Annotated in this window: 52 protein-coding genes and 1 tRNA gene (2 of these 53 running past the window's edge); 32 read left to right on the forward strand and 21 right to left on the reverse strand. The window is 45.2% G+C overall.

All coding sequences use genetic code 11. From position 1 onward, the window contains the following. The 8 genes from miaA to ACFO4O_RS14790 form a co-directional block, all read left to right on the forward strand. On the forward strand, nucleotides 1-38 hold the end of the coding sequence (gene miaA, locus ACFO4O_RS14755) for a tRNA (adenosine(37)-N6)-dimethylallyltransferase MiaA (RefSeq protein WP_382410005.1). The gene continues 853 nt to the left of window position 1, outside the view; 38 of the gene's 891 nt are visible here — the last part of the coding sequence; its start codon lies off the left edge, out of view; its stop codon occupies nucleotides 36-38. Nucleotides 39-125: 87 nt separating this feature from the next. After that, nucleotides 126-371, forward strand: coding sequence for an RNA chaperone Hfq (gene hfq / locus ACFO4O_RS14760; protein ID WP_382409885.1), 246 nt, complete (start codon nucleotides 126-128; stop codon nucleotides 369-371). A gap of 14 nt (nucleotides 372-385) precedes the next feature. Then, complete coding sequence (gene hflX, locus ACFO4O_RS14765) at nucleotides 386-1,672, forward strand: ribosome rescue GTPase HflX (RefSeq protein WP_382409887.1); 1,287 nt, start codon at nucleotides 386-388, stop codon at nucleotides 1,670-1,672. A 90-nt stretch (nucleotides 1,673-1,762) separates the two neighbouring features. Further along, a complete protein-coding gene (hflK, locus tag ACFO4O_RS14770) occupies nucleotides 1,763-2,926 on the forward strand; it encodes an FtsH protease activity modulator HflK (protein ID WP_382409889.1) in 1,164 nt (387 codons plus the stop codon). After that, a complete protein-coding gene (gene hflC, locus ACFO4O_RS14775) occupies nucleotides 2,927-3,811 on the forward strand; it encodes a protease modulator HflC (RefSeq protein WP_382409891.1) in 885 nt (294 codons plus the stop codon). Nucleotides 3,812-3,958: 147 nt separating this feature from the next. After that, entirely contained in the window at nucleotides 3,959-5,563 is a 1,605-nt protein-coding gene (locus ACFO4O_RS14780) for an AbgT family transporter (protein WP_382409892.1), read from the forward strand. A gap of 87 nt (nucleotides 5,564-5,650) precedes the next feature. Then, entirely contained in the window at nucleotides 5,651-6,730 is a 1,080-nt protein-coding gene (hemH, locus tag ACFO4O_RS14785; protein WP_382409893.1) for a ferrochelatase, read from the forward strand. Between the two features lie 24 nt (nucleotides 6,731-6,754). Continuing rightward, complete coding sequence (locus ACFO4O_RS14790) at nucleotides 6,755-7,183, forward strand: DUF4112 domain-containing protein (RefSeq protein WP_382409895.1); 429 nt, start codon at nucleotides 6,755-6,757, stop codon at nucleotides 7,181-7,183. 44 nt (nucleotides 7,184-7,227) lie between these two features. Here the strand turns inward: ACFO4O_RS14790 and ACFO4O_RS14795 are convergent, their stop codons facing one another. Further along, nucleotides 7,228-7,590: a DUF2237 family protein gene (locus tag ACFO4O_RS14795; RefSeq protein WP_382409897.1), complete on the reverse strand. Its 363-nt coding sequence runs from the start codon at nucleotides 7,588-7,590 to the stop codon at nucleotides 7,228-7,230. A 37-nt stretch (nucleotides 7,591-7,627) separates the two neighbouring features. On the opposite strand from ACFO4O_RS14795, the gene ubiG reads away from it, so the two are divergent. Continuing rightward, on the forward strand, nucleotides 7,628-8,404 hold the full coding sequence (ubiG, locus tag ACFO4O_RS14800; RefSeq protein ID WP_382409899.1) for a bifunctional 2-polyprenyl-6-hydroxyphenol methylase/3-demethylubiquinol 3-O-methyltransferase UbiG: 777 nt from the start codon (nucleotides 7,628-7,630) through the stop codon (nucleotides 8,402-8,404). A gap of 61 nt (nucleotides 8,405-8,465) precedes the next feature. Next, entirely contained in the window at nucleotides 8,466-9,074 is a 609-nt protein-coding gene (locus tag ACFO4O_RS14805) for a glutathione S-transferase family protein (RefSeq protein WP_382409901.1), read from the forward strand. A gap of 16 nt (nucleotides 9,075-9,090) precedes the next feature. On the opposite strand, the gene ACFO4O_RS14810 is transcribed toward ACFO4O_RS14805, so the two are convergent. From ACFO4O_RS14810 to ACFO4O_RS14820, 3 genes are all read right to left on the reverse strand, one after another. Next, on the reverse strand, nucleotides 9,091-10,740 hold the full coding sequence (locus tag ACFO4O_RS14810; RefSeq protein ID WP_382409903.1) for a diguanylate cyclase domain-containing protein: 1,650 nt from the start codon (nucleotides 10,738-10,740) through the stop codon (nucleotides 9,091-9,093). A 180-nt stretch (nucleotides 10,741-10,920) separates the two neighbouring features. Next, nucleotides 10,921-12,615, reverse strand: a complete 1,695-nt coding sequence (locus ACFO4O_RS14815) for a cisplatin damage response ATP-dependent DNA ligase (RefSeq protein ID WP_382409904.1) — start codon at nucleotides 12,613-12,615, stop codon at nucleotides 10,921-10,923. 1 nt (nucleotide 12,616) lies between these two features. Next, complete coding sequence (locus tag ACFO4O_RS14820) at nucleotides 12,617-13,642, reverse strand: ligase-associated DNA damage response exonuclease (protein WP_382409906.1); 1,026 nt, start codon at nucleotides 13,640-13,642, stop codon at nucleotides 12,617-12,619. A 145-nt stretch (nucleotides 13,643-13,787) separates the two neighbouring features. On the opposite strand from ACFO4O_RS14820, the gene ACFO4O_RS14825 reads away from it, so the two are divergent. Further along, complete coding sequence (locus tag ACFO4O_RS14825) at nucleotides 13,788-16,343, forward strand: ligase-associated DNA damage response DEXH box helicase (RefSeq protein ID WP_382409908.1); 2,556 nt, start codon at nucleotides 13,788-13,790, stop codon at nucleotides 16,341-16,343. A gap of 3 nt (nucleotides 16,344-16,346) precedes the next feature. Continuing rightward, nucleotides 16,347-17,093 (forward strand): ligase-associated DNA damage response endonuclease PdeM, encoded by a 747-nt coding sequence (gene pdeM, locus ACFO4O_RS14830; protein ID WP_382409909.1) that lies wholly within the window; start codon nucleotides 16,347-16,349, stop codon nucleotides 17,091-17,093. 87 nt (nucleotides 17,094-17,180) lie between these two features. On the opposite strand, the gene ACFO4O_RS14835 is transcribed toward pdeM, so the two are convergent. Genes ACFO4O_RS14835 through folM form a run of 4 tightly spaced genes read right to left on the reverse strand, consistent with a single transcriptional unit; the run spans nucleotide 17,181 to nucleotide 21,910 of the window. Next, nucleotides 17,181-18,086 carry a carbon-nitrogen hydrolase gene (locus ACFO4O_RS14835; protein WP_382409911.1) on the reverse strand — a complete coding sequence of 302 codons (906 nt, stop codon included), beginning with the start codon at nucleotides 18,084-18,086 and terminating at the stop codon, nucleotides 17,181-17,183. Next, entirely contained in the window at nucleotides 18,076-19,155 is a 1,080-nt protein-coding gene (locus ACFO4O_RS14840; RefSeq protein WP_382409912.1) for an agmatine deiminase family protein, read from the reverse strand. Before ACFO4O_RS14840 ends, ACFO4O_RS14835 begins: the two co-directional genes overlap by 11 nt. Continuing rightward, nucleotides 19,155-21,206 (reverse strand): TonB-dependent receptor, encoded by a 2,052-nt coding sequence (locus ACFO4O_RS14845; RefSeq protein ID WP_382409914.1) that lies wholly within the window; start codon nucleotides 21,204-21,206, stop codon nucleotides 19,155-19,157. Before ACFO4O_RS14845 ends, ACFO4O_RS14840 begins: the two co-directional genes overlap by 1 nt. Next, nucleotides 21,203-21,910, reverse strand: coding sequence for a dihydromonapterin reductase (gene folM / locus ACFO4O_RS14850; RefSeq protein WP_382409916.1), 708 nt, complete (start codon nucleotides 21,908-21,910; stop codon nucleotides 21,203-21,205). Before folM ends, ACFO4O_RS14845 begins: the two co-directional genes overlap by 4 nt. Before the next feature lie 182 nt (nucleotides 21,911-22,092). On the opposite strand from folM, the gene folE reads away from it, so the two are divergent. Continuing rightward, nucleotides 22,093-22,779, forward strand: a complete 687-nt coding sequence (gene folE / locus ACFO4O_RS14855) for a GTP cyclohydrolase I FolE (RefSeq protein WP_382409917.1) — start codon at nucleotides 22,093-22,095, stop codon at nucleotides 22,777-22,779. Nucleotides 22,780-22,802: 23 nt separating this feature from the next. Here the strand turns inward: folE and ACFO4O_RS14860 are convergent, their stop codons facing one another. Beyond that, on the reverse strand, nucleotides 22,803-24,176 hold the full coding sequence (locus ACFO4O_RS14860; RefSeq protein ID WP_382409919.1) for a M24 family metallopeptidase: 1,374 nt from the start codon (nucleotides 24,174-24,176) through the stop codon (nucleotides 22,803-22,805). A 48-nt stretch (nucleotides 24,177-24,224) separates the two neighbouring features. Here ACFO4O_RS14860 and ACFO4O_RS14865 point away from each other — a divergent pair, with 48 nt between their 5' ends. Beyond that, nucleotides 24,225-25,421 carry a tetratricopeptide repeat protein gene (locus tag ACFO4O_RS14865; RefSeq protein WP_382409921.1) on the forward strand — a complete coding sequence of 399 codons (1,197 nt, stop codon included), beginning with the start codon at nucleotides 24,225-24,227 and terminating at the stop codon, nucleotides 25,419-25,421. Between the two features lie 120 nt (nucleotides 25,422-25,541). On the opposite strand, the gene ACFO4O_RS14870 is transcribed toward ACFO4O_RS14865, so the two are convergent. Both ACFO4O_RS14870 and ACFO4O_RS14875 read right to left on the reverse strand, forming a co-directional pair. After that, nucleotides 25,542-27,686 carry an alpha-amylase family glycosyl hydrolase gene (locus ACFO4O_RS14870; RefSeq protein ID WP_382409923.1) on the reverse strand — a complete coding sequence of 715 codons (2,145 nt, stop codon included), beginning with the start codon at nucleotides 27,684-27,686 and terminating at the stop codon, nucleotides 25,542-25,544. 47 nt (nucleotides 27,687-27,733) lie between these two features. Beyond that, nucleotides 27,734-28,699: an aldo/keto reductase gene (locus ACFO4O_RS14875; protein WP_382409925.1), complete on the reverse strand. Its 966-nt coding sequence runs from the start codon at nucleotides 28,697-28,699 to the stop codon at nucleotides 27,734-27,736. A gap of 195 nt (nucleotides 28,700-28,894) precedes the next feature. Here ACFO4O_RS14875 and ACFO4O_RS14880 point away from each other — a divergent pair, with 195 nt between their 5' ends. The 3 genes from ACFO4O_RS14880 to ACFO4O_RS14890 all read left to right on the forward strand — a co-directional run bounded on the left by ACFO4O_RS14880 (nucleotide 28,895) and on the right by ACFO4O_RS14890 (nucleotide 30,633). Further along, nucleotides 28,895-29,413, forward strand: coding sequence for a lipocalin family protein (locus tag ACFO4O_RS14880; protein WP_382409927.1), 519 nt, complete (start codon nucleotides 28,895-28,897; stop codon nucleotides 29,411-29,413). Nucleotides 29,414-29,558: 145 nt separating this feature from the next. Beyond that, a complete protein-coding gene (locus ACFO4O_RS14885) occupies nucleotides 29,559-30,062 on the forward strand; it encodes a DinB family protein (protein ID WP_382409929.1) in 504 nt (167 codons plus the stop codon). 13 nt (nucleotides 30,063-30,075) lie between these two features. After that, nucleotides 30,076-30,633 (forward strand): PhnA domain-containing protein, encoded by a 558-nt coding sequence (locus ACFO4O_RS14890; protein ID WP_382409931.1) that lies wholly within the window; start codon nucleotides 30,076-30,078, stop codon nucleotides 30,631-30,633. A gap of 26 nt (nucleotides 30,634-30,659) precedes the next feature. Here the strand turns inward: ACFO4O_RS14890 and ACFO4O_RS14895 are convergent, their stop codons facing one another. Continuing rightward, the gene (locus tag ACFO4O_RS14895; RefSeq protein WP_382409933.1) at nucleotides 30,660-32,420 is read right to left on the reverse strand and encodes a lysophospholipid acyltransferase family protein; all 1,761 of its coding nucleotides are present in this window, start codon (nucleotides 32,418-32,420) and stop codon (nucleotides 30,660-30,662) included. A gap of 354 nt (nucleotides 32,421-32,774) precedes the next feature. On the opposite strand from ACFO4O_RS14895, the gene pyrC reads away from it, so the two are divergent. Together pyrC and ACFO4O_RS14905 are read left to right on the forward strand one after the other, a co-directional pair. Then, nucleotides 32,775-33,824, forward strand: coding sequence for a dihydroorotase (gene pyrC / locus ACFO4O_RS14900; RefSeq protein ID WP_382409935.1), 1,050 nt, complete (start codon nucleotides 32,775-32,777; stop codon nucleotides 33,822-33,824). Then, nucleotides 33,825-35,216 (forward strand): DEAD/DEAH box helicase, encoded by a 1,392-nt coding sequence (locus ACFO4O_RS14905; RefSeq protein WP_382409937.1) that lies wholly within the window; start codon nucleotides 33,825-33,827, stop codon nucleotides 35,214-35,216. Between the two features lie 219 nt (nucleotides 35,217-35,435). Here the strand turns inward: ACFO4O_RS14905 and ACFO4O_RS14910 are convergent, their stop codons facing one another. Next, complete coding sequence (locus ACFO4O_RS14910; protein WP_382409939.1) at nucleotides 35,436-35,957, reverse strand: rhodanese-like domain-containing protein; 522 nt, start codon at nucleotides 35,955-35,957, stop codon at nucleotides 35,436-35,438. 11 nt (nucleotides 35,958-35,968) lie between these two features. Then, complete coding sequence (locus tag ACFO4O_RS14915; protein WP_382409941.1) at nucleotides 35,969-36,280, reverse strand: ArsR/SmtB family transcription factor; 312 nt, start codon at nucleotides 36,278-36,280, stop codon at nucleotides 35,969-35,971. Between the two features lie 119 nt (nucleotides 36,281-36,399). Here ACFO4O_RS14915 and ACFO4O_RS14920 point away from each other — a divergent pair, with 119 nt between their 5' ends. Together ACFO4O_RS14920 and ACFO4O_RS14925 are read left to right on the forward strand one after the other, a co-directional pair. Next, nucleotides 36,400-36,813, forward strand: a complete 414-nt coding sequence (locus ACFO4O_RS14920; RefSeq protein WP_382409943.1) for an MAPEG family protein — start codon at nucleotides 36,400-36,402, stop codon at nucleotides 36,811-36,813. A gap of 110 nt (nucleotides 36,814-36,923) precedes the next feature. Then, nucleotides 36,924-38,765 (forward strand): ABC transporter ATP-binding protein, encoded by a 1,842-nt coding sequence (locus ACFO4O_RS14925; RefSeq protein ID WP_382409945.1) that lies wholly within the window; start codon nucleotides 36,924-36,926, stop codon nucleotides 38,763-38,765. Between the two features lie 64 nt (nucleotides 38,766-38,829). Here the strand turns inward: ACFO4O_RS14925 and ACFO4O_RS14930 are convergent, their stop codons facing one another. Next, on the reverse strand, nucleotides 38,830-40,257 hold the full coding sequence (locus tag ACFO4O_RS14930; RefSeq protein WP_382409947.1) for a GGDEF domain-containing protein: 1,428 nt from the start codon (nucleotides 40,255-40,257) through the stop codon (nucleotides 38,830-38,832). A 67-nt stretch (nucleotides 40,258-40,324) separates the two neighbouring features. Then, nucleotides 40,325-41,431, reverse strand: a complete 1,107-nt coding sequence (locus ACFO4O_RS14935; RefSeq protein WP_382409949.1) for a tetratricopeptide repeat protein — start codon at nucleotides 41,429-41,431, stop codon at nucleotides 40,325-40,327. Between the two features lie 236 nt (nucleotides 41,432-41,667). On the opposite strand from ACFO4O_RS14935, the gene ACFO4O_RS14940 reads away from it, so the two are divergent. Then, nucleotides 41,668-42,249, forward strand: a complete 582-nt coding sequence (locus ACFO4O_RS14940) for a pesticin C-terminus-like muramidase (protein ID WP_382409951.1) — start codon at nucleotides 41,668-41,670, stop codon at nucleotides 42,247-42,249. An 8-nt stretch (nucleotides 42,250-42,257) separates the two neighbouring features. Further along, nucleotides 42,258-42,827: a hypothetical protein gene (locus ACFO4O_RS14945; protein WP_382409953.1), complete on the forward strand. Its 570-nt coding sequence runs from the start codon at nucleotides 42,258-42,260 to the stop codon at nucleotides 42,825-42,827. 16 nt (nucleotides 42,828-42,843) lie between these two features. Here the strand turns inward: ACFO4O_RS14945 and ACFO4O_RS14950 are convergent, their stop codons facing one another. Next, complete coding sequence (locus ACFO4O_RS14950; RefSeq protein WP_382409955.1) at nucleotides 42,844-43,518, reverse strand: nitroreductase family protein; 675 nt, start codon at nucleotides 43,516-43,518, stop codon at nucleotides 42,844-42,846. A 470-nt stretch (nucleotides 43,519-43,988) separates the two neighbouring features. Between ACFO4O_RS14950 and ACFO4O_RS14955 the strand changes: the two genes are divergently transcribed. The 3 genes from ACFO4O_RS14955 (at nucleotide 43,989) to nusG (ending at nucleotide 45,052) form a co-directional block, all read left to right on the forward strand. Further along, nucleotides 43,989-44,065 (forward strand) — tRNA-Trp (locus ACFO4O_RS14955). Nucleotides 44,066-44,134: 69 nt separating this feature from the next. Next, entirely contained in the window at nucleotides 44,135-44,512 is a 378-nt protein-coding gene (secE, locus tag ACFO4O_RS14960) for a preprotein translocase subunit SecE (protein ID WP_382409957.1), read from the forward strand. A gap of 3 nt (nucleotides 44,513-44,515) precedes the next feature. After that, nucleotides 44,516-45,052 (forward strand): transcription termination/antitermination protein NusG, encoded by a 537-nt coding sequence (nusG, locus tag ACFO4O_RS14965; protein ID WP_382409958.1) that lies wholly within the window; start codon nucleotides 44,516-44,518, stop codon nucleotides 45,050-45,052. A 79-nt stretch (nucleotides 45,053-45,131) separates the two neighbouring features. On the opposite strand, the gene ACFO4O_RS14970 is transcribed toward nusG, so the two are convergent. Genes ACFO4O_RS14970 through ACFO4O_RS14985 form a run of 4 tightly spaced genes read right to left on the reverse strand, consistent with a single transcriptional unit; the run spans nucleotide 45,132 to nucleotide 49,177 of the window. Next, a complete protein-coding gene (locus tag ACFO4O_RS14970; RefSeq protein ID WP_382409960.1) occupies nucleotides 45,132-45,911 on the reverse strand; it encodes a platelet-activating factor acetylhydrolase IB subunit in 780 nt (259 codons plus the stop codon). A gap of 27 nt (nucleotides 45,912-45,938) precedes the next feature. Beyond that, nucleotides 45,939-47,510 (reverse strand): diguanylate cyclase domain-containing protein, encoded by a 1,572-nt coding sequence (locus ACFO4O_RS14975; RefSeq protein ID WP_382409962.1) that lies wholly within the window; start codon nucleotides 47,508-47,510, stop codon nucleotides 45,939-45,941. Between the two features lie 19 nt (nucleotides 47,511-47,529). Further along, a complete protein-coding gene (locus ACFO4O_RS14980) occupies nucleotides 47,530-48,804 on the reverse strand; it encodes a hypothetical protein (protein WP_382409964.1) in 1,275 nt (424 codons plus the stop codon). Continuing rightward, the gene (locus ACFO4O_RS14985) at nucleotides 48,788-49,177 is read right to left on the reverse strand and encodes a type 2 periplasmic-binding domain-containing protein (RefSeq protein WP_382409966.1); all 390 of its coding nucleotides are present in this window, start codon (nucleotides 49,175-49,177) and stop codon (nucleotides 48,788-48,790) included. The genes ACFO4O_RS14980 and ACFO4O_RS14985 overlap by 17 nt, the downstream gene beginning before the upstream one ends. Nucleotides 49,178-49,754: 577 nt before the next feature. Between ACFO4O_RS14985 and rplK the strand changes: the two genes are divergently transcribed. From rplK to rpoC, 6 genes are all read left to right on the forward strand, one after another. Then, on the forward strand, nucleotides 49,755-50,183 hold the full coding sequence (gene rplK, locus ACFO4O_RS14990) for a 50S ribosomal protein L11 (protein ID WP_382409968.1): 429 nt from the start codon (nucleotides 49,755-49,757) through the stop codon (nucleotides 50,181-50,183). 4 nt (nucleotides 50,184-50,187) lie between these two features. After that, entirely contained in the window at nucleotides 50,188-50,883 is a 696-nt protein-coding gene (gene rplA / locus ACFO4O_RS14995) for a 50S ribosomal protein L1 (protein WP_382409969.1), read from the forward strand. A 289-nt stretch (nucleotides 50,884-51,172) separates the two neighbouring features. Further along, a complete protein-coding gene (rplJ, locus tag ACFO4O_RS15000; RefSeq protein ID WP_382409971.1) occupies nucleotides 51,173-51,691 on the forward strand; it encodes a 50S ribosomal protein L10 in 519 nt (172 codons plus the stop codon). Nucleotides 51,692-51,744: 53 nt separating this feature from the next. Then, nucleotides 51,745-52,119 (forward strand): 50S ribosomal protein L7/L12, encoded by a 375-nt coding sequence (gene rplL, locus ACFO4O_RS15005; protein ID WP_382409973.1) that lies wholly within the window; start codon nucleotides 51,745-51,747, stop codon nucleotides 52,117-52,119. Between the two features lie 272 nt (nucleotides 52,120-52,391). Beyond that, entirely contained in the window at nucleotides 52,392-56,420 is a 4,029-nt protein-coding gene (gene rpoB, locus ACFO4O_RS15010; protein ID WP_382409975.1) for a DNA-directed RNA polymerase subunit beta, read from the forward strand. A gap of 89 nt (nucleotides 56,421-56,509) precedes the next feature. After that, nucleotides 56,510-57,671, forward strand: the beginning of a protein-coding gene (rpoC, locus tag ACFO4O_RS15015; RefSeq protein WP_382409977.1) for a DNA-directed RNA polymerase subunit beta'. Its footprint extends 3,047 nt past the window's final position; only the first 1,162 of its 4,209 coding nucleotides appear in the window; the start codon lies at nucleotides 56,510-56,512; the stop codon falls past the right edge of the window.

A 57,671-nucleotide genomic window follows, 5' to 3' on the forward strand; every position in this document is an offset into this window, starting at 1 on the left:
ATGATTTGTTGCGGACAATTATGAAAAAAGTGACATAAAAGTATGTGTAACTCGCCAATTTTTTGTTGTACACTGAACGACCAGACATGAGTAACTCGTAACATAATAATAATTAAGGATGTCTAATGGCTAAAGGTCAGTCTTTACAAGACCCATTTTTAAACGCATTACGAAAGGAACGCATCCCCGTTTCTATTTACTTAGTGAATGGTATCAAACTGCAAGGACAGGTTGAGTCTTTCGACCAGTTTGTTGTGCTACTAAAAAATACCGTAAGCCAAATGGTATATAAACATGCAATCTCAACGGTTGTTCCCTCACGCGCATTTACCATGCCGACTAACCATGGTGATGGCGATTCTCAAGATTAATTTGGAGTGTTTTTTTGTTTGACCGTTTTGAAACTGGCGAAAATGCCGTACTGGTCCATATAGATTTTTCAGACGAGCAGAACAAAGAAGACCTCCAAGAACTCCAAATGTTGGTGTCGTCAGCCGGTGTTAATCAGGCTGGTGTTATAACGGCATCTCGCAATAGCCCTCAAGCTAAATATTTCATTGGCTCAGGTAAAGCCGAAGAAATCGCGCAAACCGTTAAAAGCTTACAGGCAGATGTGGTTATTTTTAATCACTCTCTTTCTCCGTCTCAAGAACGTAATTTAGAGGCTTTGATTCAATGCAGGGTGCTCGATAGAACCAGTTTAATTCTCGATATATTTGCGCAGCGTGCCCGCACCCATGAGGGTAAGCTGCAGGTAGAGCTTGCTCAGTTAAAACATATTTCAACGCGTTTGATTCGTGGCTGGACGCATTTGGAACGCCAAAAGGGCGGGATTGGTCTGCGTGGACCGGGTGAAACCCAGCTTGAAACCGACCGTCGTTTGTTGCGTGGTAGAATCAAAGCAATCTTACGGCGCCTAGCAAAGGTTCAAAAGCAGCGAGAGCAAGGCCGCCGTTCGCGCAAACGGGCTGAAATACCTACCGTATCTTTAGTGGGATACACCAATGCCGGAAAGTCGACCTTGTTTAACACCATTACCGACGCAGGTGTATATGCAGCCGACCAATTATTTGCGACGCTTGATCCGACTTTACGGAAAGTTGAGCTAGACGAGGTAGGTTCAGCCATTTTAGCCGACACCGTTGGGTTTATCCGGCATTTGCCGCACGATTTGGTGGCTGCCTTTAAAGCCACTTTGCAAGAAACACAAGAAGCAGATTTATTGCTGCATGTGGTTGATTATGCGGATGAGCAATACCGCGAAAACATGGACCAAGTGAATGAGGTGCTCGATGAAATTGGCGCCAAGGACGTTCCACAACTCGTAATTTGCAACAAGATAGACCGATTAGACAATGTCGAGCCTAAAATAGATCGTGATCAAGAAGGGCGTCCTATCCGCGTTTGGGTATCTGCACAAACCGGTCAGGGGATTGATTTATTGAAAATAGCCCTCACTGAATGTTTAAGGAAAACAATGGTCAGCCATACTTTACGAATTCCGCCAAATGAGGGACGTTTGCGCGGCATGCTGTATGAGCTAAATTGTATTACCGAACAGAGCTACTCAGAGCAGGGCGATTGGCTGGTTGACATCAAAATGTTGAGTGCAGACTGGCACCGAATAGACAAAAAAGTGGAATATAAACTCAGCGAATTTGTGATTCACTAATACAAAATCAAAGTATATTTTCATTAGTGCAAAACTATTCGTAGCTTGTACTAGTATATTAATGGGTATCTGTAATTTCGGAGTGTGAATATGGCTTGGAATGAGCCGGGTGGTAACGACAACAAAAACGACCCGTGGAAAAATCGTGGAAATAAAGACCAAGGTCCTCCCGATTTAGACGATGTGTTGAAAAACATTTTTGGCAAATTTGGCAAGGGCGGCGGCTCCGGCGGCGGTTCTGGTGCTAACTTAACCGGTAAAGGCATTGGCATTGTGGCCGTATTGGCTGTGGTGATTTATGTGTTAAGCGGCTTTTACACCATCAAAGAGGCTGAGCGCGGCGTCATTTTACGTTTTGGTGAATTCCATTCTCTGGCGCAGCCAGGTCTGCAGTGGAAGCTTACTTTCATCGATAACGTCATTCCCGTGAACGTGCAGTCAATTCGTAACCAAGCCTCATCTGGTTCTATGCTTACCGAAGACGAAAACATGGTCAGTGTAGAAATGGAAGTGCAGTACCGCGTGTTTGACCCGCAGCAGTGGGTGTTTGCCGTAGTCAATCCAGAGCAGAGTTTGAGTCAAGCATTCGACAGCGCTATACGCTATGTGGTGGGTCATTCAAAAATGGATGATGTACTTACTGAAGGACGTGAGGTTGCTCGTCAGCGAGTGTTAGAAGAACTGCAAGGTATTATCGCACCGTATGCAATGGGTGTAGATATTATCGACCTGAACTTCACCAACGCACGACCTCCTGAGCAGGTTAGAGCGGCCTTTGACGACGCCATTGCTGCACAGGAAGATGAGCAGCGTTTTATTCGTGAAGCAGAAGCCTATCAGCGTGCGATTGAGCCAGAAGCACGTGGCCGAGTGAATCGAATGAACGAAGAAGCGCAAGCGTACAAAGAGCGTTCGATTTTGGAAGCGCAAGGTGAGGTAGCGCGGTTTGAGGAACTATTACCTCAATATGTGGCGGCACCTGAGGTGACTCGACAGCGCATATATTTAGAGACGCTTGAAAGCGTGTTTATGAATACTAGTAAAATTATGGTTGATACAGAGGGCGGCGGTAACTTGATGTACTTACCTCTTGATAAAATTATGGACCAAAGAGATACATCACGACAAACCATAAACCGTAATTCAACCAGCTTTGAGGAGATTAGAGACCGCGTTAACAATAGTCCTAACGCAACACCTCTAATTAATAATAATCCGCGGAATGACAGCTCCGGCAGACAGGGGAGAAACTAGATGAAAAATATCGTAGCAATACTGATTGTTATATTAGCCATTCTTGGTTTCAACTCTATCTTTGTTGTATCGGAAGGCACGCGCGCAATCGTCATCACCTTTGGTAAAGTAGGGCAAAACGCAGACGGTTCAACTAAAGTATATGAGCCAGGTTTACATGCAAAAATTCCTTTCTTTGACCGCGTTCAGCGCCTTGACGCTCGAATTCAAACCCTAGATGAGCGAGCAGACCGATTTGTCACTGTTGATAAAGAAGACTTGATTGTTGACTCCTATGTAAAGTGGAAGATTGAAGACTTTGGCCGCTACTGGTTATCTACCGGTGGAAACAAAGCGCAGGCTGAGATTCTACTTAAACAGAAAGTGAACAACGGACTACGTTCGGAGTTTGGTTCTCGCACGATACAGCAAATTGTATCAGGCGAGCGTAGCGAACTGATGGACGAAGCCATGATCCAAGCATCGGGCAGTTCAAACGAACTGGGCGTTGAAATTATTGATGTGCGCGTAAAGCAAATTAACTTACCGCAAGAAATAAGTAATTCCATATTTGACCGGATGCGAGCTGAGCGTGCTGCCGCGGCTAGAGAATATCGTTCAGAAGGTCAAGAGCAAGCAGAGATTATTCGAGCCAATGTAGATGCAAAAGTCACCGTAATGTTAGCTGACGCAGAGCGTAATGCCCGTCAACTGCGCGGTGAAGGCGATGCGCAAGCGGCTCAAATTTATGCTCAAACGTATTCTAAAGACCCAGAGTTCTTTAGTTTCTTACGCAGTATGGACGCCTATCGCGCTAGCTTTAGCAGCAAACAAGACGTCATTGTTATTGAACCAGACAGCGACTTCTTTAGATATCTTAACAATCAATCGGGTGCACGCCCCTAAATAGGCTCGCTGACGCAGCTATCTAAATTCGAAAGCCGCTTACACAGCGGCTTTTTTGTGGGAGTCGCTTGCGCAATTAAACATGAAAAGTAGTGCCAAATTAGGTATTATTTACAACATAATAACAATAACCAAGAGAAACAGCGTTTGTCGTCTAATTCATCTCAAAGCCCTTCTCCAGCGAGCGTTGCCAACAGTGGTTGGTTTTCTCGTTTTTTAGCAGGTGTTGAATGGCTCGGTAATTTACTGCCGCATCCAATTACCTTGTTCGCCTCACTGGCATTATTTATTGTATTTTTAAGCGGTATTTTAGGCTACTTCGATGTAAGCGTTTTAGACCCTCGCCCAATTGGTGCGAAAGGGCGCGAGGCTGATGGCGTAATAGAAGTCATTTCTTTAATGAACGCAGAAGGCCTGCAGCGAATTGTTACTGGGCTGGTGACTAACTTCACAGGCTTTGCCCCTTTAGGGACCGTATTAGTTGCGCTGTTGGGAGTATCTGTGGCAGAGCACTCGGGCTTACTGAGCACTATGATGCGAGCCATGGTCATGAACGCCTCTAAGCAAGTAGTGACGGTAGTAGTAGTATTTGCCGGCGTGGTTTCAAACACCGCTTCAGAGCTGGGATATGTTGTATTAATACCGCTTGCTGCGATGATTTTCCATTCTTTAGGGCGTCATCCGCTAGCCGGTCTAGCCGCCGCATTCGCTGGTGTGTCGGCAGGCTACAGTGCAAACTTGCTGTTAGGTACGGTCGATCCGCTACTAGCCGGTATCACTCAAGATGCTTCGCGCATGATAGACCCTGAGTATGTTGTTGGCCCTGAAGTAAATTGGTATTTCATGTTCGTCAGTACGTTTGCCGTGGCTATTATGGGCGCCTTTGTGACTGAAAAAATTGTTGAGCCACGTTTGGGCGTTTACGACCCCAAAGACGCCTCTATTGATTTGGGTGAGCAAAAAATGGACGCGCCGACCCCTGTTGAAATAAAGGCGATGAAATGGGCAGGCCTTACCTTTGTATTAGTGTGTAGTGTGTTGGCGTTCACTATCGTGCCGGAAAACGGTATTCTGCGGCACCCTGACACGGGCGAAGTGGCCGGTTCGCCATTTTTAAAAGGCATTGTAGCCTTCATTTTTATTACCTTTGCCATCCCCGGTTTTGTTTACGGACGTATTGCCGGCACTATGAAAAACGACCGAGACGTTATTGATGCTATGGCAAAAAGCATGAGTTCAATGGGTCTTTATATCACGCTTGTGTTCTTTGCCGCGCAGTTCGTGGCGTTTTTTAAGTGGACGAATTTGGGCACTGTATTGGCAGTCAAAGGCGCGGCGTTTTTGCAAGCAACCGGCTTTGACGGTCCTGAAGTATTCCTGCTGTTCATTTTGATGTGCGGCATTGTGAATTTGTCATTGGGTAGCGCGTCAGCGCAGTGGGCAGTGACTGCGCCAATCTTCGTGCCTATGCTTATGTTAATAGGCTTTGCGCCAGAGTTAATTCAAGCGGCATACAGAATAGGCGACTCGGTGACCAACGTTATCTCACCGATGATGAGCTATTTTGGTCTCATATTGGCAATTGCGGCTCGCTATAAAAAAGATCTAGGAATGGGAACACTCATTGCAACAATGCTGCCTTACACGCTAACGTTTATTGTTGGCTGGAGCATTTTGTTTTATGCCTGGGTGTTTTTGTTTGGCTTGCCGGTTGGTCCAGGCGCTGCTACTTACTACAATCCGCTCCCCTAAAACTTAGGTAAAATTGGCTTTGGAGAAGTCCAAAGCCAATGAATTTACGTATTTTTAATTAAATCGTTATAGCGACCAATCCTATTTATGAAGTATCGTTCTCAGCAAAGTTTTACTCATGCACAGCCTGACAAAATCGGTGTGCTCATTAGTAACTTAGGCACACCTGAAGCGCCTACCAAACAAGCTCTTAGACCTTATTTAAAGCAGTTTCTATCAGACCCTCGCGTGGTAGAAGTGCCAAAAGTGATTTGGTGGTGCGTACTTAATTTAATTATTTTAAATATTCGGCCCAAACGTTCCGCAGAGGCTTATAAAACGGTATGGACTGAGGATGGCTCACCTCTACTCACTCACACTAAGCGACAAGCTGAGGCGCTGTACGAGCGCTTAACGCGCAAATATGGCGATGATGTGGTGGTAGAGTATGCGATGCGCTATGGTGAGCCCTCGGTATCGACCGCCGTTGAACGTCTGCTCGCAAAAGGCGCTAGAAAGATAGTTTTGCTCCCGCTTTATCCTCAGTATTGTGCCTCTACGTCGGGCTCGACGTTTGATGCCCTTGCACATGATTTTACTCAGCGGCGCTGGTTGCCAGACTTCCGTTTTATTAGTCATTACCACGATAATCCTGCTTACATAAAGTGCATGGCAGATAAAATCCGAGCGCATTGGGAAACGCACGGTCGCTGTGACAAGCTGATATTCTCATATCACGGCATTCCAAAACGCTATCTAACAAACGGCGACCCTTATCACTGCGAATGTCATAAAACCTCTCGCTTGATTGCCGAGGCGCTTAATATAAGCTCCGACGAATACATGACAACATTTCAATCACGTTTTGGCCGTGAAGAGTGGCTGCGCCCATACACCGATGAAACCTTAAAAGGATTGCCCGATAAGGGTGTGAAATCACTTCAAGTTGTGTGCCCTGGTTTTTCTTCAGACTGCTTGGAAACCATAGAAGAGATTGGTGAGGAAAATCGCGAATACTTTATGGAAGCCGGTGGCGAGCGCTATGAATACATCGAATGCTTAAATAGTGACGATGCCCACATGGATATGTTGTGTGAGTTGGTGGAGCAAAACATTCAAGGTTGGCAGGTAGGAGATAACTATCAACAGCGCGATCAGCTTGCTAAAGCCATTGGCGCCGAAAAATAAGCGTCGACTAGGGGAGTTAAGCGCATGAGCAACAGTGATTCAGATGCGGGATTAAAGGCGCCCGCGGAGTTGTTAAAAGCCCAATCAATGGCGAATACGCTCGACACTGCAGTGCGCTTGCCCATTATTGGTATTAAAGTAGGCTTGGATTTTTTAGTGGGTCTTATTCCGGTGGTAGGTGACGCCATTATGCTGTTGGCATCGCTAAGAATTGTGCACTTAGGCCATAAAATGGGCGTGCCCAAAGCCTTGAAAACAAAAATGCTGCGCAATTGCCTACTGGATTTTTTATTGGGCTTTGTTCCGTTTTTAGGTGACATTGTGGATATCTGGTTTAAAGCAAATCAGCGCAACGTTCGCATTATGGAAAAGTGGTGGGTAAGTGAAAACAAACAGAGCATAGATGCGATGCGCGCAAAAATGCTCAAAGAATGGAAAGACGGGCAACAATAGCAGTTGGGCCGGTTGGTGCTGGGCGCTAACCTAAAACGTATACATTAAGGCTCATGAGCATGAGCTTTCAGAACGTCAAGCCCAACGACTTCAAGTGCTTTTGCATTACTTGCTTCAAGTATCACTGGTGGCGCGACATTAGCTGCAACCGCATGATACCAGCGAACAGCACATAAGCACCAACGGTCACCGGCTTTCAGGCCTTTGAAGTCGTACATGGGATTAGGCGTAATGAGGTCGTTGCCCGAGGCTTTAGAGAAGGCAAGAAATTCGTCGGTCATGATGGCACAAACGCTATGATTTCCAAAGTCACTATTGGGAACATAACAAAAGCCCTCGCGTGTGAAGCCGGTGTTGCCGCAGCAAAGCTTTAATGTGGTGCCAAGTACGTTTTTTTCGTTTGCCATGATGGTCCTTTAATTTGCATATTGCTAAGGGTATACGATGTTAGACAAGAGTCAGCTTAGTTCAGTCACCGCAGATAATGAAAATATTTCTGCCGAAGAGATTGCTAAATTCGACAAGCTTGCCGAGAGTTGGTGGGATCCAAATGGCAAGTACAAAACCGCCTTGATATTTAATCAGGCGCGCACCGAGTACTTTATTGAACAAATCGCGAATCACTTTGGTCGCAACCATCATGCTATTAATTGTTTAGATGGCCTGACGGTACTCGACGTAGGCTGCGGTGGCGGTCTGGTTAGCGAGGCGATGGCAAAGGCCGGCGCAACGGTGACTGGCATTGATGCGAGCGAAATGAGCATTCAGGTCGCCCGTCGTCACGCGATTAAAAGTAACCTTGATATTACCTACCGACATATGCTGGCTGAACACCTCTTGCCTGAGGGCAAAGAGTTTGATGTTGTTATTAATGCAGAAGTGGTAGAACACGTGCCGATGCCGAAAGAACTTGTGCGCGAATGCAGTTTGCTAACCAAACAAGAGGGCTGCCTCGTGATGGCAACGCTAAATCGCACTCTTCGTTCATTTTTGATTGGTATTGTTGGCGCTGAATACATCATGCGGTATTTGCCAATTGGCACCCACAACTGGCACATGTTTATTAACCCACTTGAGCTTAATAGCTGGGCATCTATCAATAGGATGCAGCTTATTGACGAGACAGGTATGAAATACAATCCGTTTACCAAACAGTGGAATTTATCGAAGAGTTTGGCGGTCAATTACATTCAGGTTTATAAAAAGCGACCTTTGGCCTAGCGCCACTTTAGCAAATTAAACTTTCGGCCATAGCTCAAGTGAATATAAAAGGATGTGTAGTATGAAAATTTACGATACCAAAACCGCGCCCACCCCTCGACGAGTGAGAATTTTTTTAGCCGAAAAAGACATTCAAGTAGAGTACGTGCAAGTTGACTTGGGCGCAGGCGAAAATTTAAGTGCGTCGATGCGCGCTAAAAACCCTATTGGCAAAATACCAATCCTTGAACTTGACGACGGCACCTGCATTGGCGAAAGCGATGCGATTTGCGCTTACTTTGAGGCCATTCAACCGGAGCCTTATTTGTTTGGTCAAAGCGCGATTGAAAAGGCTCAAGTGATGATGTGGCAGCGCCAAGTTGAGTTTTGTTTGTTTATGCAGGTGGGCATGTGCTTTCAACACAGCACGGGTCATTTTAAAGACCGAATGACGCCTGTTCCTGAGTATGGAAAAGAAGCGGGTATTAATGCAACTAAATACTTAAGCGTGCTTGAAAAGCGCCTCGCGGACGAAGAATTTATAGCCGGGCCTAAGTTCTCTATTGCTGATATTACGGCGCTTTGTGCAATAGATTTTGCAAGAGTTGTGCAAATTCGACTGGGCGAAAAGCATCAGAATGTAAACAGGTGGTATCAACAGGTATCGTCTAGGCCGTCGGCTAAGGCTTAATCACTAAGCGCAAGCGCTAAGAAAGGCGCTTGCAGGTTACGCGGTTACGGCCATTGCGTTTTGATTCGTACAACAATTGGTCGACCGCCTCAATCAGTGCCTCTGCACTTTGCTCAACACTACCGTTCACACTTAAACATCCCAGGCTGATGGTAACCACATCACTGACTTGAGACGCTTCATGCTCAATTGCCAAGTCCTCAATGCATTCTCGCATTTTTTCGCAGCTATCATAAGCGGCTTGTTCGCCGACATTAGGCAACACACACACAAACTCCTCACCACCATATCGCGCGATAAAACCGGTATGATGGTTGAGTTGCGACAAGAGCGCTTCTGCAATCTGTGTTAGGCACTTATCGCCTGCCAAATGTCCGTATGAGTCGTTGTATTGCTTAAAATAGTCAACATCTATCATTACAATCGCGATATCTTGGCGGGCTATTCGCGCTTTGTTCCAATCAAATAAAAACTTCTCGTCAAACCATCGGCGGTTTGCAAGACCGGTTAAGCTGTCTTTTTGCGAGATACCGGTTAACCATTTATTGGTCTCTTCTTCTCGCTTGATGCGGGCCATCATTTCGTTAATTTCATTACTGAGGATAGAGAGTTCATCATCTCCCGACAGCGAAATTGGGTCTGAATCGTCAGACTGTTTTCCTTTAATCTGCAGCAGCAATTGTGAGAATCTGTCTAGTAGTATTGTTTTGGTGATCAAACGTATTAGCGAAAAGCTCACAATGACAATGATCAAAGCGCTGAGTAATAAAAAGGTTTGCAAGTTTGATTTAGTCTGACGAATCAGGGAATTATCAAAGTCGATTTGTAAAAAGGCTTTAAATCCAACTTGGCGATAAGACTGCATATCAACATGTTCTAACACCATATTATCGTTACCATCATCTCGATAAGTGCCATCAAAAAGGGCTCGAGCGGTTTCTTCTTCAATACGATGTCCGGGATTGAACAAAGACCATTGATCAACCGGACTTAAAATGAATAAGTCGATGCTGCTAATGCTTTGGTATTTTGCCACTAGTTTGTCTACGTAGTCGCCAAACAGGTAATCTCCAATTTGGTTGCTCTTTTCTTCCTCTAATCGTTTTTGCAGGTCGATATCGCCATTAACAATAATGTTGCTACCCGCTTGGCTGTAATAAGCGTATTTTTTAAGGTTGCCGTTGACTGTTGATAAAGACACGCGATGGGTAAAAAACGTATCTGCATTGAGAAGCTTACGCAAACTGCTTGTGTAATCGTCGCCATAGCTGGTCATGTCTAAACCAACTTCGGAGTCGAAAGTGCTGGCATAGACTATAAGATCGCTGTTAATAAGATGAAGGTCGGAAAGCGAATATTTGTCACGAAGCGTAAGCAGTTGCGCTTGAGTGACATCGCCTTTTTGCGTATACAAAGCTTGTAATTCACTCGCTAATTTAGGCAAAGACTGTTCTAGTTCAGTTTCCCATTCTTGCTCTATGAGCAGAAGCAAACGGTCGAAGACTTCGATATCTTGACGGATACTCGCGGTGAGTGCTTCTTTTTGTTCATAGTCGCGTTTTGCTAAAAAATTGTCTAATACCCATATGCTGACGCCATAGGTCATCAGCGTTGCCAACACCCCGGTAAGAGCAATAAATAGATTGAGTTTTTGCCTAAGCAGCATATAAAAACGAGTAGGTCTGAAGATGAAAGTACAATACCCGATTGATAGGCAATATACAAAGCAAAACCACAGCGGTTAACGCCTTTGTGTATATTCACACATACGGTTAAGCAACCAGCACCGCCGCATGGCTCACTGCTAATTTAGAACGCACATAGCGTGTTTATTAACAGTCCTGCGTTAGTACTTGAGCATGGCCTTTAGGGTATCTAAGGTATCGGCCTCGTTAGCAGGTTTGTCCCAACGGATACGATGAATGCGCGGAAAGCGCAAGGCCACGCCCGATTTATGGCGTTTTGATTCGTGTACCGAGTCAAACGCTACCTCAAACACCAGCGCTTTCTCGAGCTCTTTGACAGGCCCAAATCGGCCAATGGTATGTTTACGCACCCAGTTATCTAGGCGTTTTAGCTCCTCATCGGTAAATCCACTGTATGCTTTACCGATGGGCAGCAACTGCCCGTCTTGCCAGCAGCCAAAGGTGTAGTCAGAGTAAAAAGAAGAGCGTTTTCCGTGTCCACGCTGCGCATACATAATGACGGCGTCAATCAATTGAGGGTCGCGTTTCCATTTATACCACTTACCTTTTGGTCTACCTGATACATAAGGGGCATCTTTGCGTTTGAGCATCAAACCTTCGATGTAACCTTGCTCTAGCGTTTGCGCCTTATCTCGAAGCATTTCTAAGGTTTTGCTGCCCTCAAATTCAAGCCTAGATGATAAAAATAAGTGCGCATAGGGCTGACTCTTAAACCAAGCGTGCAGGCTGCTATAACGTTGCTCAAGCGGCAGGTCGCGTTTGTCGTCACCGTTTAGACTCAGCACGTCATATAAAATAATGCCGGCAGGATATTCACCGATGAGCTTTTTGCTGGGCTTTTTCTTATTCAGTCTTTGTTGCAGCTGATTAAAAGACGCGATTTGGTGTGAGCTGTTTTTATCCTCATTGGCACTAAGCACGCTTGGTATATCTTGGATGGTATTATCTAAAGGCGCTTGCTCATTTTTGGGCGACAGGGCAATTAACTCGCCGTCAAATACCCCCTCAATATCGCTTTTTTCAAGCGGCGCTAAAATCTCTGGAAAAGCCGCACTGATGTCGTCCCCCGTTCTGCTAAACAGTGCCTTGCCGGCAACACCAACGACCAATTGCACACGAATGCCGTCAAACTTCCATTCGGCCTGCCATTGACTAGGGTGAATGTCTTCTAGCATGGTTTCGTCAAAAGGGTGAGAGAGCATCACCGGTTGAAAGGTCAGACTCTTGCTAACATCGGGCATGGCGGCTTTTCCTTCCAGCCATTCTAAAAAAGACTGATAAGGAGGTGTAAGCCCATGCCAAAGTCGTTCTATGTCCTCTACCGTAATATCTTTGTCATAGCGCTGCCCATATTCAGCCAGCACTTTTTTCAAAAAACGCGCCGACACACCGATACGCAAGCCTTGCGTGCCTAACTTTAAAAGGGCCCACCTTTGCGGCGCGTTCATGCTGTTCAGTAAGCTAATAAGGTAATTGCGGTTTTCAGCGCGCGAACCCTCGGCAAAGCGAGTAACTAATTCTGACAAGCTCGGTAGCGTTTGCACGCAGGGAGGGTCTGAATCAATAGGCGTCCATAAATGGGAAACGGTTTCGCTCATTTCCCCCACATAATCGTAAGACAGGTCAAATAACAGCGGGTCAACACGCTCAACTATGAGCTTTTTAATCATCGCGCGTTTAAAAAAATCAAAATTTAAAGTGCCTGCTATGGCGGCAATAGCCCAGCCACGGTCTGGGTCGGGTGTGTTGGCAAGGTAGTCTTTGATTAAAGCGGCTTTGGCTAAATTACTAGATGTGAAGTAAAGCTTATCGACTAGCTCGGCGAAGGCAATCATATTAGCTCTCATCCTCATCATAACCAATTAGCGACAGCGCTTTTGCTTTAAACCCCATTTTCTGAGCTTGATGCACAAGTGCTTGTTCACGCCCGTGGGTAACCCATACCTCGTCAGGGTTTACCTCTTCAAGCGTCTGCAGCAGCTCAGGCCAGTCGCAATGGTCGCTGATAATCAGCGGTAGCTCTGCTCTTCTTTGCTTGGAGCGGGCGCGAATTTGCATCCATCCTGATGCCATAGCGGTCATGACATTAGGCAATTTGCGCGACCATCTGTCACTGAGTGACGACGGCGGTGCGAGTACTAACTCACCCTTGAGGGTTTTTAAATCAGCAAGCTCGCTAACAGCCTCCCATTTTCCTAAGTCAACCCCTTGGCTTTGATAGTACTCACAGAGTTTAATAAGTGCGCCATGCAAGTAAATCGTTTTATGATAGCCAAGCTCACGCAACGACAGCATTAAACGTTGGCATTTTCCTAATGCATAAACGCCAACAAGATGGCAGCGGTCTTCAAACAAGGCCATCGAATCTAGCAGCTTTTGCATTTCGTCATTGATGTAAGGGTGTTTAAATACCGGTAGTCCAAAAGTCGCTTCGGTCACAAATACGTCGCAGGGTGTTACTTCAAAAGGTAGGCAGCTTGGGTCGCGATGTCGCTTATAGTCGCCTGAGAGCACCAATCGATGATCCGCATGCTCTATTACCGCTTGCGCAGAACCGAGGATGTGTCCTGCAGGCGCGAAGTAAAGCTCACCCTTATGGATATTTACACGCTGACCGTAATCAAGCGCCCGAGGGTGTTCGCAAAAGTCATCCCCGTAGCGAATTTGCATGATGTTAAGCGTTTGCTCAGTGGCAAACACTTCTTTGTGTCCGGGCCTAGCATGATCGGCGTGCCCATGGGTTATGATGGCGCGAGGCACAGGATGCATGGGGTCAATGTAGGCGTCTAATGCACTACAGTAGAGTCCGAATTTATCAGTTTTTATCCATGTTTCGGGATGCCGTTTAATAGTTCTCTCCACAGGCCTTGCTTGCTTTGCAAATGCATACGCATCTTGCCCCTGCAAAGTTTTATTCGTTGAAGCTAAACTTATGCTCAGCGCCAGATGTATATATGGAGCTAACAGCAAAACACTTATAAAGGCAAAGGAAAACACGATCACTGCAATGTCGAACAAGCGCGGGCGTATCCCTGACATTTTTAAACAATGGTTTGAAAATAAGCAGTGGCAAATACGGCCTTATCAAAAGAAAATGATCACGGCTTTTGCGCGGCGTAAATCAAGCTTATTGATTGCGCCTACCGGGGCAGGAAAAACGCTCTCTGGGTTTCTACCTAGCCTTATTGACCTGCATCAGCAGTTAGAAGACTTGCATGCACGTGAAAAGCCTTTAAACGATAAGCGCGACAAAGACAGTAAGGCCTTTGTAAGAGCGTCTAAAAAATTGGGTTTGCATACGCTTTATATTTCGCCTCTAAAAGCCTTAACCTACGACATTGAGCGGAATTTGCACCAGCCCATCAACGACATGGGCTTAGACATAGAAGTCGCTTCTCGCACCGGCGACACCACTGCCTATCAGCGACAAAAGCAGCGTCGGCAACCTCCGCATATTTTACTGACCACTCCCGAGTCGCTAATGCTGATGCTCTCTTACGCCGATGCGCCGAGCATATTTGCTAATTTGAAATGTGTCATTCTCGATGAAGTTCACAGCTTTGCTCATACCAAGCGAGGAGATTTTACTTCTCTGGCCTTGGCCCGCCTACAGTATTTGTGCCCGGATTTTATTCGTTTTGGTTTGTCGGCCACAGTAGCTCATCCAGATGTGTTGGCATTGTGGCTTGGTGCAAACGGTGAGGCGGTGGATGTGGTAGAGGCGAAAACGCGGGTTAAACCCCGAGTTAAAATCCTCAATACCAAGGCGCGCATCCCCTTTGGTGGCTACATGGGAAAATATGCCGCTGCCGACGTATATAAAGCGATAAGCCAAGCCGGCACGACCATTGTGTTTGTAAATACACGAGCAACTGCCGAGCTAATATTTCAAGCCCTGTGGGAGCTCAATACAGAGGTACTACCCATTGCCATCTATCATGGCTCTTTGAGTAAAGACCAGCGGCAAAAAACCGAAAGCATGATGGCAGCAGGTAAGCTAAAAGCCATAGTGGCGACGTCGGCTTTGGAATTAGGTATTGATTGGGGAGACGTTGATTTAGTGATTCAAATGGGCGCGCCAAAGGGAGTGAGTCGATTACTGCAGCGAATTGGCCGTTCAAACCACCGTTTAGATGAACCTTCTCAAGCCTTGCTAGTGCCAGGTAACCGCTTTGAAGCGCTCGAATGTTTAGCCGCGATTAACGCCATTAAAAAGGGTGAGCTTGACGGCGATGCGCCGCAGTCCGGAGCCTTAGATATATTGCCTCAATACATCCTTAACTGTGTATGCAGCGCACCTGCCACGATAGATGAAATTTATCAGCAAGTGCTCGCCTCGCCGCCATACAGTGGTTTAGATAAAACGACCTTCGCAAAACTGTGGGAGTTTACGCAAAACGGAGGCTATGCACTGCAGGCTTATGAGCGCTATAACAGGCTTGAAGAGGTGGCGCCGGGCGTATTTCAAAGTGCCTCGAAGAGAGTGACCATGCGGCATCGGCAAAACATAGGAACCATTGTTGAGGCAGGGCGGCTAAAGGTTAAGCGGCTTCGCCGTTCTCACCAAGGAAAAATAATTGGTGAAGTAGAAGAGTATTTTGCACAGCAGTTGGTTAAGGGCGACACCTTTTACTTTGCCGGTGAAGTGCTGCGCTTTGAAGGAATACGCGACATGATGGTTGAGGCCAAGCCGGGTAAGGCAAAAGAGCCTAAAGTACCTAGTTATGTCGGCGGACAAATGCCTCTATCTACCTATTTGGCTGAGGCGGTTCGTGAGCTTCTCAATACCCCAGATGCGTGGAATAAACTGCCCATGCAAGTGCGCGACTGGCTGGAGCTGCAACAGGCTTTTTCAATGATTCCTCAGCCAAATAAGGTGCTAATTGAGCAGTTCCCATTTCGCAAAACTGAGTTTGTGATGTTCTATACCTTTGAAGGGCGAAAGGCCAATCAAACCTTAGGTATGCTAATTACCCGAAGAATGGAAAAGCTTGGTCTTCAGCCTTTGAGCTTTTCAATTACTGATTATGGATTGTCTATTTGTTCTCTGCAAAAAGTTCTTTTAAGCCATATTCCCCGCTTGTTTAATCCTGATATATTAGGAGATGAACTTGAAGACTGGATGCTCGAGGCTGCCATGCTCAAGCGTTCTTTTAGGCGTGTGGCGGTTGTCAGCGGTTTGATAGAACAGCAGTATCACAGTAGTAAAAAAACGATGCGTCAGGTCACGTTTTCAACCGATTTAATTTACGACACGCTGCGTGAATACGACAAGGACCATGTGTTGCTACAGGTTACGCGCGAGGATGCGGAGCGTGAACTACTCGACTTGAGCCGCACCGCCGATTTACTGATACGCTTTGATGGGAACTACGACTTTAGAGCCTTATCAAAACCTTCACCGATGGCCATCCCTATTGTGCTGGATGTGCGCTCTGAACAAGTAAGCGGTGCCGGAATGCAGGCCTTACTTGAGCAAGCTAATTTATATCAGGAAGCGGAACACATGATGGATGATATTCGCCTGCTGTTGAGTGAAGGTGGCAATGCAGACGGGCAATAAAAGATGATTGAAGCTGATGCGCTGCATGCGCTGGTGATGAACAACACGCTAATTCCAGTGCGTTTTTGTGAGCAGCGCTTAATCATAGATGGCCGTGGAGTACTGTACTGGCCGCGTCACGACCTGCTGATTTTTTCTGATTTACACTTTGAAAAAGGCAGTTTTTTAACGCAGTTTGCCCATCCCCTTCCGCGTTTTGATACCCGTGAAACCCTTAAACGCATGCAGCTCTTAATTGAGCAATATCGTCCTAAACAGGTGATTTGCTTGGGCGATAGCTTTCATGATGTGAATGCCGATAAACGCTTGCAGCAAGACGATATTGAAACGCTTAATGCAATGCTTAACAACGTAAACAAATGGATGTGGGTGCTGGGTAACCATGACCCTGATATCCCGCAAGTGCTTAGCGGTATACGAGTGCCTCACGTGTTAATAGATGGACTATTGTTTGTGCATGAACCGGAAGAGCTGAGCAGTTTTTTGCCAGATTCGGCCGGCACCACATTCGAACCTGAGATTTTACTAGGACAAATTGTTGGGCATTATCATCCTAAAACCAGCTATAAGGTAAGCCAAAAGCGCGTAACCGGAAAGTCATTTGTGATTGGCAAGCATATGTTGCTTATGCCCGCTTTTGGTAAATATACAGGTGGTCTATCAACCGATACGACGGTAATAAAGTCGCTTTTCCCCGAAGGCGCTCCGCAAATACTGTTAAGCTATCACGCTAAGTTGTTTATGTTGTGAAGATTTATTAGCTTGCTGTCAGGCACGAGCACGGATAAACGCATCATGCTCAAGTGCCTTTTACCAAATGCGCCTTTCACTTAAGGCTTATTTTCCCCAGCGCTTGTTCAAATCCGAATAAGCGTCAATGCGTCGGTCTCTGAAATACGGCCAGATGCGTTTGACGTTTTCAGTGCGGTTTAAATCAAGCTCCACACTGAGTTCGGTTTCTTCGCTATCGCTGCCCATACTAAGAATTTCTCCCTGCGGGCCGGCAATAAAGCTATGGCCCCAAAATTCGATGCCTACATCGGCGTCGTCTGGAGAGGCTTCAAAGCCCACTCGGTTTGCGACCACTACAGGCAATGAATTCGCCACCGCGTGGGCACGCTGTATGGTTTCCCAAGCGCCCTGCTGACGCTGTTGCTCATCTGCGGTATCGTTTCTATCCCAGCCAATCGCAGTGGGATAAAACAATATCTCAGCACCGTTCATTGCCATTAATCGCGCGGCCTCTGGATACCACTGATCCCAACAAACTAATACGCCCAACTTTCCTACACTTGTCTCGATAGGTTCGAAGCCCATGTCGCCCGGCGTAAAATAAAACTTCTCGTAAAAACCTGGGTCATCGGGAATGTGCATTTTGCGGTACATGCCTGCAATTTCGTCACTTCTATCAAATACAACGGCGGTATTGTGATAAAGGCCGGCCGCACGCTTTTCAAAAAGTGAGGTAACAAGTACGACATTACACTCTTTGGCTAGCGCGCCGAAAAAAGCAGTTGCCTCGCCAGGAATAGGCTCTGCTAAATCAAAGGCGTTTACGTCTTCATTTTGACAAAAATACAAAGTGGAATGAAGCTCCTGCAGCAATATACACTCACAGCCGTCTTGGGCTAACTGACGAACTTTTGCAGCCGACTTTGCCCAGTTTTCGTGTTTATCATTAGACGCGACCGCTTGCTGGACTAAACCAATTTTAAGCTTTCGTTCATTTAAATTAGATGTCATATACTGCCACTCCTTGATTGGCGAGGGCTAAAATTTCTGGCTTCAAAGTAGCGCTGGGAATTTGCATGGTAATACAGTGCAAAGAGCCGAACTGCTGCACAATGGTAGAGCAATCGACAGGCACAATGTTGTGGTTAGGAAATGCGCTTTGCAATGTTTCGATGGCAAGTTCATCTTCTTGTTGCTGATATACAGGAGCGAGCACTGACTGATTACAAATGAGAAAATTCGCATATGATGCGGGTAAGCGGTCGCCCTCGTCATTTATCATATTAGGCAAGGGTAATTCAAAAATGGGATAGCCAGAGAATGCCTCTTGTATCTCTTGCTTAAGCGCATTTAGCCCAGCATAGTGAGGGTCATTAGGTCGATTAAATGCGCTTTGCATAACAATAGAGCGAAGCGGCGTAAAGCGCACAAGCGTATCGATATGACCGTCGGTATCGTCGCCCTCTAAATGACCGTGCTCGAATATATGAACCTGCTCAGCCCCTAGGTATTGTTCAAATATAGCGCGATAGGTCGATAATGCCATATCGCCGTTGCGTTTGGGATTTAATAGGCACGACTGTGTGCTAATTAGTACCTGATTTTGATCAATTTCAATTGCGCCACCTTCGAGTACGGTTTCGCAGGTGGTTAAGGGCAGCCGGCATAGTTTGCTAAGCGCTTGGTTGACAAGGTTGTCGCTATTGGCTTCAAATTTTTGTCCCCAACCATTAAATTGAAACTCCACAGGCACGTTGCCTTTTGCGCTTTCACAAGTGACAAAAATATAATCACGTGTCCAAGTATCGTTATAGTCCATAGGAATAATCAGGACACGCGCATTTAAGCTTACCATTGACTTAACAATGCCAAGTTCGCCCGCTGGACATAAAAGAATCACCGTCACATTTGCTTCATTTAATGCGCTAATCAGCTTTAAATATGCTGCACGGGCCGCATCAATCCAGCTTAACCAGTCACTATGCTGGTGAGGCCAAGCCAGCACCACTGCTTCTTGCTCTGCCCATTCTGGCAGAAGAGTAAACGGGCTGGTATGGGTCGTTAAAGTACTTTGAGCCATTAAATTATCCAGTTAACGCTAACAAAGGCGCGACGCGGTTGGCCCACAAAATATCGATAGCCGCCAAAAGCAAAATCTGCCCGTTCCGCGTAGTCTTCATCGGTGAGATTGAAAACACTTATTTTAGCAGAAACTTTTTTATTTATGGCAACATTAATGCTGAGATCAAGCAACGAATGCCCTTCATATTCGGCAGTGTTTTCTGGGTCGAGGTAGTAGTCAGACAAGTATTGCCATGCTAATTCTGCTTCAAGCGTATCGGTGGCTTGCCAATTAACCCGCGCACCATACATTTGGTTAGGTGAAGTGTCTACACGATTGCCTTTGATGCTTTCATTGGAAATAGCGATATCGTTTTGGTAGGTGTGCTTTTGCCATGTAAGGTTACTAGAGGCGCGCAAACGCTCCGATATGTGCCACATGTATTCGAGTTCAAAGCCCTGATGTGCTGTCTCGCCTCCAGCAATATTCTGTCGCTGTGTATCGCGTATGATCACGTTGTTTTTATGCATATCGTATATGCTGGCGTGCAGGCTGTGCGTTTGATAATCAACACGCATACCGAGTTCAAAGGCGTCGATATCGACTTCCTCAAAATCGGTCGTGAATTGATTGTTCTGTAGCCTAAATAATTCGGTCGCTTCTGGGGCTCTAAAGCCTTTTGAATACTTTAGATAGCTAAAAATATGCTCCGATACTCGATATTCCAAGGTAGCGGAGGGTGAAAATGCGCTAAAAGATATGCGCTGATCAGGCGGCCGCGTAAAGCGACAAACAGCAACACTTGGCGCGCAGGCACTATTGCCTTCTAATAAGTTGTCGTAATCGTACTGAGTGCGCTCCAAACGTCCACCTAACTTGAGGGCAAAGGCATCCCACTGCCACTGGGCCTGAGTAAAGGCCGCTAGGGCAGTGGCGTCAACGTCATAGTCGTAATGATCGCCTGCGGGTATGTTTGGTGAAAAGTCCTCCGCTTGTGTTTCGTTTAAATTTGCAAATGTGGCGTCTATATCTATGCCGCTTATCCATTGGGCTCCTGCAAATTGCGTATCGTATTGCACTTGCAAGCCAAGCGAAGAGTGTGAATTTTCCTCAAGCGCCTGCCAAGGCAAAAAATGCTGCAAAAATGTCATCTCGTTCCAGCGCACATAAGGGGTAAATGACACAGTGCTATTGTTAAAATCTCTTGTAAGACGAGTATAAAAGCGCAACGACTTTGCGTCTCTAAAGGCCTCTGGATTCGGATTAATACGCCGAAATTCTTCGTCTTTGTAGCTTTCAAAACCACGAATAAACCCAGCGGTTTCCTGGTGTAGGTTAGACACATCTAAAACTGATTTAACATCCCAAGTGTCACTTCGCTGTTGGTAAATCACGGTTGCTTTTTGTTGGTCGTAGCCGCTGTTTGTTTGATAACCGTTTTCTTGTTCTATGTGGCTCAATAAGCGCAGCGCTTGGGTATTGTTTTGCCAACCAAGCTGGGTACTCAAACGGGCAAAGTCATACGCACCAACTTGCAAGCCAAGAGTCGATTCGTTTTGGTCAAAGGCATCTTGGGTAATAATATTAATTGCACCGTGCACAGCATTAGTGCCATACAAGGTGCTCGCTGGACCTTTCAATACTTCGATTCTGCCAGCTTGTTCGCTGTTTGCATCAAACAGTTGGTTGGCATTACAAAAGCCGGGTCCGCGTAAACTGATTCCATCTAGGGCCATAAAAAATGCTCCGCAACCGCCTGCACCCGTCAACACAGGGGAGCGGATAGCCGTTAAATGCTCTTGGCCATTGCCGCGGCTTATCCATGTACCGGCAACTCGTGAGAGTACTTGATTGATGTGCTGAGCTTCAATGCGCTCAATTGACGCGCGGTCAATGACGCTTACACTGGCGCTAACATCGTTTAAAGCCTGTAGGCGCTTGCTGGCAGTTACGCTTATCACTTCAATGTCGGTTAAATCATCTGACGCACGCGGGGTTTGCGCGTGTAAATGAGCAACATTCAAGCTCAATAGTACAAACGCGAGTAAAAGTTGAGTCAGTCGTATCATTTTAAATGTCTACCGCCATTTAAGTGGAGTGTTTGACCTGTAATGTATTCACTATTTAATAAATAGTTCACGGCCTTAACCGCCTCTGAGCTACCGGGACAGGTTTGTAATAAAGATTTTTGTAAAGCTTTGGCGCGATACTCCTCGCTGTCGCCCTCGTTAAACATAACCAGCGCCGGTGCAACGGAATTGACCTTTACCTTAGGTGCGAGCAAGGCACTAAATGATAATGTTAGATTGTGAAGGGCAGCCTTGCTTGCCGCATAGGCAATATGTTTTTTGCTACCTTTGTCTTGCACAAAGTCAGTCATATGAATGATGTCGGTAAAACCGCTAGGCTGATTTAGCAACTCCTGTAAAGCAAGGTTGATGCGGTAGGGCGTCTTAGCATGCACTTGCATCATCTTATTAAACAGCGCATCGTAATCGTCGCTGCCTGACTCTTGATCCCAGTCAGAAGCATTATGAACAATGGCGCGCAGGCTTTGGGTATGCTCACGCACTTTATTGATACATGCATCTACCCCTTTTTTTGTCGCAAAGTCTGCATGAATGGCATGGGCGCCTGATGCGATTAATTCGGTCACTGATGGCTTTTCACTACGATATGTTATAATGACGGGTATATTTTGTCGCAGTAAGTCTTTTGCTATTGCAAGTCCCAAACGCTGAGCGCCGCCAGTAATTAAGATAGGTGCAGTCATAGCTTTAGAATAAATCCTTATTTTGATGAAATGTCACAAAAATCTGCTTAATAGGTGAGTGAAGTGGGTACGCGTTATATGGCGCGGCAGATCGCGCATTTTCAATTAGTCTGGATAAAATGTAAACCATACTTATATGATTGAGCGTATACGACATTATAATCACAGCAAATGGACACAGTATGTTAGCAAAAGAAGCTATAGTAATGCATGAAGCCACAGAGTTGGCAATGTCACCCCAAGCGATGCTTGTGCGTGACGCGCTGATTGCCAACGGGTTAGAAACCCCTATGGTTGAAAATAAGCTGTCAAACGAAGAAAAGCGCGCGCGTATTCAGGCGTCTATGACCGAGATAATGCAAACATTGGGCTTAGATTTGAATGACGATAGTTTACAAGATACGCCTCGACGCATCGCTAAAATGTACGTCAACGAAATTTTTTCGGGACTCGATTACCGCAGTTTTCCCAAGATCACGCAAATTGAAAACAAAATGGCGATTGAGGAGCCTGTTCAGGTCACGAATATCAGCCTAACCAGCACCTGCGAGCATCACTTTGTTACGATAGACGGCACTGCGACTGTTGCGTACATTCCCAAAGACACAGTGATTGGTTTGTCAAAGATTAACCGTTTAGTCAGCTTTTTTGCGCAGCGCCCGCAAGTGCAGGAGCGTTTGACTCAGCAGGTCATGGTTGCTCTTCAGGCACTTACAGGCACAGACGATGTGGCGGTAACGATTAACGCGACACATTACTGCGTAAAAGCGCGCGGCATTCGCGATACTAACTCGTTCACACGCACCTCGTCTTTAGGCGGTGTATTCAAAACAGACAATGAAATGAAGCGAGAGTTTTTCAGGGCTTAATTGCTAATTGCTGCTAAGCACTATCATTTTATTAGATGAAACTGCGTCTGTCTGCCATCCATGTAGCTGACGCGGTCACCATCAAAGAACGCGTTTTCTTCCAACATTATGCGCACTTCTTTTCCCCACTGCTCAATAAAGGTCGCCGCATTTAATTCAATAGAGTATGCGGTGTTCGGAAAAAGCGGATAATCGCCCTGCACCGGCACTCCTGCTTGCGCGTCCCACATTCCTAGCGTTGTGCCAGCAGCATGTCCATGATACCCAAGCGGATGGGTATAAATAGATGGTTTAATCCCCTCACTGATGGCTTGTTTTCTTGCCTCTGCCAAAACTGCGTTGCCGCTTTTGCCAGTAGCAAACAAATTGGTAAAAATATCCTGCAAGCGATTAGCATTGGCCAGAGCCTTTTTTAAATAGTCGGGCGCATCGGTTTCACCTTCTCTGAGTACATAGGCATGCTGTTGTTGGTCAGTATTAAGACGCAGATAAGTGATGCCAAAATCCATATGAACAAGGTCACCCGGCTGAATAATATTATTCGCTTTGTTCTGACTAAACGCTGAAACATGATCAAATTTATCGCTATTTGCCCTCTGAATAGACACGCTCGGATGAAACCAATTGTCTAGACCAAGGAAGCGAGATTTATCACGCAGCCACCACACCAGATTGTCGGTTGTGGTCACGCCGGGCTGAATGAATCCGCTGGTGTAGGCTTGCTTAATAATTTCATGCCCCATCTTTACGATTTTTGGATAATATTCCATTTCCAGTGCAGTGCGAGTCTCGAGCCAGGCAATCGATAGCATTTCAGCACTCGTTACTTTGTTGTGTAAAGTGGCGGGGAGAGCTTGCATAAACGCCTGATGTTCTGTGGCCGTCATTCCATCGGCCAATGCAAAATGTTCCGACATATTTAGACCGATGCGTTGTGGTTGTTTTTGCTCAATGAGCTCAATTAAACGCTGCCATTGGCTCGGCTGCGATTCTTTATCCCACGCTTTTTGAAACATGGTATCTACCTGATAGCGCGCCACTGCGTAACGCTCAATTGGTTTTGAATTTCCTGGATTAAACAGGACTAAAATGGTGCGTCGCCTTGCAGACAACCAAGTCGCGGGGAGCATAGTTTTGAGTACCGGGTCTTCGTTGTACTCGCGGGAGATTAATATCCACATATCAATCCCGGTGCGCTGCATCAGTGCTGGCAGGGTATTGTTAAGCTTGTCATTAAGCATTTTATCGATAAGCATGGCGCGTGTCTGCATCGGGGCGATGGTGCTAAGAGCCCCGCTATCTGCAGGCGTTTGTTTGTTAAGTTGCGCACCCGATTTACAGGCAAACAGCATTAACAAAAGGGGTATTGAGGTGACAAGGCGAAGATTAGTTGGCATGATGAAACTCACAGGCGTGTATTTCCCCTAGACTAAACGGAGTATGAAATGGATATCAAATGTTTTTTCGTTGTTGTGCTTACGTTTTATCTGCTTGGGTGTCACAGTTATCAACATGACGCGATTGCTTATCAGGAGTCACTTTTGCAACAGCAAGCGCCTGCAAGCAACACCTTAAATGATAAGAGCAGCTTGTTGACGCACCTAAATGACACTTGGTTTGAGCCTCAAACCATAAGCGATGAGTTACTTTTTGCATTGACCGATGAGCAAAAACAAATTTTTGATGCGTTTTACACGCATCCTCGCTACGCGCATTTGTCTGCGCCAGCACGCTTTTCAGAATTTTTGACCACTCGCTTGGCTAAATTTACCTACCATGGTCAAACCTACACTGCATCGGAAGCCTTCGACAAAATGTCGGGCAATTGCTTATCTCTCGCTATTCTAACCACCGCCTTGGCCAATCATGCTCAACTCGATATTCGTTATCAGCGGGTTGATGCAGCCCCTGTCTATGAAAAACACGGCAACATTTTACTGCTGTCGACCCATGTGAGAACGAGAGTATATGGGCCTAAGCCAGAGCCCAAAGAAGGCCTTATTATTACACGCGAGTTTGTGGTGATTGACTATTTTCCAACCTACTCAGACGTAAGAGGGGAAATGCTCAGCGAAAATGAATTTTTTGCTATGTATCATCGGAATATGGCAGCACAAGCTATTATCGAACAAGATTACGACCAGGCTTATGAATACATTAAGTTAGGACTTACCTACCGTGCAGAGCACAGCGAAACTTACAATATGCTTGCGGTGCTTTATAACCGAATAAGGCAACGCGACTCGGCTATGGCGCTTTATCATGATCTGCTTGAGCAAAGCCGTTCGTCACTCAATGCAATTGAGAACTACGCCTCATTGCTAGTACAAGACGGTAAAGAGGAAGTTGCCCAGCAGTACTTTATACAAATAGAGGGCATTAACGATAATAATCCGTTTCAGTGGCTGAGCCTGGCAGAGCGTCATCTTCGGTCAGGGCAGCTTCGCTTAGCTGAAAAATACGCAAAGCGTGCTGCACAGCATGGACACTACTTACATGAGCCGCATTTTGCACTCGCAAAGATATACGCGAAACAAAATAAAAACGGTGCGGCAAGACGTTCTCTTGAAAGAGCCAGTGAGCTAGCGCGCAAACCAGACGACGAGAAGCGCTACTTAGCCAAGCTGGACTCACTTAATTAAAAGCTATTTAAAAGGTAATTAACAGCTTTGTAAAAGGGTGCTTAAACACAATTGCTCGCTTTTGGCTTACACACCCTTTGCCTGTGCAGACTTATCCATCGTCTGCGGTGAGTGTAGCGCTTAATTTAGTGTCATAGTTTCGCTAACCAACTCATCATCATAGTTGCTCACCTCAACGCGTATAGTCGCGATGCTGCTTAGAACCTCAGGCATTACAACGGCTCGGTAGGGGGAAGTGTTGTCCGACGCAATCATGCGCTCACTTCCGTCAGGATCAACGCCATAGTAAGTGACGTTTAATAATGTATTTGCGTGAGGTGTTTTAGTAGCAACCTCTACCGGTATAAAGGCGCGTTCGTTGTCGGTGTAAATATCACCAATAGTCACTTGCGCGATGTTGCTCGTTGGCACTTGCTCTGAGGCCTTGAGCACCAATGCACTTAACCTTGGCATCGCTGCGCTCAGCACTCCCTGTGCAACTTTTGGCTCGTTAACATTGCCAAGGCGATACACCGTTGAAAACGCGCTTGAGTCGACCGACATTTTAACGTTTCGAGGTGTTTCACTGAGATTAAACATCACCAAATATTCTTCTCTAGTGCTAGGGTCAATGCGTGAAAACGCTAAGATACCTGTGTCATCATTAGCCATATGCATTTGATGAATACCGCTGCGTAAAACTCGATTAGCGACTCTTATTTGCGCAAGTTCGGCTAAAGATTGGTACAGCGGATGGTCAGTATCAAAGTTATCGTCGGCAGTGGTTTTACTGGTGCCAATTAAGATATTGTCGTTATACACATCCACCAAAGACGGATCCATGTTTTCTCTGGCGTCTACATCACCGCCGTCGCCGGTAAAGCCTTGCTCGTCACCGTAGTACACCACAGGTACGCCGCGAGAAAAGTACATCAAGGCATGCGCAAGCTCGCTGCGTCTAAGCAAGGTAGCATCGTCGGCTTGAGTAAAGCTTTTCTGTAAAAAATGACCTACACGGCCAGCATCATGGTTGCCTAAAAAGTTAAGCAGTAACTCAGGACCAGAATCTTCATCGCGGTAATAGTCGTCATTGTCAAACAATGCGCCTATTCTACCGATATCTTTACCCTCTAATATGCTGTCTTTTACGTTGAAGAAAAAACCAAAGTCTAATACTGAGGGCAGTTTGCCCGCCGTCGTATATTTGCTTAGCCCCGCAGGGTTCCCGTCGTAAACTTCTCCGAAAATATGGAAATTAGGGATCCCAATTGATTTCGCATGCTCGGTGATAGCTGGGCCAAAAGCCTGCCAAAATTCAATATCTACGTGCTTGACGGTATCTATCCGAAAGCCATCTGGTTTAAACTCGCTGATCAGATTTTCAAAAATCTCAATCATTTTGGTTTGGACCTCCGGTAGACTAGTGTTGATATCGTCTAGCCCCGCGAAGTCGCCGGTGATAACACTTTCACCCTGCCACGTACTATCGCCTTGATTGTTGTAGTATTTCGGGTCGTTTAGCCATTCGGGCACTTTTACCCCTTGCTCTTTTTCAGGAACAAAGGGTGTATATGTCTTGCCGGCAGCCATGTCGGCTTTACTGATAAACTCACAGCCTTTTTGACCGTCTTCTTTAAACTTGCCGTCTTCGTTGTGGCACTCTTTGAACTTAATTACATCAGCGGTGTGATTAGTGATTATGTCGAAAAATACTTTGATGTTTCGGGCATGGGCGGCATCAATCAAGCTTTTGAGCTCATCGTTACTGCCAAAATGAGGGTCAATTTCGGTAAAGTCTACTACCCAATAGCCGTGGTGGCCGAACCCATCTTTTTGAATGGCTTTGTTGCGCAGTATTGGCGTCATCCAAATTGAGGTGATGCCTAAGTTTTGCAAATAGTCGAGCTTAGCTTCCAACCCCACCATATCGCCACCATGAAAGGCCCATTTTGAGGTCTTATCCAAACCGCCGTACGATATTGCATTGTTAGGGTCGCCCATATCGTTTTCAGCTTTGCCATTGTGGAAGCGGTCGGGCATCACAAAATAAAAAATTTCATCGGTAATATCACGTTCTAAATAGGGTTTTAGCTGCTCGCTGGCGCTAAGGCTCAGCTCATCTTTACCTTGTGTGCTAAGCGTTTGTTTAGAATATGACGCAGCGGGGGCTGAGTTTTCAGTTGTTGCGTCTTGTTTGGTATCTGAGCAGGCGCTTATTGTGGCAAGGGCAATGGTGCAAGCTACAAATCGCGATAGTAAACGCGGCGAAAAATGAGATGATTGCATGTATTAATCCTTTTAATTGTTTCAATTTAAACAGTTGAACGCCTGATTTATGGAACGTGACGGCCCCGCCGTGCTTCTAATATTTGATACCAGTGCTCTGTTGATAAATCAACAGTGTTTGCTTGTGCGGCAGCAGCAAGACGCTCAGGCTTTGTTGTGCCAACTACTGGTTGTATTTGGGCTGGATGTTTCATTAGCCACGCTAACACTATTGCACTGCTGGGGCAGCCGTATTGTTCGCTCAATGCTGCAATGATCCCTGCGGTGTTTCGAATATTGGCATCTTGCGCCTCAAGATCATCAAATTGCCCTTGCGCGAGGGCACCCCAGGCTTGCAACTGCACTTTTTGTTGCATACAAAACTCTAAAGTACCGCGAGGGAACCCTAACTGAGCGTTGTCATGCATATTGGTGGTCATACCGTCTTCAATAAAATCACTATGTAGGAGACTCAGTTCAAGCTGATTGCACATAATTGGCATTTGTACATGCGACTGAATATATGCCATTTGCCCCGCATGCATGTTAGACACCGCCAAGCAATCAAACTTGTCTTGGGCATGCAAGTTGTTCAACACCTGCGCCAGTTCTTCCACTTTCATTAAGGGGTCGGGCCTATGTAAAAACAGCACGTCGAGGCTATCGAGCCCTAAACGTTTTAAGCTCGCATGCACCGCTTCGGTGACCCATCTGCCAGATAAGTCGTAATGTGGCAAGGAAACACTCGGCGGCAAACGAATCCCCACTTTTGACTGCACAATAAAATGCTGCTTGAGCGCCTTGTTTTGTGCGAAGACTTTTCCTATTACCAGTTCGGCCTTGCCATGCGTATAGATATCGGCTAAATCTATTGTATTAATTCCATGCTCTATGCAGCTTTCGAGCAGAGCGTGAGCTTGCTTGATGTCGTCTGCACACAGCGGATTTTGATTCCATCCACCGCCCAAATTCATGGTGCCAAAGATAAGACGACTGGCGTCTGGAAAGTATTCATGAACGGGAAGTGCTTGCATGCAGGTGTCCTAAAATTAATTCGATTAAGATAATGGTGATGTATTAGGCAATATTTGTCACCATTACCCTAACAAAATATATCACGTTTGGTAGAGTGAATACGTATGCGCTGATATGCTAATTTGTGCATTCAAAAGCAAAGCATCAAAGCCTGATAATTAAAACCATACAAAAAACAAAAGCTCGAGGAAAATATGCATAAACTTTTAATGATAAGTGTGTTTATCGCGATACTGTCGTCGTGCACCGGTATACCTCAGGGCGTAACGCCGGTGACGGGTTTTGAGAAGGAACGGTATTTAGGGACTTGGTACGAAATTGCCCGACTTGATCATTCTTTTGAGCGAGGTTTAGAGCAGGTCACTGCAACTTACAGCGAGCAGGACGACGGCGGGATAAAAGTGATTAATCGCGGGTTTAACCCGAAAAAAAATGAGTGGAAAACAGCCGAGGGGAAAGCCTACTTTGTAAACGAAGATGACGTTGGCCATTTAAAGGTGTCTTTTTTTGGTCCGTTTTATGCGAGCTACGTGATAATTGAGCTCGACAAAAAAGACTATGAGTATGCATTGGTAAGCGGGCCTGATACCGATTATTTGTGGATATTGTCACGACAGCCCGTATTGTCCAAAGATATTGTTTTATCACTAGAATCTAAAGCCGCATCACTTGGGTTTGATACATCAGCGCTCATTTATGTGAATCAGGGCTAGAGTGCGTTTTAAACCAAAATTTTTAAATTGAAATATTAAAATTGAAATAAAAATGCGATAGTTTGGGTCTACACTTATGTAAGCATATGTGTAATGCTTTAATGCCGTCGGCACTATAATATGGAAGCTGGCTAAAGGAAGATAGATGACAAACAGTTATACCGCAGTGATAAACCAAGCCATAGTGTTGCTCGACGGGCTATCGAACACTGAGTATCAAAAAGTAATAAAACCGCATTTCCCTAGCAGTGTTGGTGCGCACATCAGACACGTAATTGACCACTTTCTTGCACTTATCAATGGTGTTGAGCAGGGTCATATTAACTACAACGTGCGTCATCGCCATAATAACGTTGAGCAGTCGGTCGATGCGGGCGTCAAAGCACTAGAAGAAATAAGCACGTGGTTATCTAGAATTGACGAATCGCTTTGTGAGCAATCTGTTTTAGTTACCAGTGAAATTGATGTAAGCCACACTAAGTCTGCGACATGCAAATCTAGCGTAGAAAGAGAGCTTGTGTTTGCTAGCAGCCACGCAATTCATCACTATGCGCTTATACGCATTATTTGTGCGATGCAAAACAAAAGCATTCCTGAATTTTTTGGTTACGCCCCGGCAACCATAACGCATCTAAATCGCTCCGCTTAAGGGTTTACGTTATATGCAGGCAGTACTAGAAAAACGTGCAAACGGTCAATGCGAACTTTGCAGCAGCGCTAACGATTTGCAAGTATTCCCTCTTGAACACTCTCCCGATTTAACCGCTAACTGCGCAGTTTTGCTTTGTGCAGAATGCCGCGGCCAGATTTCAGGCGATATACAACTAAACAGTCGTCATTTTGCCTGTTTGAGCCAAAGTATGTGGTCTACTACACCCGCTGTTCAGGTATTGAGTTACAGACTATTGCATCAGTTTTCTAGTGAGAGCTGGGCGCAAGATGCATTAGATATGCTGTATTTAGACGATGAGACAAAGGCATGGGCTGACAAAGGTCTAATGCTGAATCAAGAACCTACCCTTGATGCGAATGGAGCAGTTTTAAAAGCCGGCGACAGCGTTACGATTATTAAAGATTTAGATGTCAAAGGCGCTAACTTTACGGCAAAACGCGGCACGCCGGTGCGAAACATCGCGTTGTCTGACAATCCTCTGCATATTGAAGGCAAAGTTAACGGGCAGCGCATCGTGATTATTGCCGCCTACACAAAGCTCAATTGATACTTGCACTTGAGTCTCACGTACACTCAGCAATAATTTTTATACGCCTCAAAATCTTTTCCTAAATATAGTTTTAATAGTTTGTCGGGGGCCTTTGGTAATTCTACGCTGAGTAATAGCCCTGGCGTATGATTAAAACTAGTGTCTATGCCCAATGCATGAAACTTTGCCCCCATTTTCAGGTATTGTTTAGCGAGTACCGGAATATCCTTACCGTCGGGCTCTATGCTTTGCAAAAATGCGCTTAGATGGTTTGTGGCAAGCTCTGTACCTTTAGCTTCCCCAATATTCTGCTCAATGTACTCTTCAAGCTCTGGATGTAGCGCAAAGGGCATCGTGTGGCGAGCACAAACCGCGCCTGCCGAGCCTTGAGATACCAGTAAATGCTGAATGAGGTTTACGCTGCGTGAGTCGTATAATTTACTGATAGACACCGTTCCGTAAAGCGTCCGATATTGCGGAAATTGGCAGGCAAAAGCGCCAATTCCGCGCCACAGCAATAGTAAGCCTTGATACGAACCTTGAAATTCGGGAATCAGAAACGAGCGGCCCATTTCCATGCATGGTTCGCGTCGATTCACAAAGTCAGCGCCAAAATTAAACATTTTATGCAAATAAAGGCCGTTTAAACCCTCTTGTTCTATTAATTTGTCCGTTAGGCCCATTCTATAGGCCCCCACAATTCTCGTTGTTTCAGACTCAACAATAAACAAATGTGTGTAAGTGGCGTCAAAGCGGTCCGTATCAATCGGCTCTCCACTCCCTTCATTGTGTTGCCTGAACACAAGTTCTCGCAAACGCGCAATTTCAGTCACCGTGTTTGGCGCCTGATGCTGATGGGCAAAATAGACCTTAAAACCTTTGAAACTCGCCAAGTGTTGATTGTTAGGTAGGGCGGCAATTTCCGTTTTTATGAGAGAGGCATCAACCGGTTTTGCCAGTGGTTTGTGCTCTTGCACAGTATCAGCGGGCCATTTGTAGCGCCATGTGCCGTCTTGTGCGTAGCTAAGCGTTCTCATGAAATTAGCTTTTTTAACATGGGAGTCGCTGGCAATGTACTTGTTGGCGACAGCAAACCCGGTGTGAATATTTATGCGGGCTCCCTCTTTGTTTAACAGCTCTCGCCCGAGTAACAGCATACGTAAGCGAAAATAAATCCTTTCAATGCGATAAAACATTGAGGAGTTTTCTCCATTCACAAAAACTGGAACATATTGGCAATTTTCAATACTGAGCAAGCGTCCGACAATTTTATTCCAAGGATGTTCAGAAATACGCCCCTTATTGCGCTGGTAATACGATACCTTGCCCGCAGGAAAGAGCAGTAAGGCATTGCCATTTTTGACGTGCGAAATACAGTGCCTAAGGCTAGGGCCATTTTTGGGGTCGTTTTGCGACAGGGGATTGGTAAAAATAAAATAGTCTTTTAGCTCAACAAATATGCCCAAGCCCTTATTTGCCAGCACTTTTAAATCGGGGCGCACTTGGCCAATAGCTCGCGCTAGAATAACCCCTTCGATGCCGCCAAATGGATGGTTACTGGCGATCACCACAGGTCCTTCGGCGGGGATATTGGCTTTAAGTTGGTCTAAGCCTTGAATATCTAATTTCAAAAGCGAGATAAGCCGGTCAGCAAATACTTCTTTTTCCAAGCCCTGCATTTTATGTAATTGATATAGCCGATTCATTTTGGCGATCCCCAAAATGCGGTCTAGAAACCACACCATAAGTCTGGTGCGACGAGAGGCGTGCTCAAAAAGGTTATTAATACTAATTACGTGATTCATCTATCCGTGTTTACCTAACTATTTGTTTGTATCCATACTGGAAACATTTTTACTGCCGTGCGAACTATGCTGATAAGACCTTGGCTACGCGTAATAAATTTCGTACCAAAATGCGCTCAAACTCGCCACTGTATTGCTTAACTTCTCGCGGTTAACAGCATACTAAGTTGGTAATAGGAGCATATTCATAAAACATAGCCATAAAGAATATAGCAGAATCTTGCTTTTGTATCTGAAAAGCAAAGTACGATGTAAATAAATGCTTTTATAGAGGCCGTAAAGCTTGCGCTAAAGCATGCCTATTGTTAGTAAATCAGGCATAATACGAACAAATGACTCGAAAGACGGTAAACCATGACAAACTCCCTTACCATTCAGACGCCCGATGACTGGCATTTGCATTTTCGCGATGGCGATATGTTGAAAGAAACTGTACCGGCGACCGCTCGCTGCTTTCGTCGTGCGATAGTCATGCCGAATTTGGTGCCGCCCGTTACCACCACAGAAATGGCCATGGCCTACAGACAGCGAATTTTAGATGCAGCGCCTGTCAACAGCAACTTTGAGCCCTTAGTTACCCTTTATTTGACCAATGATACGACGCCAGAAGAAATTGAAAAGGCGCAAGCGCACGGCATTGTTGCCAGTAAGCTCTATCCGGCAGGCGCAACCACAAATTCAGATGCGGCGGTAAAGGGCATTAAATCTCTTTATCCTGTGTTTGAAAAAATGCAAGAAGTCGGGATGTTGCTCCTCATTCACGGAGAAGTGACCGACGGCGATATTGATATTTTTGACCGAGAACATGCTTTTATTGAGCGCTACCTGCGCGATATCGTAGCGAGCTTCCCGGCGCTTAAAGTGGTGTTTGAGCACATTACTACCAAAGATGCCGTAGATTTCGTTTTAGCCGCTTCTGATAATGTTGCAGCGACGATTACGCCTCAGCATTTGCTACTAAACCGCAACGATTTATTAGTGGGAGGCGTGCGCCCGCACAATTACTGTTTGCCTGTACTGAAGCGCAATACGCACCAGCAGGCCTTGCGAGCGGTGGTTAAAAGTGGTTCGCCGAAGTTTTTCTTAGGCACCGACTCGGCTCCACATGAAAAACACAAAAAAGAATCGGCATGCGGGTGCGCAGGTTGCTACAGTGCATGGAGCGCCATCGAACTATATGCCAAAGTATTTGATGACTTAGATGCCTTAGATAAACTAGAAGGTTTTGCGAGTCATTATGGTCCCGATTTTTACGGCTTAGCACGCAACACCGGTACGATAACCCTAAGCAAGGAAACATGGTCAGTGCCTGAAATAGTTACGCTGAGCACGGGCGATGATATTGTGCCTTTTTTTGCAGGCGAGCAGTTAGCGTGGAAATTAACCGAATCGAGCGCAGCGTAAATGAGTACTTTCGAGCAATATGGTTTACATCATGCCCTCAATACGTCTTTAGCGGAGCTTAAATACACCGAACCTACGGCGACACAACAGGCTTGTTTGCCCGATTTACTCGCGGGTAAGGATGTTGCGGTGGAGGCTAAAACCGGCAGCGGCAAAACCCTCGCGTTTGGCTTAACTATTTTAAACAAACTTGCTCAGCTAGACGGCACTGAACAACACCCGCATGCTTTAGTGTTGTGTCCAACACGCGAGTTGGCCGAGCAGGTAAATTATCAATTGCAATTGCTCGCTCGGCGGATGGCAAACACTAAAATCTTGGCCTTGTTTGGAGGAGTAGCACTTGCGCCTCAATTAAGTTCTTTACGACACGCGCCAGCAGTGGTGGTGGGAACACCCGGGCGGATAATGGATATTATCAGTCAGGGCAAGCTAGATTTATCAGGGGTAAAAACGCTGGTGCTCGACGAAGCCGATCGCATGCTCGATATGGGCTTTTCTGATCAGATGGACTGGATTTTGTCTGCAATGGGCAAGCAAGCGAGTGAGGTTCAGACTCTTCTTTTTTCTGCTACATTTGGCGGCAATATACAACAGCTTTCTAAGCGATATCAGAAGAACGCCGAGGTCATTGCCCTAGACGATGCCCACACGCGAGCAAACATTGAACAGCTTGCTTATAAAGTGCAGGCTGGTCAGCGCGACTATGCGGTAGCTGCCATATTAAGCGAATACCAACCTGACTCAGCTATAGTGTTTTGTCAGACAAAACTTGAAGTCGCAGCCTTATCGCAAAAGCTCAGCGATGATGGCTTTACCTTAGTCCAGCTTCAAGGCGATATGGAACAATTTGAGCGCAGCAACGCCATAACATTGTTCAGTGCCGATTGCGCTAACGTTATGATTGCCACCGATGTTGCCTCCCGAGGGCTTGATATCGCAAGTGTAGGTTTAGTGATTAACTATCGTATTAGCGATGACTTAGATATTCACACTCATCGTATAGGTAGAACAGGTCGGGCAGGGGAGAAAGGTATGGCAATCACCATAATCGACGATAGCGATGAGGTGAAGTTAGTCGCATTTAACTCGCAGCTCCCTGAAGATATTCCCGTAAAAGGTGCCCAAGCACTTCGTTTTCACGCAAATCGCATTAAGCAACCGGCGTTTGTTGGCATTCAAATAGACGGCGGCAAAAAGCAAAAACTGAGCAAGGGTGATATTTTAGGCGCTCTCACTAAGCAAGCAAAAATTCCTGCCAAAGATATCGGAAAAATACACGTGACGGCACAAAAATCATTTGCCGCGGTAAAGGTGCGCAGCTTAAAACGTGCGCTAATGATGTTTAGAGAAGACACTGTAAAAGGCAAGCGTATTAGAGCGCGTAAACTTTAATTAGAGAGAGCAAGGTTCTTGCGCGATGCTTTGGGACGCCGGCATCATATAGATTCGCAGGGGGACGCCGTTTGAAAAACGCGGTGAACCCATCCATGGGCGCTCGGCGAAATCATCCATGATTTCGACGTTTTCAAACGGCGTCCCCCTGCAAATCTAATTCGTTACCGAGCATTGTGTCCCAAAGCATCGCTCAAGAACCTTGCTTGCACAAAAGCCCTACGCGCGCTGATTCCATGGCATCATGGCAATGACTCGACCAAGGCCACAAAATCCTGTGCTGCCAGCCACAACAAGCCCCGAACCAATGACAACTACCGCCCAAATGAAGTTAAACGACACGCCCATAGTAAGTGCACTGAAAAGCAGTAATAATACTCCAATGCTAAGCTGCACCTGACGGTCTAGCGGCATCACAGTGCTTTGTCCTCGTTGCGTGTCAAATCCGCACTGCTCCCAATTTTCAATACCGCCGACAATGTTAAACACTTTAAGCTTCGGGTTATCTTTAATGAGCTTTTCGCAGGCTTTTTTACCTCTCATGCCTTTTTGGCAATAAATTACTAGGTTCTGCTGACTGTCTTCAATGTCGCTGGCGCTAATACGCCCTAGCGGCAGCAGTTTACTATTTGGAATGTGCTTTGAGCTATGTTCTGCAGGCTCTCTTACGTCAATAAGCACAGCGCCACCGGAGTCACACATCTGTTTGGCTTGTTGGGGAGAAATATCTTGTAATGACATAGGTTTACTCGCTATTTAGTTTGGGTGTTTTCATGGCAAAAAATAAGATGGATGACCGACATCAAAGCGCTCACCTCTGTACTATCAATAAAGTACCACGCGTGCTTTCCTTCAACTCGCGACGAAACAACTTGTTCATCTCGCAGGCGCTTTAGGTGTTGCGACACGGCAGATTGCGATAGCTCGATTGCCTGACTTAATTCAGACACCGTCATGGGTTGCTCAATAAGATGACATAAAATCATTAGCCTATTCGAATTTGCTAATGTTTTTAAAAGTGATTCTGCTCTTAAAGCGCTTTTGATAAGTGATTTTTCTTTCAATTGTCTGTTTTTGTGTTAGAAGATTCTAATGTGATTGTCCTGCAAAAAATTTTGCCTTACAAGCAAAATAAAGCGTATGATTCTAAAACTTAATAAGAATGCTAAGGACAGGAGGCAGGATGAACACAACAATTATTGCTTTACTTGGATATATTTCATGGGTCATGGTGCTTTTGCTGGCGCTGGCTGTTTACCGGAGCGTCTATAAGCAACAGCAAAAAAGAGATTCTCTTATATTCGAGGCCGATGGTAACGATATTGGTGGCTTGGGGCAGCGTTTGACCCGAGCCCATCTCAATTGTGTAGAGTGCTTTCCATTTATAGGTGGTTTGTTGTTATTTGCGCTTGCCACCGACTCAAGCGCTATTACCAATGGTCTTGCGTTACTTGTTCTTGCCGCGCGCGTTGGGCAGTCGATAGTGCATGCAATTTCGGTGAGTAACGCTGCTATAATTCTGCGTTTCGTGTTTTTCTTAGTTCAGTTTGCAATCTGTATATTTTGGGCGTTTAAGTTTCTGCAAAAATTTTTATAGCGTCGATTGGGCTATACTGCTAACAACACGTAAGCATAGACGCTGCCTGAATTTGGCGGCGTGTTTTTTTATCCCCCCTAGCTATCTGCTTATAACCAAAAAGAGTGTACATGTTTTCGTTTTTTGAAAAATTGACCCAGCCATTTCCTTTAGAGCCTCCCACGCAACCCCCTAAAACGCTGCTCGCTTTTTGTAAATATTATTCCAAGGGAATGTGGCCGATTATTATTAGTGTGTCGGTGCTAAGCGCGCTGGTGGCTATGCTAGAGGTCTCGTTATTTGGTTTTATGGGGCAGTTTGTGGATTGGTTTGCCGAGCGTGACCCGCAAACCTTTTTACAAGAAGAAAAATGGACACTCATAGGCATGGCGGCCATGGTGTTAATCTTGCTGCCCAGCTTGGTTATTTTAGAGTCCATGATTACGCACCAGTCCATCATGGGTAATTACCCCATGCGTATCCGCTGGATGGCCCATCGGTATTTGCTCGGGCAGAGTCTTTCGTTTTATCAAGATGAATTTGCCGGCAGGGTTGCTACAAAGGTTATGCAAACTGCTCTGTCGGTGCGCGAGACTGTGATGAAAATCATGAACCTAGCGGTTTATGTGAGCGTGTATTTTATATCGGTTGTGGTGTTGGTCTTTGCAACTGATTGGCGTTTGGCGATGCCCCTGCTGATCTGGTTGGTCATTTATATTGTGATTTTACGCGCCATATTGCCGCGTTTAAAAAGGGTGTCACAAAAACAAGCCGATGCTCGCTCAATCATGACCGGCCGAATTGTTGATAGTTATACCAACATTATGACGGTCAAGCTATTTAGCCATCACAAGCGAGAAGAAAACTATGCCAGAGAGGGCATGGACGGGTTTTTGCAAACCGTTTATCCGCAAATGCGTTTGGTCACAGTATTGCAGGCCTGTGTATGGTTTAGTAATTCCTTATTGGTGTTCAGTGTGGCCGCGCTATCGGTGTATTTATGGATGACCGGCATTGTATCGGGCGGTGACATCGCTATTGCTGTGAGTTTGAGTCTGCGCTTAAACGGCATGTCGCAGTGGATAATGTGGGAGGTGTCGTCTTTATTTGAGAATATAGGGACAGTGCAAGACGGCATCGATACTCTTGGCGTTCCCGCCAGCATAACCGATAAGGCTGATGCCAATGAGTTGCAAGTTAACGGTGGCAACATAGCCTTTAAAAACGTTGATTTTTCGTATGCAGGCAAAGGCAATCAGCTTATCGAGGTATTTAAGCAACTTGATATTGATATCCCTGCCGGCCAGAAAGTAGGGTTAGTGGGGCGCTCTGGTGCCGGTAAATCGACTTTAGTAAATTTACTGCTGCGTTTTTACGACTTACAGTCGGGCAAAATTTGTATTGATAATCAAAGCATCACAGACGTCACTCAAGAAAGCCTGCGCTCACAAATTAGCATGGTTACTCAAGACACCTCATTGATGCACCGTTCGGTTCGAGACAATATTTTATACGGCCGCATGGACGCTAGCGAGGCGCAAATGATTGCTGCGGCTAAACAGGCAGAAGCGCATGAGTTTATTATGTCGTTAAGCGATGCCAAAGGGCGCACAGGTTACGATGCACACGTGGGGGAGCGAGGCGTGAAACTGTCAGGCGGACAGCGCCAGCGTATCGCTATTGCACGAGTGATGCTTAAAGACGCACCGATCCTGATTTTAGATGAGGCAACATCGGCACTCGACTCCGAAGTAGAGGCCGCCATTCAAGACTGTTTGATTAAAATTATGGAGAGTAAAACCGTGCTTGCCATTGCTCATCGCTTGTCGACCATCGCGCAAATGGACCGTTTACTCGTGCTCGACCAAGGTAAGATCGTTGAAGACGGATCGCATAGTGAGCTTATCGCAAAAGGCGGCATCTACGCCAAACTTTGGGCGCATCAAACGGGTGGCTTTATCGGCGTTGAATAAACCAAGGGGTCAGAGTCATTGAATATGTTTACGACTGGCCCCTATCATCTTTAAAACAGACCTTTTAGACTTTTTGCTTTGCGACCTGTTTAGCTTGCTGCACGGCCTCATAGGCCCTCTCCATCATGATATCTAAGCTATCGTTATAATCTCTTGAAGCACAGCAGCCAAAGCTAATGGTGATTTTTACGCAGCTTGTCCCGAGCGTAATCGGTAGTAATTCAAACGTTCTGTATAGGCTTGTTGCTTGCTCATTTGCCTCATTCTCAGTGGTGTTTGGCATAATGATCATGAACTTGTCATTTGTTAGTCTTACCACTAAATCATTTTGCCTCACTTTTTTAAGCAGAGCATAGGCTACAGATTGCAGCAGTTCATCGCCTGCCTCTTTACCCAAGGTATTGTTAATGTGTGCAAAATCGTCAATGTCGCCAATAATAATTGCAATTTGCCGCTCTTTTTTACGCTCATGACTGAAAAACACATGCGCATGCTCTTTATTCGAAAGTCCCGTTAGGGCGTCTTGATTGAGCAAGCGGCTGCGACGTGTAAATCGCGCGTCAACAAGCCTAAAGAGCACTTTATAAGCAAGAAAGCTAAGACCCATGCCAATGACAATAAACAGGATAAACGACTGATTCACCTCTTGTTGCCTGAGGTCTAAGGGAGTAATAATGTACAAACTCCAATTTAAGCTCTGTAAATCGAGTTTAGAAACCAATGAGTCGCCTTTTTTAGTCTTCACGATAGCGCTGGGCTCTTGCGAATCTTCAATGCTGGTTAAAAAACGCGTATACCAAGGAATATCGCTGGTGCTCTTGATGCCGATAATGCCGTCTTCAATGTTTGTTTCTGCCGGTGAGAATTCACTTATTGAAGACAGTACAATTTCATCGTTGTTGTTTACAAAGATAAACTCATGACCGTAGTCATCGCGAAACTCCTCAAACGATTCAAGAAAATCAGCAAGAGACTTACCAACACCCACAAAACCGATAAATTCGCCTTGTTCGCCGTATTGACGCACGTCGATGTATAAATGCACGTCTTCTCTTTTGCCCAAAACGGCTTGTACTCGAGAGTCAGTTTGCTCTTTGAGCGCAAAATACCAAATCACTTTCCCTTCAACTAAGTCAAACACACTGCCATCTGAGTTAAATTGCTTTCTTGACTTATCGTGGGCGAGATAAAACAACAGACCGAAAGTTTCTTCCAGACTTTTTAACTGCTCTACTAATTCCTGTTGATTAGGCGTTTCGCTTAAAAAATATTCATCATAAATACCGACATCGGCCAAGGTAGTCGCAATTTGCAGAGGGTGGATTAGCTGCTCTTCAATTAGCGTGAAAACAGGCGAAATGGACTGTTGATGCTGTTGACTCTGCTTACCTGCAAGATCAGATATTACGAGGTAGGTGGATACCAGCAATACCACCAGCACAGCGCTGGCGAGCACAATAGATATCCGTTTATGATGTTGGTTGGCGGCCATAATAGTCCCTTTATTGTCACTCAAACCGTTGTGCTATAGTAGATTTGAATAGGGCAAGTGTAAATAATCATTTGGTTTTCGTTTTTTCTAATGTCTTTTTCAGGGCATTATAAATTTTTTGCATATTGTCGTCGTTCTTATCTAGCGCCACCTTAGAAAATGTTGTTTTGGCCGTGCTTGGCTCACCCTTAGCTAGCTGAAGCGCACTTAATCTGAGATTCGCCCAGTCTTTTGACGGCAAGCCGCTGGTATCTAATAGGCCAATCGCCTCGGGATTTTGCACAGTGAGTAAATATCTTTGTAGGTGTTCAATGCCTTGTTCTAGCTCGATGTTTTGTTTAAGCGCGAGACGTCCTATCTGATAGTGCGCATTCAACTGACGGTAGCGCGCCTCCTCATACGCCTTCATCACCTCTGCCTCGTCAGCAATGGGGCGTACAAGCGCTAGGTCTGCAACCTGATGGTAATATTCAATGGCCTTTGCATTATCGTCTTCACTTACATAATGACTGGCCAATGCATACAAAATATCTATATTGTCGGGAAGAGATTGATTTGCTTCCTGCAACACGCTGAGGGATTGTTCAGGCTTATCGGTGCTGCGATAAAACCACGCTAAATTGACTTTTCCTTGCACCCAATCAAGCGTCTCAATCATTTTTATTTGGGCAAAAGCAACATCTGTGTCGCCACCTGCAATGCTTGGCGCATTTAAATGAAAACTCACAAGTGCTTGTCGATATTGCACATCATTAGGAGCCAGTTCCACAGCCTTATTTAAGCTCTCTAGTGCGCGCTGCGCATATCCAAGTGCGCTAAAAATCGACTCGCCGGCTTGAGCGCCCATAATGCTTGCGTGCATCAAATATACGTCCGGTTCGTTGGGAAGTGTTTTGACAGCGAGCTCAGCGGCCTTTTCGGCATCGTCCAAATCGAGCTCAGCATGGCTGTATATGAGAAAACGGAAATGCTCCACTGTGCGTTTTTCGGTGGGTATCTGCTTTAGATTTTTGATGACTGTTTTGTACTGCTGTTGCTTGAACAGACTGTCGAGCATTTCAAGGCTGGCTGCATTTTCATTATTTGCGCTAGTAGGCAGATGGAAAAGCAGTGCGCTAATTACTAACGCAAACCTAGCTAATCGATTGGTTTGTATGGCTATTTTGAGTTTCATCTGGCCTCCTAGGTCCTTTAGATGCCGCCGGTTTAATTCATCTCAGCTCTGGATGAGTGCAGTATGTGAGATGACTGCTACTCTAGTCATGTGCAATAAGTCACAAGTATGGGCGATTGTTTGTATATTAGCTGACGATAACGATGTTTATTTATACGGAACAGTCGTTCATACTCACACATATCAAAAACCTAAAGCAAGAGAGTTTTCGACCATATCAGCGAAGGATATAAGCCATGGGTTTTATATTTCCAGATCAACGCATCAACATAGACTTTGATTTTATTGGTCAATTAGAAGGAAAAGGCCTGTTAAATGGCTACGTTCCAGACGCCAACAACAGCAAGAGCGGTGTCACAATTGCCACAGGCTTTGATTTGGGCGCTAGAAACGTGCATGACCTCAAATCCCTTGGTTTGAGTGCATCCCTGATAGAGAAGTTGAGTCCCTATTTAGGGTATCAAGGTAGGGAAGCGCTTGAGATCTTAGCCAAGCAGCCATTATACATTAATGAAATCCAAGCAGCAGTGATTGATGAGGCAGTAAAGTATCAAATGACAAAACGCGTTATTGAGCTATACAACGAGCATAGTCAAATAGACTTTGCCGTATTGCCTGCGCGCTGGCAAACCGTGATTTCGTCAGTGGCGTTTCAATATGGCAACCTTGCAAAAAGGTGCCCAAGATTTTTTGAAGCGGTTATTACCCAAGATTGGGAGAAAGCCATTTCTGAGCTGAGAGATTTTGGCGACAATTATAGCGCTCGACGGCTTCAAGAGGCAGATTATGCTACACTGATACAGACTCATGAAGATTGAACCTGCTCATGTTTAATGATTTACGTACATGGTTTATTGCAGGCGCGCTTGGGCTTTTAACCGCTTGCAATAACTCACCAGAATACCAAGAGAGCTTAAGTCCCGTTGTATTGGAAAACGGCATTCAGGTAAGCACTTGTCATGATTATGAGCAGATGCGCGCTGCCTTTCAGCTCAGTGAAACGCTAGGTAACCAACTCACTTCTGCTGAATATCTGGTTTGCTCTCTTGCTGTGGGTGTGACTGCAAACCCAAATAAGGATAAAAGCCTGCGAGCCATTTTTCATGGCTTAGATGTAAGGGCATTGCCCACGTCGCTTGGGCCTTTAATTGAAAAAGGTGTCAGTTTATCGAGCGCAGGTTTTCAGCTTTGGCTTGAGCGTTCAATGCTGACCTATAATGACGATGGCTCGCAGTTACAAATCCAGTACAAAGGTCAGTTAAAAAACGGTAATCATCTGATTTGGGTGTCTGATAGGTCGGTAGACGGCAATTATGCGTCGTTCTTCCCTGCCATTGTGGTGATGGAAGACGGCAAGGCGGTTGGCGCCGCCCCGCTTTATGCAAGCGGCTTTTAGTTTTGTGCTGTATCGATTATAGAAAGCTCGCAATATCAGATAGTGATTTCTTCTTCAAAGCGTGTTCGGGAATGGTTGCGTCGTCAGCAGGAAAACCGGTAATGATCAACATGTATGCTCGCTCATCGTCAGGGCGCTGACAGATTTCGGATAAAAAGCTCATTGGTTTAGGCGTGTGAGTAAGAGTAGCTAATCCTGCATTGTGTAAGGCTGCCAGTAAAAAACCAGTGGCGATGCCGACCGACTCATGCACATAGTAATTTTGCTGTTTCTGACCCTGTTCAGGGCCCCCTTTTTTTTGGCTAAAAACGGCAATTAGCCAAGGTGCTAACTCTAAATAGGGTTTTTGTGCATCTGTACCAAGGGGCTTCAAAGCGTTTAGCCACTCGCTCGACGCTGACCCTTCATAAAATCGCTGCTCATGCGCCTCTGCCTGTTGCCTTACTTGCCGCTTTACATCGGCAGATTCAATCGCGGCAAAATGCCATGGCTGATGATTTGCCCCGCTAGGCGCAGTTCCTGCCGTTTTGATGCAATCTTCAATAATGCTTTTAGGTATCGAGCGCTCGCTAAATTTACGAATGCTGTGACGTCTTTTTAAATCAGCATAAAATGACTGGGCACGCTGTATCATTTGCTGTTCAGGGTATTCAATAAAATCGGTAAGCGCTTGTTGTTTATGAGGCTGCATGTAAAATTCCTTCGCTCTGCTTTAATTGACACTTGGTTTGTACTTAGCTTTGTACTTAGCTTGAAACATAGTTTGATGCAGATTTTAGTGATGAGCTTTAGCATTGCTGATTATTTAGCTCAAGTAATATGTTTCATAAACACGAAACATAAATCTGGTGCATCAATATGGTGCATCAATATGGTGTAGGTACAAATGCAAACGTTAGCGCATGCTGGCGCAGCTTGCCAATGTTTTAAGGCATCAAAGAGCACGTCTTACCTTCTCCCAAAAAGAGATATTCCGTTTGCCATGGCGCTGACTCTTCAAAATAAGCAATGCGTATGAGTAAATTGAATTTATCGAGCTTTTCGCTTGTATCATTTGACTGGGTAAGTATAATACGCGTCCCTCCTTATGACGCTCACGATTCCCACAAGACTCAAGACTTCACAAGGGTGGTGTAACTATTAAATAGTGATCGCAGATACAGGGGTGTAGTTCGAATTGGTAGAACAGCGGTCTCCAAAACCGATGGTTGGGGGTTCGAGTCCCTCCACCCCTGCCACTGTGGTATAAATAAATTGATTGGTAACATCGCTATCATTGTCAGCGATGGGCCGGAAAGGTAACACGAATGAGTGACAAGGTAGAAAATGCATCAAATCCGCTAGACACGGTAAAGTGGCTGGTTGTTTTCGCTATGTTAGGCGGCCTAGTATACGGCTATGAAAGCTACGACGAAGTGTCAGTGCTCTACAGAGCACTCGTTGCCGTTGCTGTAGTGGTGATTGCGTTGGGTATTGCAGCCACCACCTTTAAAGGGCAAACGTTTTTAAACTTCGCTAAAGATGCACGTATTGAAGTGCGCAAAGTCGTATGGCCTAGTCGTCAAGAAGTGGTAAGAATGACGCTAGTCATTTTATTTGCCACTGCTGTTGTTGGCGTATTGTTATATTTAATCGATATGGTGCTGGTATGGGGCATCGGACTAGTCACAGGAATCGGAGCGTAAACCATGGCAGACAAAAAATGGTACGTGGTGCAAGCATTCTCCCAATATGAGGGGCGTGTTAAGAAGACGCTAGAAGAATATATCAAGATGCACGAAATGGAAGATTACTTCGGTGAGATCCTTGTACCAACCGAAGAAGTTGTTGAAATGCGTGCAGGTCAGAAGCGCAAGTCAGAGCGCAAATTTTTCCCTGGGTATGTCTTAGTCGAAATGGAAATGAACGAAGATTCATGGCATTTAGTGAAAAGTATTCCACGGGTGCTAGGATTTATTGGCGGCACGTCTGACCGACCGATGCCAATTACGCAGCGCGAAGCCGATGCGATATTAAATCGTTTAGAAGAGTCAGTTGATAAGCCTAAGCCAAAAACACTGTTCGAACCGGGCGAAGTGGTTCGTGTTACAGATGGGCCCTTTGCTGATTTCAACGGTGTTGTTGAAGAAGTCGACTACGAAAAAAGCCGCTTGAAAGTATCGGTACTGATTTTCGGACGCTCTACGCCGGTCGAATTAGAATTTGGCCAAGTTGAAAAAGGCTAAGCTTTAGCAAATAGTTATTCAATAAAAAACCAGCTTAGGCTGGTTTTTTTGTGCGTGTAATGTCTAGATTATTCTTTCATTACTCACGTGTTTGCCCATCAACAAACCTAACAACATAAGGCTCAATAGCTTGCGCCCATATCTTATACTGAGGGGTTTCTGGATGCAGCAAGTCATTCATGACGGAAGTTGAAAGGTCGCCGCTTTCATCTAAGAACAAATGGTTAATATTAAGCCAAAAAACAGAATCGTTATCGCTGTAGGCTTTAATGAGTTGATTAACTTCCTCGTTCAATATACGCAGAGGGTCGTCTGAACTTTCACCGCGAGGAAAAATCGCAAGCAGTAGAATTTTGCTGTTTGGTAGGCGCTGCTTAAGTTCATCGATTATGTATTTAACGCCTAGGGCGGTATCTTCGGCGGCGTCCTGTCTATGACCCGTATTGTTTGTCCCAATCATCAGTACAACTAGCTTAGGATCAAGACCGTCAACGGCACCATGGCGTAAACGCCACAAGACATGTTCGGTTCTGTCTCCGCCAAAGCCTAAGTTGAGTGCTTTTCGATGTTGATAAAATGTTTGCCAATATTGAGGCGCCTTTGACTCCCAATTATGGGTGATTGAATCTCCTAAAAATATGAGGTCAATCTCGCCATTTCGCCTAGCGACCTCATCTAACTTTTGTTGGTGGCGAGGAAGCCACCAATCAACCGCCCATTCTGCTGTATGCACAGTTGCTTGGACAGATAGAGGAGTCTGTTCATCTTTTTCGCTGTCATTGTCGGTGGTCGCTTGCGAATATGTTGACGAAAAAGCAATGAGCATGAGCGTTAGTACTTTTGTTATGAATTTGGGCATTTACTCGTCCCTAAGTGCAAAAAGTGGCTAGAAAATGGTGGAGATTTGATACTGGTTTCGCCCTGATTCTTTGATGTTGTACATGAGCGCGTCTGCTTTTGTGATCAAGGTATCAACCTTCTCACTTTCACTGTAAAGGGTACGAATAATGCCAATACTTGCGCCTACCTGCACAGAGGTTTTTGTGTCGATACGCACGTCTTCTTGGATTGACTGCATGAGGCTTTCAGCGAAGTCTGTAATGCTTTTATTGCCATCTAGGGTAAGGCCAAGTAAAAATTCATCTCCTCCCCAACGAATTAAGGTCGCTTCTTGTTCATTCACAAGTTCTTTAATACGGCTACTTATTGTTCTTAACACAATATCGCCTGCATCGTGCCCGTAAGTGTCATTAATAGGCTTGAAGCGGTCTAAATCTATCATCATCAATGAAAACAACTGCTGCTTTTTCACTGCACGGTCGAGCTGAAGCTGCAAGCTACCTAAGCCTGAACGACGGTTCATTAAACCGGTTAAAGAATCATGATCGGCTTCATATCTTGTTTTAAGCTCTTGCTCGCGACGTTTTGTCACGTCGTAAACGATAACCTCAATGAGATTTTCAGAATCTTCGCGCGCAACTTCTCGGCTGTCTAAAATTCTTGAAAATAAACAATGTAAATACCGTTTTTTGCCTTCTTTCATGCTGACAAAGTCAACGTCGATTTGCGAGAATCCGTCGCTATGTCTGAGCTTGTCTAACTCAATGTGCACTTTTTGCGGCTCATGAAATAAATCGGCGAAGGCTTTTAACAATACATGCTTGCCAAATAGCTCTTTAAAAGCCGGATTTGCTATCGTGATTTCTCCAGTGCCCGAGATAAGCGCGATACCTGCGGTAGCCTGCTCGAACAACAAACGAAAGCGCTTTTGCAGCTCATCATTCGTTTGTCTAAGAATTTTTTCTGACCGAAAGCGGCTTTGTAGGGCGCTAATTAGATTATTAGTCTTAACGATTAACTTGCCAATTTCATCATGCCCACTGTAGTTTATGTCAACTAATGACATGACTTCAGGGTTGCTTGTGTCAACGCTCTCGAACTCTTCAGACAGCGAGCGAAGCGGACTTGTGAGTTTAAAATGAACAAATATACCGACGATTATCGCAATTGAAGCGCTCAGTGCAATTAAGGTAATAGCGGTTTGAATACTGTTTGACGAGGCCTGCGCTTGAATAAATCGCAGGTCAGGATATACCGTGAGCAGTCCAATCTGTTCGGCTTCATCAAAGGGGTTTTTAAGACTAACAACCACGTTATTTTGCGACCGAGGATTTATACCAGCTAAAGCGAGTTGTTCAGAGTGAGCAGTAATAGATGCAAAGGCGATAAGATCATTATTAGCCAGCCCCTCTACAATTTCGTCTGCCAGCTCAGTATCAAGCAGATAGGCCGCTATTGAACTGGTGCCTTGATCATTTTGAGCCATTTGCCTTACTAAGTTTTCGCTTTGCTCTTTTGAATGGTCTAATTGAATATTGAAATGCAAAAAAGCAACCGCCGAGGATATAGCAATAGCTATAAACCCTATAATCAGCGAGATTCTTAAAGACAGCGACATTTAGGCTCCAAATGGCAACTTAAAATGTGGTGGCTAGGCCAATACTCCACACATTATAGGACGTTTTTTGATCAATCGTGAAGCCATCATTTAATACTAAGAATAAACCACTGCCGTTTTCGTCGATACGGTAGTGATCAAACTGCGCCTTAAGTGCCCAATCACTGTCAAAGTCCCATCTAAATCCTGCGCTAATAGACTGTTGGCTCACAGAGGCTCCTGCTGCGGCTTTATTTGCTGGTTCAACCGACACTGCCAAAAAGTTTAGAAGTGGAGGGGGAAGCTGTCCTTGAAGACTTGCCACATCAATAACAACAGGCTCCTCTTTACGACTAGAGGCCGCCACAGTTACAAACGGCATGATGTTGTTTGACGTATATGCTAGGGAGGCGTAGCCAAATCGTGAACCTGGCGAAAATGCCCAGTCGCTGTCGTAATCACCGAATTCTGCGGTGACTTCAAAGCTATCAAAATAGTATTTTCCGCCAATTGAAAAGTAGCTGACGCGTCGGCCGTCGGGTATGAGTGCTGTCTCTACTTCTTGAAAAAACGGCGCTAATATAGCAGGCGCTATCAATGGTGCTTGCCTGACTTCTTCGAGTTGCGCAAAGTTAAAGTCGTCAAGGTTAGCGTTTAAGTAGGCTACTTGAAAACGCCAGTCGTCAGATTGCAATTCAATGTTCAAACCCAGTAGGTCTTGATAGCTAATTTCAAACTCACCGCTATCACTATCATTGTTTAGTTCGCTTTGGCCCAACGACGCGCTCAATCTTATATAGCCAAACGGTGTCTCGTGGGTGTACGCGATTTTTGCTCCATCCATATTGCCCAGGGAACCGGCTGTTGAATACATTTCCACAGGAGGCCGCACCCAATAACTGGCTTGAGAGACGTATCTAGAGTCGGTAAATAAATAGCTATTTGTGCTAAAACGCCCGGCCTTGACTGCCCAATTACGGTTAATTTGATAACGTAAAAAAGCTAGCTCAACAAAATTTCCTAAGCTGCGTTCGGTTCTATCTTGCGCAACAACTTGTGCCACAAAATCAAAGTCGTCAGAGAAACGAACATTTGTTTGTACACCTAACAAAGAGTCTGGCGTTAATGAGAGGCCTTCTCTACCCTCATTGATTAATTGCGTTCTAAAGCCATAAACATCGCTGTTAGAATAGGTAAGTCCTATATTAGCAAAGCCGCTAAATTCAAATTCAGGTGCATCGGCATTCACAACCGAGGTATTGATGCATGCATACAAGCATACTGTCAGGAGGAGGTTCTTAGAATTGATATACAATTTTCATCTCCGAAGTTACGTCAGCGGTTGGCAAATATGCTATTGCACTGCTTGAATTTGCGATGAAAGATTCGACTTGTGCAGTAGATTCAGCTATTTCAGGAGGTTGCGCGCGCCCTGAAAACAAAAGACGTGACCAGTAGGCTTTGATTTTGCGTTCATTTTTGCCAACTAAGCGCATGTAAAACGCTTGTTTTTCGATACTGCCGTCAGGCAGGTCGATTGGCTGTGCCTCATTGCCATTTGGGAATGTATCGAAGCGTCCCATATAAATATCGACAACGTCTTTCTTACTCATTTTCTCGATGGGGTTGTCAGCACTCACAACAACAGAAAGTTCAAAGTCTTGTTCAGCTACTGCGATAGCGCTCAAACAAAAACACAAAACACAGCAAAGCATAAGCAGTGAATAATTAATCCACTGTTTGATGCTGTACATGTTTGGGCTGTGTAAGCGTGCTTTGATAAAAATACCTATTTATCGACAAAGGTTGAGGGCTAAAAATGCATTGGTCTTTATATCGGTCATATTAATATATTATTTAGACTTTTATACTGATTTTCTTAGCTTATTAAGAGCCCGTTTCTTCATTATAATAACGAACCATAATACACCTGAGCGCCCTGCGCCGCGAATTTGCGGTGGCTTTTTGTGATAACAAGTTGCAATAAGAAGTTGTGATACCAAGTTGCGATACCAAGTCACTGTAATCCAAGTTGTTGTAATAAAAGCAACGCCGTCAATTCAGTATGTTTGCCGAAAATTATTCAAAATGCCTGCCATATTGAAAAAAAGATCAAATATTCACCGTTTTATCTCAATTGTTCCTTGCTATACATCACCTGAAAGCATATACTTTGCGCCCTTTTTTATGGATGGGAAGCCGACGAAATAGATATTCTCTATATCTATTAGGCGTTTAACCCACAACTTAGAGAGCATTAAAAACATGGCAAAAAAAGTCTCTGGCTTAATTAAGCTACAGGTTGCAGCAGGCGCTGCAAACCCGTCTCCACCAGTAGGTCCAGCACTGGGTCAGCATGGTGTAAATATCATGGAATTCTGTAAAGCGTTTAACGCCAAAACAGAGTCTCTTGAAAAAGGCGCTCCGGTACCTGTTGTTATTACAGTGTACGAAGACCGTTCTTTTACCTTTGAAACCAAAACTCCGCCTGCTTCTTTCCTTTTAAAGAAAGCTGCTGGCATCAAGAGTGGTTCTGGTCGCCCTAACACTGAAAAAGTGGGCACGGTTACTCGCGCGCAACTAGAAGATATTGCGAAGGCGAAAGACCCAGACCTTACAGCAGCAAGCTTAGATGCAGCTGTTAACACGATTGCGGGTTCTGCTCGCAGCATGGGCTTAAAGGTAGAGGGCTAAGATTATGGCTAAATTAAGCAAGCGCATGCGCGCCATCAACGAGAAAGTTGATTCAACAAAAGAATACGGTTTTGACGAAGCAGTCGCACTTTTAAAAGAGTTTGCCACTGTAAAGTTTGCTGAAAGCATTGATGTAGCGGTTAACCTTGGTATCGATGCACGTAAATCTGATCAAAACGTTCGTGGAGCCACTGTTCTACCTAACGGAACAGGTAAAGACGTACGCGTTGCCGTATTTACACAGGGCGCTAACGCTGAAGCAGCGAAAGAAGCCGGTGCCGATATCGTTGGTATGGAAGATTTAGCTGAATTAGTGAAAAAAGGCGAAATGAATTTTGACGTAGTAGTTGCTAGCCCAGACGCAATGCGTGTTGTAGGTCAGCTAGGTCAAATCTTGGGCCCACGCGGTCTTATGCCAAACCCGAAAACGGGCACTGTGACACCTGACGTGGCTACTGCTGTTAAGAATGCAAAGGCCGGACAGGTAAGATATCGCAACGATAAAAACGGTATTATTCACGCTAGCATCGGCAAGATTGCCTTTGAACCAACGCAAATTAAAGAAAACCTTGAAGCGCTATTAGAAGCCCTTAGAAAAGCTAAGCCTTCTTCAGCTAAAGGTACTTATATTTCAAAAGTAAGCTTGAGCACCACTATGGGTGCCGGTGTAACTGTTGACCAAGGGTCATTAGGCGCATAAAGCTTATTCTCTAAAAACTTATGGGTTGGAGTCGGTACTGTAATAGGTATCAACTCCCGTCCAAGACCGCAGGCGCAAGTCAGCAGGAGAGGTAAGAGAACTCCCGCATTCAATGGCTCGCTTAATTAGTTACCTGCGCAGACGGTGGTATAACTCAGACTCTCTGGGAATGTACACCGTAGAGCGGTACCGGCAGCAGCATCGTTGGTATCAATCTGTAAACCCTGATGGTTATGCTCTACACATAGTGTGAAGTAAGCAGATCATCAGATTTTAAGAGGTGAAAGCAGTGGCATTAGGCTTAGCAGCTAAGAAAGAGATCGTAGCGGAGATATCCGACGTTGCATCTCGCGCTCTATCCGTTGTCGTCGCTGAATACCGTGGTATGGAAGTAGGAGAACTTACTGACCTACGCGTTAAAGCCCGTGAGCAAGGTGTTTACTTAAGAGTAATTCGTAACACCCTTGCAAAACGCGCTCTAGCCGATGGTAAGTTCGCTGACATCGATTCTGCGTTAACTGGTCCGTTAATTTACGGTTTCTCTACTGATGCACCTGGTGCAGCAGCGCGTTTGTTTAAAGACTTCGCGAAGAGCAACAATAAGTTAAACGTAACCGCGTTAACGATTGGGAATGGTTTAATGGGTCCAGAGAAGTTGGACGCAGTAGCATCACTACCTACAAGAGAAGAAGCGTTGGCTCAACTACTTGCTACCTTAAAAGCACCGGTTGGCAAGTTCGTTCAAACAATCAACGAAATTCCATCCAAGTTTGTGCGCGTATTGGCGGCGGTCAAAGACACCAAGTAATTGGCGTTTTTGGCAATTTGAATTTTTAACATTATACCCAGGAGTTTAGAGAAATGGCTCTAACAAAAGAAGATATATTAAACGCAATCGCTGAGATGCCAGTAATGGACTTAGTTGAATTGATTGAAGCAGCAGAAGAGAAGTTTGGTGTATCTGCAGCAGCAGCAGTAGCTGTAGCAGCAGGTCCAGCAGCAGCGGCAGAAGCAGCTGAAGAGCAAACAGAATTCGACGTAATTCTTAAGTCTTTCGGCGCTAACAAAGTTGCTGTAATCAAAGCTGTACGTGGTGCTACTGGTCTTGGCTTGAAAGAAGCGAAAGACGTGGTAGAGTCTGCACCTAAAGCAATTAAAGAAGGCGTTGCTAAAGAAGAAGCAGAAGAACTGAAGAAGCAGCTTGAAGAAGCTGGCGCTGAAGTTGAAGTTAAGTAATTAATTTATATTATTTAACTGGCCTTATTTAGGCTTAGGCTGATGGTTTTTAACCATCAGCCTTTTTGCGCTATATCAATTATAAAATTTTTACCCTTTCTTTATAATTGAAAAAAGTGCAGGGAACTGGCATAAGTTTATGATTTCCTTACAGCATTATCGGCTGTTTTGGTTTATTCTTAAGCAAAGTCCCTCAAAGGGTACTGGAAGTTTGTTACACAAAATGTAGTGGTGTAGCAGGTTGGGTCTAAAATCAGTCGGCTGAGGAACCCATGGTTTACTCTTATAGTGAAAAGAAACGTATCCGTAAGGATTTTGGCAAGCGCCCTCAGGTATTGGAAATTCCATACCTTCTATCAATACAACTAGATTCATTTAAGAAATTTATTGAACTCGACCCAGAAGGCCAGTATGGCTTGGAATCTGCGTTCCGTTCAGTGTTTCCAATCAAGAGTTATTCTGGTAATTCTGAACTCCAATATGTGTCGTATCGCTTAGGTGAGCCCGTATTCGACGTGAAAGAATGTCAGATCCGTGGTGTCACGTACTCTGCACCTTTGCGTGTAAAATTAAGACTCGTATTATTTGATAAAGAAGCCGCCCCAGGCACTGTAAAAGATATTAAAGAACAAGAAGTGTACATGGGTGAGATTCCGTTAATGACGGAAAACGGTACTTTTGTTATCAATGGTACTGAGCGCGTTATCGTGTCTCAGCTGCATCGTTCACCTGGTGTATTCTTTGATCACGATAAGGGCAAAACACACAGCTCGGGTAAAGTACTGTATAACGCGCGCGTTATTCCTTACCGCGGTTCGTGGTTAGACTTTGAATTTGATCCTAAAGATAACTTGTTTGTGCGAATTGACCGTCGTAGAAAGTTACCTGCTACCATTATTCTTCGCGCCTTAGAAATGGGCACCGAAGAAGTACTCGATTTATTCTTTGACAAAGTGTCTGTTCGAATTGCCGAAGAGAACTTTATGATGGACGTTGTGCCTGACCGCTTACGCGGCGAGACTGCACAATTCGACATCCTTGATAAAAAGGGTGAAGTCATCGTTGAAGAAGGCAGAAGAATTTCTGCTCGCCATACTCGTGCACTAGAGAAAGCGAAGGTTAAAGAATTACCTGTACCTGCTGAATACTTACTCGGCAAAGTAATCGCATCTAACTACGTTAACGAAGAAACAGGCGAAGTCGTTGCTAACGCGAATGACGAAATCACTTTAGAAATCTTGGAAGGCTTAAAAGTAGCTGGAATTAACGAATTCCATACGCTTTATATTAATGAGCTAGACCACGGTTCTTACATCTCTGACACTTTGCGTGTAGACCCAACCAGCAATCGTTTAGAAGCATTGGTTGAAATTTACCGCATGATGCGTCCTGGTGAACCACCCACGAAAGACGCTGCAGAGAACTTATTTGACAACTTATTCTTCTCTGAAGACCGCTATGACTTATCAGCGGTAGGCCGAATGAAGTTTAACCGTCGTTTAGGTCGCGAAATTTCTACTGGCGCCGGTACGCTAGATAAAGATGACATCGTTGCTGTTATGCAGCAGCTAATTACCATTCGTGATGGTAAAGATGAAGTCGATGATATAGATCACTTAGGTAACCGTCGAATTCGTTCAGTGGGCGAAATGGCAGAAAACCAATTCCGTGTTGGTTTGGTTCGAGTCGAACGCGCTGTTAAAGAACGTTTGAGCCTAGGTGACCTAGACAACGTGATGCCACAAGATTTAATCAACGCTAAGCCTATATCGGCTGCGGTGAAAGAATTTTTCGGCTCAAGCCAGTTGTCACAGTTTATGGATCAAAACAACCCGCTTTCAGAAGTGACGCATAAGCGTCGTATTTCTGCTTTAGGCCCAGGTGGTTTGACTCGTGAACGCGCAGGATTTGAGGTACGTGACGTACACCCGACTCACTATGGTCGTGTATGTCCAATCGAAACGCCAGAGGGACCAAACATTGGTTTGATTAACTCACTAGCGAGCTTCGCACGTACCAACGATTTCGGTTTCTTAGAAACCCCATATCGTAAAATCGTTGACGGCGTAGTAACTGACGACATTGAGTATTTGTCAGCCATTGAAGAAGGCCAGTATGCGATCGCTCAGGCTAACGTGTTGCTCGACGACAAAAACGCCCTTGTTGAAGACTTGATCCCATGTCGTATGCGCGGTGAAACAACCTTAGTTCAGCGCGATGACATTACTTACATGGACGTGTCTCCGCAGCAAATCGTTTCAATCGCAGCAAGCATTATTCCATTCCTAGAGCACGATGATGCAAACCGAGCACTTATGGGCTCGAACATGCAACGTCAGGCCGTTCCTACTTTACGTGCTGACAAGCCTTTAGTGGGTACAGGTATGGAAAAAACCGTTGCCGTAGACTCTGGCGTAACTGTGGTTGCCAAACGCGGCGGTACGGTTGACTATGTTGACGCAAGCCGAATCGTTGTAAAAGTGAATGAAAATGAAATGACGCCAGGCGAAGCCGGCATCGACATTTATAACCTCACTAAATATACCCGTTCTAATCAAAACACTTGTATCAATCAGCGCCCTACTTGTAACGTAGGTGAGCCGGTTGTCACTGGAGATGTACTTGCCGACGGTCCGTCTACTGATTTAGGTGAATTGGCACTTGGCCAGAATATGCGTATCGCATTCATGCCTTGGAATGGTTACAACTTTGAGGATTCGATCTTAATTTCGGAGCGCGTTGCTCAAGAAGACCGCTTTACAACTATCCACATTCAAGAACTAAGCTGTATTGCTCGCGATACCAAGCTTGGTCCTGAAGAAATCAGTGCTGATATTCCAAATGTAGGTGAATCTGCGCTAGGTAAGCTTGATGAATCAGGTGTGGTTTATATTGGCGCGGAAGTAAAAGGCGGCGATATCTTAGTAGGTAAAGTGACGCCAAAAGGTGAAACGCAGCTTACGCCAGAAGAAAAACTATTAAGAGCCATCTTTGGCGAGAAAGCCTCAGACGTTAAAGACACCTCATTACGCGTACCAAACAGCGTAACGGGAACTGTAATTGACGTACAAGTGTTTACTCGCGACGGCGTAGAAAAAGACAAGCGTGCTGTAGAAATTGAAGAAATGCAGTTACGTCAGGTCAAGAAAGATTTAGGTGATGAATTTGGTATTCTGGCTGACGGCATTTTTGCCCGTGCTCATGCCTTATTACTTAAGTCGGGTGTTGACCAAGCTAAGTTAGACAGCATGCCACGTGAAAAATGGTTTGATATTCCGTTGAAAGACGAGAGTGCTCAAACTGAATTGGATCAGGCGGCTGAGCAACACGCTGAAATCAAAAACGATTTTGACAAGAAGTTTGAAACCAAACGACGCAAGATCACTCAAGGCGATGATTTAGCACCGGGCGTGTTGAAAATAGTTAAAGTGTACCTCGCGGTTAAACGTAGCATCCAGCCAGGTGATAAAATGGCCGGACGTCACGGAAACAAAGGTGTAATTTCAGCCATTCAACCGGTTGAAGATATGCCTTATGATGCAGACGGTACGCCGGTAGACATCGTACTGAACCCACTAGGGGTTCCGTCACGAATGAATATCGGTCAGATACTTGAGACCCATTTAGGTATGGCTGCTCACGGACTTGGTGTGAAAATTGACCGTATGGTTAAAGAGCAACAAGAAGTGGCAAAGCTACGTGACTTCCTGAAAGAAGTTTACAACCTTGGTGAGTCACATCAGAAGGTAGACCTCGATAACTTCAGTGACGACGAGATTAAGCGTTTAGCTGAAAACCTTCGCAAAGGTGTACCCATCGCGACTCCTGTGTTTGACGGTGCTCGTGAATCTGAAATAAAAGAAATGCTGAAATTGGCTGACATTCCAGAGTCAGGCCAAATCACACTGTTCGATGGTCGAACAGGCCGCGCATTTGAGCGTCCGGTAACAGTAGGTTACATGTATATGCTCAAACTCAACCACTTAGTGGATGACAAGATGCACGCCCGTTCTACCGGCTCTTACAGCTTGGTAACTCAGCAACCACTTGGTGGTAAAGCACAGTTTGGTGGTCAGCGCTTCGGAGAAATGGAAGTGTGGGCACTAGAAGCATACGGTGCTGCTTATACCTTGCAAGAAATGCTCACTGTTAAGTCAGATGACGTTAATGGCCGTACTAAGATGTATAAAAACATTGTTGACGGCGACCATAGAATGGAGCCTGGCATGCCAGAATCGTTCAACGTATTGTTGAAAGAAATCCGTTCATTGGGTATCAACATCGAACTAGAAGAACAGTAAGCCATTTTTAGAGCAAAATGACAGGTTGGCCCAGCGCGCTTTTGTTTGAAGCCGCTGGGTCGTGATACAGACTCCGTCGGGAGAGACATGTGAAAGACTTATTAAAGTTTATTAAACAACAAAACAAGGTCGAAGAATTTGATAACATCAAAATCGGCCTTGCATCACCAGATATGATCCGCTCGTGGTCATTCGGTGAGGTGAAAAAACCTGAAACCATTAACTACCGTACGTTTAAACCTGAGCGTGACGGTCTTTTTTGCGCGCGCATATTTGGTCCTGTTAAGGATTACGAATGTTTGTGCGGCAAATATAAGCGCCTTAAGCACCGTGGCGTAATTTGTGAAAAATGTGGCGTAGAAGTTACCTTAACCAAAGTGCGTCGTGAGCGCATGGGCCACATTGAACTGGCAAGTCCAGTTGCGCATATTTGGTTCTTAAAATCACTTCCGTCAAGAATTGGTTTGATGCTTGATATGACTCTACGTGATATCGAGCGCGTGCTGTATTTTGAATCATATGTAGTAACAGAACCGGGCATGACCGACTTACTACAAAGCCAATTGCTTAACGAAGAAGAGTATCTTGATTCGTTAGAAGAGCATGGTGATGATTTTGAAGCAAAAATGGGTGCTGAGGCCGTATTTGAGCTTCTCAAAGCACTAGACGTGGATGCAGATGTTGCTGCAATGCGTGAAGAATTGCCTAGCGTAACGTCTGAAACTAAGCGTAAGAAAATTACCAAACGCTTGAAGTTGCTTGAGTCATTCCAGCAGTCTGGCAATAAGCCAGAGTGGATGATTTTGACAGTGCTTCCGGTGTTGCCACCAGAGCTTCGTCCATTGGTTCCACTCGATGGCGGTCGCTTTGCAACCTCAGATTTGAACGATTTATATCGTCGTGTTATTAACCGTAACAACCGTTTGAAGCGTCTTTTAGACCTCGCTGCGCCAGACATTATTGTTCGCAACGAAAAACGTATGTTGCAAGAAGCGGTAGATGCCTTGCTTGATAACGGCCGTCGCGGTCGTGCCATTACAGGTTCAAACAAACGTCCTCTTAAATCACTTGCCGATATGATTAAAGGTAAGCAAGGTCGTTTCCGTCAGAACCTTCTCGGTAAGCGCGTTGACTATTCTGGCCGTTCAGTTATTACCGTTGGTCCTACTTTGCGTCTGCATCAGTGTGGTCTTCCTAAGAAGATGGCACTTGAATTGTTCAAGCCGTTTATCTACGGAAAATTAGAAGGCC

The sequence above is a fragment of the Glaciecola siphonariae genome, from assembly GCF_042652645.1.
Taxonomy (GTDB): Bacteria; Pseudomonadota; Gammaproteobacteria; order Enterobacterales; family Alteromonadaceae; genus Glaciecola; species Glaciecola siphonariae.

Coding starts and splice junctions, on each gene's coding strand:
- hfq (WP_382409885.1), top strand. CDS start 126: ATGGCTAAAGGTCAGTCTTTACAAGACCCATTTTTAAACGCATTACGA.
- hflK (WP_382409889.1), top strand. CDS start 1,763: ATGGCTTGGAATGAGCCGGGTGGTAACGACAACAAAAACGACCCGTGG.
- hflC (WP_382409891.1), top strand. CDS start 2,927: ATGAAAAATATCGTAGCAATACTGATTGTTATATTAGCCATTCTTGGT.
- hemH (WP_382409893.1), top strand. CDS start 5,651: ATGAAGTATCGTTCTCAGCAAAGTTTTACTCATGCACAGCCTGACAAA.
- ACFO4O_RS14790 (WP_382409895.1), top strand. CDS start 6,755: ATGAGCAACAGTGATTCAGATGCGGGATTAAAGGCGCCCGCGGAGTTG.
- ACFO4O_RS14795 (WP_382409897.1), bottom strand. CDS start 7,590: ATGGCAAACGAAAAAAACGTACTTGGCACCACATTAAAGCTTTGCTGC.
- ubiG (WP_382409899.1), top strand. CDS start 7,628: ATGTTAGACAAGAGTCAGCTTAGTTCAGTCACCGCAGATAATGAAAAT.
- ACFO4O_RS14805 (WP_382409901.1), top strand. CDS start 8,466: ATGAAAATTTACGATACCAAAACCGCGCCCACCCCTCGACGAGTGAGA.
- ACFO4O_RS14810 (WP_382409903.1), bottom strand. CDS start 10,740: ATGCTGCTTAGGCAAAAACTCAATCTATTTATTGCTCTTACCGGGGTG.
- ACFO4O_RS14815 (WP_382409904.1), bottom strand. CDS start 12,615: ATGATTGCCTTCGCCGAGCTAGTCGATAAGCTTTACTTCACATCTAGT.
- ACFO4O_RS14825 (WP_382409908.1), top strand. CDS start 13,788: ATGTCGAACAAGCGCGGGCGTATCCCTGACATTTTTAAACAATGGTTT.
- pdeM (WP_382409909.1), top strand. CDS start 16,347: ATGATTGAAGCTGATGCGCTGCATGCGCTGGTGATGAACAACACGCTA.
- ACFO4O_RS14835 (WP_382409911.1), bottom strand. CDS start 18,086: ATGACATCTAATTTAAATGAACGAAAGCTTAAAATTGGTTTAGTCCAG.
- ACFO4O_RS14840 (WP_382409912.1), bottom strand. CDS start 19,155: ATGGCTCAAAGTACTTTAACGACCCATACCAGCCCGTTTACTCTTCTG.
- ACFO4O_RS14845 (WP_382409914.1), bottom strand. CDS start 21,206: ATGATACGACTGACTCAACTTTTACTCGCGTTTGTACTATTGAGCTTG.
- folM (WP_382409916.1), bottom strand. CDS start 21,910: ATGACTGCACCTATCTTAATTACTGGCGGCGCTCAGCGTTTGGGACTT.
- folE (WP_382409917.1), top strand. CDS start 22,093: ATGTTAGCAAAAGAAGCTATAGTAATGCATGAAGCCACAGAGTTGGCA.
- ACFO4O_RS14860 (WP_382409919.1), bottom strand. CDS start 24,176: ATGCCAACTAATCTTCGCCTTGTCACCTCAATACCCCTTTTGTTAATG.
- ACFO4O_RS14865 (WP_382409921.1), top strand. CDS start 24,225: ATGGATATCAAATGTTTTTTCGTTGTTGTGCTTACGTTTTATCTGCTT.
- ACFO4O_RS14870 (WP_382409923.1), bottom strand. CDS start 27,686: ATGCAATCATCTCATTTTTCGCCGCGTTTACTATCGCGATTTGTAGCT.
- ACFO4O_RS14875 (WP_382409925.1), bottom strand. CDS start 28,699: ATGCAAGCACTTCCCGTTCATGAATACTTTCCAGACGCCAGTCGTCTT.
- ACFO4O_RS14880 (WP_382409927.1), top strand. CDS start 28,895: ATGCATAAACTTTTAATGATAAGTGTGTTTATCGCGATACTGTCGTCG.
- ACFO4O_RS14885 (WP_382409929.1), top strand. CDS start 29,559: ATGACAAACAGTTATACCGCAGTGATAAACCAAGCCATAGTGTTGCTC.
- ACFO4O_RS14890 (WP_382409931.1), top strand. CDS start 30,076: ATGCAGGCAGTACTAGAAAAACGTGCAAACGGTCAATGCGAACTTTGC.
- ACFO4O_RS14895 (WP_382409933.1), bottom strand. CDS start 32,420: ATGAATCACGTAATTAGTATTAATAACCTTTTTGAGCACGCCTCTCGT.
- pyrC (WP_382409935.1), top strand. CDS start 32,775: ATGACAAACTCCCTTACCATTCAGACGCCCGATGACTGGCATTTGCAT.
- ACFO4O_RS14905 (WP_382409937.1), top strand. CDS start 33,825: ATGAGTACTTTCGAGCAATATGGTTTACATCATGCCCTCAATACGTCT.
- ACFO4O_RS14910 (WP_382409939.1), bottom strand. CDS start 35,957: ATGTCATTACAAGATATTTCTCCCCAACAAGCCAAACAGATGTGTGAC.
- ACFO4O_RS14920 (WP_382409943.1), top strand. CDS start 36,400: ATGAACACAACAATTATTGCTTTACTTGGATATATTTCATGGGTCATG.
- ACFO4O_RS14925 (WP_382409945.1), top strand. CDS start 36,924: ATGTTTTCGTTTTTTGAAAAATTGACCCAGCCATTTCCTTTAGAGCCT.
- ACFO4O_RS14930 (WP_382409947.1), bottom strand. CDS start 40,257: ATGGCCGCCAACCAACATCATAAACGGATATCTATTGTGCTCGCCAGC.
- ACFO4O_RS14935 (WP_382409949.1), bottom strand. CDS start 41,431: ATGAAACTCAAAATAGCCATACAAACCAATCGATTAGCTAGGTTTGCG.
- ACFO4O_RS14940 (WP_382409951.1), top strand. CDS start 41,668: ATGGGTTTTATATTTCCAGATCAACGCATCAACATAGACTTTGATTTT.
- ACFO4O_RS14945 (WP_382409953.1), top strand. CDS start 42,258: ATGTTTAATGATTTACGTACATGGTTTATTGCAGGCGCGCTTGGGCTT.
- ACFO4O_RS14950 (WP_382409955.1), bottom strand. CDS start 43,518: ATGCAGCCTCATAAACAACAAGCGCTTACCGATTTTATTGAATACCCT.
- secE (WP_382409957.1), top strand. CDS start 44,135: ATGAGTGACAAGGTAGAAAATGCATCAAATCCGCTAGACACGGTAAAG.
- nusG (WP_382409958.1), top strand. CDS start 44,516: ATGGCAGACAAAAAATGGTACGTGGTGCAAGCATTCTCCCAATATGAG.
- ACFO4O_RS14970 (WP_382409960.1), bottom strand. CDS start 45,911: ATGCCCAAATTCATAACAAAAGTACTAACGCTCATGCTCATTGCTTTT.
- ACFO4O_RS14975 (WP_382409962.1), bottom strand. CDS start 47,510: ATGTCGCTGTCTTTAAGAATCTCGCTGATTATAGGGTTTATAGCTATT.
- rplK (WP_382409968.1), top strand. CDS start 49,755: ATGGCAAAAAAAGTCTCTGGCTTAATTAAGCTACAGGTTGCAGCAGGC.
- rplA (WP_382409969.1), top strand. CDS start 50,188: ATGGCTAAATTAAGCAAGCGCATGCGCGCCATCAACGAGAAAGTTGAT.
- rplL (WP_382409973.1), top strand. CDS start 51,745: ATGGCTCTAACAAAAGAAGATATATTAAACGCAATCGCTGAGATGCCA.
- rpoB (WP_382409975.1), top strand. CDS start 52,392: ATGGTTTACTCTTATAGTGAAAAGAAACGTATCCGTAAGGATTTTGGC.